Below are 47,544 nucleotides of genomic sequence, written 5' to 3'. Positions count from 1 at the left end.
GATTTGTCGACAGTCTGAAGGAAAGTCACTGACTTTCCTTTTTTTTGATTGTGGACCCTCATATAGGGTAAAATAATATGTTGTGAGACATCCACTGTCCAAAATTTCCTTTTGTTCATAAAAATATTAAGATTGAGGGATAAGGCAGAGGGTGGGATATTCTATGGTGAAAATATACATCATTGAACTTTCACTAGATATTATCGTATAGTTATAGTAGTTAGTCATAATTTTGTTGTATGAGGGGTGTAACTCAATGTTAAAAGTTCAAGAAATTCGCGAATTAATAAAATTGGTGGACCAATCGAGTATTGATGAGTTTGTATATGAAAACGAAGGTTCAAAAATTAAAATGAAAAAAAATGTTTCTGCTACATATGTTTCACAAGTTAGTGCTGCTCCATCTGTAATTGAAACTGTACCAACTTCAGTAGCACCAATCGTTCAAACCGCAACACCATCGGCTGCCGTTCAGGAAGTAAGCCAAGAAGATCAAAAGCAAGAACCTGTAAAGCAAGCCGATACAACAAATCTTCACAAAATTGTCTCACCTATGGTTGGAACTTTCTATGCTTCACCAACACCAGATGCTGACGCTTATGTTAAACAGGGATCGAACGTCACAAAAGATTCCATTGTGTGCATTGTAGAAGCAATGAAATTATTCAATGAGATCGAAGCGGAGATTGACGGAGAAATCGTTGAAATCCTCGTTAAAGATGGACAATTAGTAGAATACGGCCAGCCTTTATTTTTAGTAAAGCCATAAGTTAGGAGCGATAACAGGATGATAAAAAAACTGTTAATTGCAAACAGAGGGGAAATTGCAGTTAGAATTATTCGTGCATGTCGAGAAATGGGTATTGAATCCGTAGCTGTATTCTCTGAAGCAGACCGCGAAGCATTACATGTTCAGCTGGCAGACGAGGCCTACTGCATAGGACCAACTTCATCAAAAGACAGTTATTTAAATGTAACCAATCTTATTAGTGTAGCGAGGTTAACAGCTTGTGACGCTATCCACCCAGGTTATGGGTTCTTAGCCGAAAATGCTGATTTCGCAGAGCTTTGCCGGGAATGCAATATTACATTCGTCGGTCCAAGCCCTGAAGCGATTACAAAAATGGGTACAAAGGATATTGCAAGGGAAACCATGCGGGAAGCCGGTGTTCCAATTGTCCCAGGGTCAACTGGGATTATTAACGACATCGATGAGGCGCTTGAACTTGTGAAAAACATCCAATATCCAGTAATTATTAAAGCCACAGCTGGCGGAGGCGGCAAAGGAATTCGTGTTGCCAAGAACGAACAAGAATTAGTAAAAGGCATTAGTATCACACAGCAGGAAGCGATGACAGCCTTTGGAAATCCTGGTGTCTACATTGAGAAATATATTGAGGATTTTCGTCATGTTGAAATACAAGTCCTTGCTGATTCCTATGGTAACACTATTCATTTAGGAGAAAGAGACTGTTCCATTCAACGCAGACTCCAAAAGCTTCTTGAAGAAACCCCATCTCCAGCATTAGATGGAGAGATAAGAGAAGAGATGGGAAATGCGGCTGTAAAAGCTGCGAAAGCAGTTGATTATTCAGGTGCCGGCACGGTAGAATTTATATATGACTACCGCAATCGGAAATTTTATTTTATGGAAATGAACACACGAATTCAGGTGGAGCATCCTGTAACGGAAATGGTCACCGGAATAGATCTCATTAAAGAACAAATCCGAGTGGCTTCTGGAGAGAAACTAAAGTTGAATCAGAAGGATGTAACTTTCACTGGATGGGCAATCGAGTGTCGGATTAATGCCGAAAACCCGGAAAAGAATTTTCTTCCATCAGCCGGAAAAATCAACATGTATCTTCCACCAGGTGGATTTGGTGTACGAATTGACTCAGCAGCATATCCAGGGTATACGATTCCGCCATATTACGATTCCATGATTGCAAAAGTCATTGCATATGGCGCAAGCAGGGAAGAGGCAATTTCAAGAATGAAACGTGCTTTAAGTGAATTTGTTGTAGAAGGTATCCATACAACCATTCCATTCCATTTAAAACTGCTCGATCATGAAAAATTTGTAGAAGGCAGCTTTAATACAAAATTCTTGGAATTGCATGATGTGATGAAGTCTCATTAAAAATTGGAGGTGCTATGAATGAGTGAATTTAGTGTCTTGGAAATGGAACAAGGCAATAACGGACATGGGAAAGTTGAAATTGCTCCTGAAGTAATCGAAGTTATTGCAGGTATTGCTGCATCTGAGGTGGAAGGTGTTGCTGCGATGCGTGGGAATTTCGCAACAGGTGTGGTTGAACGGTTAGGGAAAAAAAACCACGGAAAAGGCGTTAAAGTGGAACTAACCGAGTCAGGAATAAAAGTTGATGTTTATTGCATGATGAAGTTTGGAATATCCATTCCATCTGTTGCAAGTAAAGTTCAGGATAATATTCGGCAAGCATTGCTGAATATGACTGCTCTCGATGCTGAGGAAGTTAACATTCATGTAGTGGGCATACAATTTGAAAACCAAAAGAATGAACCAGAGATTATTGACACGGAAGTCTAAATTATGGAAACCAAAGGAGTTTATTCCTTTGGTTTTTCTATTTTTGGAATATAGTTTTAAATAAAAGTGCTTACATAATGGAAAAATAACAAGGTTAGAGTGCGAATCATTTTTAGTTATGCTATTATCGTTAATGTGAAACCTATTCTATGACTTATTACCATTGATGTGTATGAAAAATAGACAAAATTTAATTAATTTCTCTAAAGGAGTTAAATGTATAATGAAAAGAAGAACAGCAAGGGAAAAGGCATTGCAGGCACTTTTTCAAATTGATATAAGTAATACTGAGCCTTCAGCCGCAATTGAACATGTACTGGAAGGGGAGGCGGGGGACGAATATCTTACTAGTCTCGTTCTAGGGGTAATCGAACAAAAAGCCGCAATTGACAATTTAATCAGTGAAAATCTAGAAAAATGGTCGATGGACCGCTTAGCGACAGTTGATCGAAATTTATTAAGAATAGCTGCCTATGAAATGAAATTCTTTAGAACAGAGGTCCCAGAAAATGTTATTTTAGACGAAGCCATCGAAATAGCAAAAATATATGGTGATGACCAATCAAGTAAGTTTATTAATGGTGTCCTTTCAAAAGTAAAAAATAAGCTGCAAAACAATTAATGATTTGAGAATTAAGTGAAGGGTGAAGAGAAAATGACCGCTATAATTATTAATGGAAAAGAAATTGCAGAAAAGAAAAGAATCGAAATAGCTGAAGAAGTTAGCAGGATAAAAAGACTTGGGGTAACACCAGGACTTGCGGTTATCCTTGTTGGAAATAACCACGCTTCTCGGACATATGTAACAAATAAAGAAAAAGCTTGTAAAGAACTAGGAATGAATTCTGTTTTAATTGAATTGCCAGAGGAGATTTCTGAAGAGGAGTTACTGTCTAAAATTGATGAGTTAAATAATGATATTAATATTCATGGAATCTTAGTTCAGTTACCTATTCCTAAACATATTGATGAGAAAAAAGTGATTGAATCGATTTCCCCTCTTAAAGATGTTGATGGATTTCACCCAATAAATATTGGCAGAATGATGACAGGGCAGAATGCCTTCCTCCCATGTACTCCTTACGGAATTATGGTCCTCCTAGAAGAGACAGGTATTTCAATAGCTGGGAAGCATGTTGTTGTGGTTGGGAGAAGTAATATTGTAGGCAAGCCGGTGGGACAATTATTCCTTAATCAGCATGCAACTGTTACATACTGTCATTCGAAAACAAAAGATTTAAAGTTTCATACAAATCAGGCGGATATCCTGATTGCTGCTGTTGGTATAGCTAACTTTATTAAAGCTGAGCATGTAAAAGATGGTGCTGTCGTCATTGATGTAGGTATTAACCGTAATGAAGCCGGAAAGCTTTGTGGTGATGTTGATTTTGCTGAAGTGTCCGAAAAAGCCGGATACATTACACCTGTTCCTAAAGGTGTGGGTCCGATGACAATTACGATGCTTATGTATAATACCCTAAAATCAGCTGCAGAGAGTCTTGACCGCAATTAGAGGGGAAATTGTCCTTATCTGTTATTTTAGATAAGGACTGTTTTTCGCTAATCGAAGTGTTCTTTATTATTGGGTAAAAAAAGGAGTTACATATGCAGGAACAAAGATATTTAACTGTGAATGCTCTAACCAAGTACATAAAAAGAAAATTTGATGCAGACCCGCATTTACGAGATGTGCATGTAAGAGGTGAAATTTCAAATTTTAAACAGCATTCGAGCGGACATATGTATTTTACCTTAAAGGATGAAAGGGCCCGAATTCTTGCCGTTATGTTTTCAAGTAACTCTCGTACTATGAAATTTACACCCGAAAACGGCATGAAAGTGATCGTAAAAGGTGAAATTTCGGTATATGAACCAAGTGGTCAATATCAGATCTATATCAAAGAAATGCTTCCAGATGGAATTGGGGAATTGTTTTTAGCTTATGAACAGCTTAAACAAAAACTTGAATTAGAAGGGTTATTTGCGCTTGAAACAAAAAAGACGATACCATTATATCCGAAAACAATTGGTGTGATTACTTCGCCCACAGGGGCTGCCATTAGAGATGTCATTACTACCATTAAAAGGCGATATCCTATTGCAAATATTCTTGTCTTTCCTGCCCTTGTACAAGGTGAAAATGCTGCACCATCGATTGCCAAGGCTATCTCTCAAGCAAATAGTATGACCGGAATTGATGTGCTAATAGTTGGACGAGGCGGAGGTTCCATTGAGGAATTGTGGGCCTTTAATGAAGAACTCGTTGCACGTACAATTTTTTCTTCAGATATTCCTATCATTTCAGCCGTTGGACATGAAACTGATTTTACCATTGCCGACTTTGTCGCAGATTTACGTGCACCTACACCAACTGGTGCAGCTGAACTGGCAGTTCCGCATATTGATGAGTTAATGGAAAGAGTCTTGCAGCGGCAGACTCGCCTTCTTCGTTCAATGAAAGGGAAATATCAGTTAGAAAAAGAACGGTTAACACGTGTTCAGAAATCCTATGCCTTTCGTTATCCACATCGACTATATGAACAAAAACTAGAGCAGGTTGATAAACTAACTGAACTGCTTGTCCGTGGTGCGTCTAGGTTGTCTCAAATTAAAAAAGGGCAACACGAAACTCTTCATAATCGCTTACAAAGGAACCATCCGAGCCAATCTTTACACGAAGCAAATAAACGATTAGATCATACCAATAAAGAAATGAAACGTGCCATGCTCCAGGTATTTTCAAAAAAACAAACTGAATTTGAACGAATTCTTTCCACCTTAGGGGCATTAAGTCCTTTAAAAATTATGGAACGTGGCTATAGTTTAGCATATTCGGAAGAGAACAGACTGATAAAAAGTATTCATCAAGTGAGTATGAATGAGCAAGTTCAGATTCAATTAACGGATGGCAGTCTATTTTGCAAAGTCGAGAATATTAAGGAGAGTGAAAAACGTGAAGACTGAAAATAAACTATCCTTTGAAGAAGCGATGACTAAACTAGAGCAAATAGTGGATAAGCTTGAAGAAGGTGACGTACCTTTAGAAGAAGCGATTATCTTCTATAAAGAGGGTATGGAGTTGTCCAAACTTTGCCATGATAAATTGAAAAATGTTGAAGACCAATTAACACAGATTATTACGGAGGACGGTCGAACAGAGAGTTTTACTATTGACGAGGAGGTATAAGACTTGGGAACCGGGTTACTAGATGCATTTGCACAAGAATATAAACTTCTGCTTGATTCAGAGCTTCTGACTCTAGTTAATAAGCTTGATGCCCCCCCAATCATAAAGGAATCGATGATTTATTCCCTTGAAGCAGGTGGCAAACGTATACGCCCATTATTACTATTCGCTACTTTAGACTCATTTGGAGTTGAGCCGCAAAAAGGGCTTTTTGCTGCTTCGGCTATTGAGATGATCCATACATATTCTCTCATACATGATGACTTGCCCAGCATGGACAATGATGATCTAAGGAGAGGAAAGCCGACAAATCATAAAGTTTTTGGTGATGCAATAGCTATTTTGGCTGGAGATGCATTATTAACTTATAGTTTTGAGGTAATAGGGAACATTCCCCCTGAGATTGCATCAGATGCAACGAAACTAAAATTAGTGATTGAATTAGCAAAGGCTGCAGGCACAGAAGGAATGGTTGGCGGCCAAGTGGCCGATATGGAGGGTGAAGGGAAATCCTTAACTTTAGAAGAACTTGAGTATATACACATACATAAAACAGGAAAATTGCTAAAGTTTAGTGTTCTTGCAGGTGCGATTATGGCAAATGCAACACAAGATCAATTAGAGAACCTTTCATCATTTGCCCATCACTTAGGTCTCGCTTTTCAAATTCAGGATGATATTCTTGATTTAGTTGGGAACCAACAATTAATTGGGAAGCCTGTTGGCAGCGATACTAATAATCATAAAAGTACTTATCCGCAGTTGTTAACATTAGAAGGGGCAACTGCAGCATTGCATAAACAAATCAATCTGTCAAAGAAGTATTTAAGCCTGACAGAATTGAATACAAACCTACTTTTGGAAATAACTGATTTAGTTGCTTCAAGAGACCATTAATATACGGAATTTGAGGCATTGAAATAAGTGTGTTATAATTATTTTCATTGTAGAAAACGTTGTCAATGCCGTTATCACTCAAGTGTTAGCGGCTATTTTTTAATCAGAGTTAAATTTTCTGAATGTGTCCTTTTTACACAGCTACTAAACAGAGAATGCATAAACGTATGAAAGTGAGTGGTCCAAAAATGGATCTATTATCAATAAAAGACCCGTCCTTTTTAAAAGGCATGTCGAATACCGAATTAGAGGCTTTAAGTCAAGATGTCCGAAAGTTTTTGATTGAAAAGCTGTCTGTTACTGGAGGCCATATTGGACCAAATTTGGGTGTTGTTGAATTAACTATTGCTTTACATAAATGTTTTAACAGTCCTACGGATAAGATTATTTGGGATGTGGGACATCAATCCTATGTTCATAAAATTTTAACTGGCAGGGCTTGTGAGTTTGATACATTGCGGCAGTATAAAGGCTTATGCGGATTCCCGAAACGAACTGAGAGTGAGCATGATGTATGGGAAACTGGTCATAGTTCCACATCTCTTTCAGCGGCGATGGGGATGGCTATAGCTAGAGATTTAAAAAAGGAAAAATCTTTTGTTATTCCTGTGATCGGTGATGGTGCGTTAACTGGTGGAATGGCGTTGGAGGCCTTAAATCATATCGGACACGAGAAGAAAGACATGATTGTTATCTTAAATGATAATGAGATGTCAATCGCGCCTAATGTTGGTGCCGTTCATAATATCCTTGGCCAATTACGCACAGCTGGAAAGTACCAATGGGTTAAAGATGAATTGGAAGTACTACTGAAAAAAGTACCTGCAGTGGGTGGGAAATTAGCCGCAACTGCTGAGCGAGTGAAAGACAGCCTTAAATATTTATTTGTTTCAGGAATGTTTTTTGAGGAACTAGGTTTTACCTATCTCGGTCCAATTGATGGTCATAATTTTGAAGCGTTATTTGAAAACTTCAGCTATGCCAAAAAGACAGAAGGACCAATCCTTCTGCACGTCATTACTAAAAAGGGAAAAGGTTACCAGCCAGCGGAAAGTGACAAAACAGGGACATGGCATGGAACTGGACCTTATAAAATGGACACAGGTGCTTTTGTTAAGCCAGCAAAAACACCACCGCCAGCCTGGAGCAGTCTTGTAAGTGAAACCGTTCGTAAGCTTGCTCGCACTGATCACCGAATTGTTGCGATTACACCAGCGATGCCTGTTGGTTCCAAACTTGAAGGCTTTGCAAGTGAGTTCCCTGAGCGTATGTATGATGTCGGGATTGCTGAGCAGCATGCTGCGACAGTTGCAGCTGGTTTAGCTACACAAAATATGAAACCTTTTCTTGCTATTTATTCAACCTTTTTACAACGAGCCTATGACCAAGTTGTTCACGATATTTGCAGGCAAAATTTAAATGTCTTTATGGGAATTGACCGTGCCGGTTTGGTTGGCGCAGACGGAGAAACCCATCAAGGTGTGTTTGATATAGCTTTTTTAAGGCATATTCCCAATATGGTATTAATGATGCCAAAGGATGAAAATGAAGGCCAGCATATGGTATACACCGCACTGAATTATGATGACGGACCGATTGCGATGCGATTCCCGCGTGGAAATGGACTTGGGGTTCCAATGGATCAGGAATATCATAAAATTCCAATTGGTACATGGGAAGTTCTTAAAGATGGTGATGATGCAGCAATCTTAACCTTTGGAACTACCATACCGATGGCGTTAAAAGCTGCTGAGATCCTTAATAAGAAGGGGATATCTGTCAAGGTTGTCAATGCCCGTTTTATTAAACCATTGGATGAAAAAATGCTAACTAATCTCCTTTCAAAACATATGCCGATTCTCACCATTGAGGAGTCTGCATTACAAGGCGGTTTCGGGAGTGCAATTCTTGAGTTTTCGCAAAACCATGGCTTTTATCATTCACACATTGACAGAATCGGAATACCAGACAAATTTATCGAACATGGGGATGTTAACTCCCTTCTTGAAGAGATTGGTTTAACAACCGAAGAGGTAGTCAAAAGAGTTTCCATTCTAGCTAGAAAAAAACAACAAAGGGCTTAAAAAATGAAAAATAAAGAACGGTTAGATGTATTACTAGTAGAAAGAGGATTAATCGAAACAAGGGAAAAGGCAAAGCGGTCAATTATGGCAGGGCTTGTTTATTCTAATGAAGAGCGTTTGGATAAACCTGGAGAGAAAGTGAAAATTGATATCCCGCTTTCTATAAAAGGAAAAGTGCTTCCATATGTCAGCCGCGGGGGATTAAAGCTTGAGAAGGCTTTAAAAGTTTTTGATGTCAGTGTTGCAGATAAAGTACTCTTAGACATTGGATCGTCTACAGGAGGCTTTACAGATTGTGCACTTCAAAATGGAGCAAAGATGTCCTATGCCTTGGATGTAGGTTATAATCAACTCGCCTGGAAACTTAGACAGGATGAACGAGTTGTAGTGATGGAAAGGACCAATTTCCGCTATGTCACACCTGCTGATTTAATTGGAGAAATGCCGAATTTCGCCACAATAGATGTTTCCTTTATCTCGTTAACTTTAATCTTGCCAGTTTTAAAAACACTTTTAGTTACTGGAAGTGATGTAGTGGCTCTGGTTAAACCACAATTTGAAGCAGGCCGTGAACAGGTTGGGAAAAAGGGAATTGTCCGAGACGAGAAAGTGCATCTTCAAGTAATTGATAAAATCATAAATTTTGCGGTCCAACAAGGGTACACGATTAAAAACTTATCCTTTTCACCAATTACAGGTGGTGATGGGAATATTGAATACTTGCTTCATTTAAAATGGGAAGGCGAACGGGAAACGGGCTACAATCAATTACCTGTCACACCTGTTGAAATTGTAAAGGACTCCCATTTGGAATTTAAAACAAAACAAAATTCAGAAGGATAGGCAGAGGCTTATCCTTCTCTTCGTATTCAAGGCCCTTAATCCGCAGCCATTTTTTAAAGAAAAAATGTACAAGTTTATTAAAATCGGCTAACATATGGGTAGAAGCACGTTTTAGTACATAATACATAGATAAACTTTTTTAATGATTATGGGGTGAGATAATGAATAAAGGCCAACGTCATATTAAAATAAGAGAAATTATTGCAAGTAATGACATAGAGACACAAGATGATTTAGTGGATGAACTGAAGAATGCGGGCTACAATATAACCCAAGCGACGGTTTCAAGGGATATTAAGGAGTTACATCTTGTTAAAGTTCCCTTAAGCGACGGAAGGTATAAATACAGCCTGCCTGCCGACCAAAGATTTAATCCATTACAAAAATTAAAAAGATCATTAATTGATGCGTTCGTGCGAATCGATGCAGCAGGTCACTTGCTTGTCATGAAGTGCTTGCCAGGTAATGCAATGGCCATAGGCGCATTAATTGATAATCTGGATTGGGAAGAAATATTAGGAACCATCTGCGGTGATGATACGATGTTAATTATTTGCCGAACTCCAGAGGATACTGAAGTAATCACTAATCGGTTCCTAGATATGCTTTAATTGGGGGAATGTTCCTTGTTAGCAGAATTATCTATTAAAAATTTCGCTATTATCGAAACCTTGTCTGTAACTTTTTCAAAGGGATTAACGGTTTTAACGGGAGAGACTGGAGCAGGAAAATCAATCATTATTGATGCTATTCATTTATTAGTTGGCGGCAGAGGGTCTGCAGAGTTTGTTCGGCATGGCGAGGAGCGTGCCGAAATTGAAGGACTTTTCCAGCTGGATGATAGTAAGCATCCTGTTATTGCTAAAGCTCTTGAATTTGGCATCGATATTGATGAAGGAATGGTTATATTACGACGAGATATTTCCCAGTCGGGTAAAAGTATTTGCCGGGTGAATGGGAAGTTAGTGACGATTGCTACTCTTAGGGAAATTGGGTCAACACTTGTTGACATTCATGGTCAGCATGAGCATCAGGAATTAATGGATGAGTCGAGACACTTAACCTTGTTAGATCAATTTGGTGCGGATGATATTTATCCTTCTCAAGGGGAATATCAGCAGGTTTTTCGGCGTTATGAGCAAACATTGCTAAGGTTAAAAGCATTAAGTGAAAATGACCAACAGACTGCCCATCGGCTCGATCTTATTTCGTTTCAATTGGATGAGATCCAAAATGCAAATTTAAAGATAAATGAAGATGAAGAACTTTTTGAAGAAAAAAGAAAACTGAATAATTTTGAACGAGTGTTCGAAGCTCTTCAATCGAGTCATAACGCCTTACAAGGGGAACAAAAGGGGCTTGATTGGATTAGTATGGTAATGGGGCATCTCGAGGATGCTGCTGCCATTGATAGCGCATATAAGGACATGTATGAAGCGGTTTCAAACAGCTACTACCAATTGGAGGATGCTGCACGGTCCTTAAGAACTGAATTAGATGCATTAGAGTTTGATCCGCAGCGGTTGCACGAAATTGAAGATCGCCTAAATGAAATTAATCGCCTAAAACGGAAATACGGTAAAACCATTGATGAAATATTAGAATACGCTAGAAATATTGAAGAAGAAATTGAAACATTACAAAATAAAGAAACGCATATAAGCGAATTAGAAAAAGAATTAGCCTCGATAAAAAAAGACTTAATGCTAGAAGCAAAACAATTAACGGAAATTCGTCTAAAATGGGCTGACAAACTTACAAAGTTAATACATAAAGAGCTAAAAGAGTTGTATATGGCGAAAACCGTTTTTGAAATTCGCTTTGAGTCTAACCCAATGCAGTTTACCAAAAATGGGGTGGACCATGTCGAATTTTACATATCAACTAATCCTGGTGAGCCACTAAAGCCTTTATCAAAAGTTGCTTCAGGAGGGGAATTATCACGAATTATGCTGGCATTAAAAAGTATTTTCTCTCAGCATCAAGGCGTGACTTCAATTATTTTTGATGAAGTAGATACAGGGGTGAGCGGCAGGGTTGCTCAGTCTATTGCTGAGAAGATCTATAAGGTGGCAAGCCTTTCCCAGGTTTTATGTATTTCGCATTTGCCACAGGTTGCTGCGATGGCCGATATACACTTGTTTATTTCCAAACTTATTAAAGGCGGAAGAACAAAGACTTCTGTTACTCCATTGCAGCTTGAAGATAAAATTAATGAAATCGGCCGGATGATTTCTGGATCCGAAATAACCGACCTCACTAAAAAACATGCTGAAGAATTATTATATTTAGCTGCAGAGAGTAAGAAAAGCGGCAGTGGAGCACTGACCCGACTTCATCGTTAGTTTTAGACATTTTTCCATTCAGAAAAGCTATATTTACTATATTTTTAATAAAAATTGTAATGCTATCCATTTCGGGTAGCTTTTTTATGTTGAACCAAGTTATAAATGATTGTCAAGGAGGCAAAATTAAAGATGTAGCCATTTAAGTTTAATGAAAAGAAGCGAGGAGAGTGAAAAAATTTGAAGTTAGAACTAATTAGAAAGATTATTGGTGGAATTCTCCTTGTTTCATTAATTAGCCTTATTTTTTTTCAGCCTATACAGCAATATCTCGCGATACCCAAGACTATTACGGTTTTCGAAGGACAAGACTATACTTTTCAAAAGGCTGTACCGGTATCAGCCTCTTTGGTTTCTCAAAATTCAAATATCACTTTGGATGAAGGAAAACACACGGTTTCAATGGCGGCATCTAAAAATGGTAAAAATGAAATGCTGTTAGAATATGCGGGGATACCGATCAAGAAGGTAGATGTACGTGTATTAAAAGATTTTAGGGTTATACCAGGCGGACAGTCGATTGGAGTGAAGTTAAATACCGTAGGTGTATTGGTAGTGGGCCACCATTTAATCAATACCATATCGGGAAAAAAGTCTCCAGGTGAAATTGCAGGGATAAAAATTGGGGATATCATTACAGAAATAAATGGTAATAAAATAGAAAAAATGACGGATGTGGCACCATATGTGCAAACTGCTGGACAAGAAGGTAAAGCGCTCAATATGGTTATTAGTCGAGAAAGTGGAAAATTTACTACAAAACTTACCCCATTAAAAGAAAAAGGGGAAAACAATTATAAGCTTGGTTTGTATATTAGGGATTCTGCAGCAGGAATTGGAACAATGACATTTATTCACCCACAATCAAAAAAATATGGTGCCCTAGGGCATGTAATATCTGATATGGATACAAAACAACCGATCGTTGTAGAGGACGGCCAAATTGTCCGTTCCACGGTTACTTCTATTGAAAAAGGGAGTAACGGAGACCCGGGTGAAAAGCTTGCACGCTTTTCGTCGGACCGTGAGATAGTTGGGAATATCCAAAAAAATAGTCCATTTGGAATTTTTGGAGAGATGGTCAAAGATTTAAAAAATGGTGTTATGGATAAACCACTGCCGATTGCCTTATCGCATCAGGTAAAAGAAGGACCTGCTAAAATTTTAACGGTTGTAAATAATGACCGAGTAGAAGAATTTGATATTGAAATCGTAAGCACAATTCCGCAAAAGTTTCCAGCAACCAAAGGCATGGTAATCAAAGTAACCGATCCTAAACTCCTTAAAAAAACAGGAGGAATTGTTCAAGGGATGAGCGGTAGCCCAATTATTCAAGATGGAAAACTAATTGGCGCTGTTACACATGTTTTTGTTAATGATCCAACCTCCGGATACGGAGTACACATCGAATGGATGTTAGATGAAGCTGGAATTAACATATATGAAATGCCAAAAAATAAAGCAAGTTAACAATTGGGAGCAAAATAGGAAAAATCCCTATTTTGCTTTTTTTACATTGACTGTGTTCCAGGTTAATGTTGAATTTTGACACTTTGTTGATTGAAGTGCCTGGAACGGAAATCAACAGCCAAGTTTAACACAGCTATTACATAAAAGTTTTTCGACAAAAATAACCCAAACATTGGAAAAAACGCGTTTTACGTCGAAAAGGTGAGAAAAACAAAGAAAAGATAAGATTTTATCACTATTTTAAGAAATATTAAAAAAATGAGAGGAATTTTTGTTGCATTGTCGAATTTCTAATTTAGAATATAATTAGGAGAATACAACTGATTAGGAATGTAAGTTGAAATAGAGGTTATGATTTGAACCCTGAGGAGGAACTGGAAGTGAAGAAAATCAAAGTATGTGTCGTTGATGACAATAGGGAACTAGTAGGATTATTAGAGGACTTTATTTCGTCCCAGGATGATATGGAAGTTGCAGGGATTGCCCACAATGGTCAGGAATGTTTAGAAATGTTATCGCAAACGGATCCTGATGTTCTAGTTTTAGATATAATCATGCCCCACCTAGATGGCTTAGCAGTATTAGAGCGCCTCCGTGAAATTAAAAAAGGAGTTTTGCCGAATGTAATCATGTTAACCGCATTTGGACAGGAAGATGTTACGAAAAAAGCGGTTGAACTTGGTGCATCCTACTTTATTTTGAAACCATTTGATATGGAGAATCTAGGCAGCCATATTAGACAAGTTAGTGGAAATACTAACTCTTTTACCCGAAAATCTACATCCTCCACCTACCGTACTCAAACTGAACAAAAACCTAAAAACTTAGATGCCAGTATTACAAGTATTATTCATGAAATTGGTGTCCCAGCCCATATTAAAGGGTACTTATATTTACGAGAAGCCATCTCCATGGTTTATAATGATATCGAACTTTTAGGTTCCATTACGAAAGTGTTATATCCAGATATCGCCAAAAAATACAATACGACTGCAAGCCGTGTGGAACGAGCCATCCGTCATGCGATAGAAGTAGCTTGGAGCCGTGGAAATATTGATTCTATTTCCTCGCTGTTCGGTTATACGGTCAGTATGTCTAAAGCAAAGCCAACCAATTCCGAGTTCATTGCAATGGTTGCTGACAAGCTTCGTCTAGAACATAAGGCGTCTTGAACAGAATAACAATGAGAAAAGCCTTCATCACAAAAATGAAGGCTTTTCTCATTCTTTAAAGTTGAATCAAGCTTTTTAGAGAATTATTTCTTTTCATTCTCTAGTTCCATTAGTTTTTGAATAAGAATATGTTGAGGCATATGCATAAGCTGTTCTATCGGAACATTTAACTTTTGGGAAAGCTTTATGGTCGTTTCAGGTGATAACTGTAAGGGTTTCATTAGTAATCCTCCTATATTGAAGTTGGGAAGTGAAAAGATGACTCAAATTTTTGCGCACCGTGGTTATTCCGCTTCTTTTGCCGAAAATACACTAACAGCCTTTATAGAAGCAGAAAAAGCCGGAGCTGACGGATTAGAATTGGATGTACAATTAACTAAGGACGGCGAAATAGTTGTCATTCATGATGAAAAAGTTGATCGAACTACGAATGGTAAAGGGTTTGTCAAAGATTTTTTATATAAAGATTTAAGAAAGTTGAATGCGAATAATAAAAACAGCAAAATGGAACCAATTCCAGCATTAACGGAAGTGTTGGAGTGGCTATCTACAAATAAATTATTATGTAATATTGAACTCAAAAATGGACTTATTCCCTATAGAGGGTTGGAAGAAAAAGTCATTCAGCTTATTTACAAATATAAGTTAGTGGATAGAATTATTATTTCCTCTTTTAATCATTATAGTATTGTCTATACCTACAGTATCGCACCGGAAATAGAAACAGCTCCTCTATTTCTTGAGGGAATCTACATGCCATGGGTCTATGCCAAAGCGATTCGAGCAAAAGGGATTCATCCCAAACATTCTGCGATATCTGATGAAATTATCATTAAAACCATTGAAAATGGGATTGCTGTACGACCTTATACAGTAAATAAAGAAGTAGATATGCAGCGTCTGTTTAATATTAATTGTACGGCACTTATTACTGATGACCCGGTTAAGGCGTTAACAATACGAAAGCAATTTGAAAAGAGACCGTAGGGGCCTCTCTTTATTTTTTTGCTGTGTTGTACTTGTTTGTTGATTTCCGTTCCAGGAGCTTCGCTTTCCGCGGGCGTTGCGTGGAGCCTCCTCGGCGCTTTCAGCGCCTGTGGGGTCTCCCCTGCCCCGTACTCCCGCAGGAGTCTTCGCTCCTTCCACTCCCAATCAACAAATCAGCATTAACCTTTAACACAGCCTATTTTTTAAATCTCTTTTGAACTTTGCTTCTTTTTCGATCGCGGTGGAAAATAAATCCTGCGACGAAGCCTAGTCCTCCGATAAAAAAGATTAATCCAGTTAGAAATTGAAGTAATAAATTAGGAAATGGTGCTTGTACTATTCCGAATAACATATCACGCATTAATTTAATGCCAATAGCAGCTAGGATACCTGGAATTAATACAATCAAGAGGGCAATAATTCGCTTCATAAATAAATCCTTCCAATATTAAATTTTGCAAAGTGAAAGCCGTAGTTTGATTATATCTCAAGAAAATATTATTACATAGAAATAATTTGTCAATAATTGTGATTGAAGTTAAAATGAATATGAAAAAAGTTGCATGGATTTCCTAAATATTATGAAAAAAATTTCTTATGAGAGGTATTTAAATGCAAAACGTAATGATTGTTGGTGCAGGAAAAGGTGGTACGGCAATCTTAAAAATCCTAAAAGAATCTGAGGTTTTAAAGGTAAGTGTTGTCGTTGATCGGAATTTAAATGCACCTGGCATGTTGTTAGCCCGCAAAGAGGGGATAAATACTGGGACAGACTGGCAGCCTTATTTAACTGACCAGATTGATATTATTATCGAAGTTACTGGAAATGAGGTAGTATTCCAAGAGCTAAGAAATACAAAAAGTAAACAGACCGTTTTGATTCCAGGAAGTGTTGCCTTTCTAGTTGCAAAGATTATGGAAGAAAAAGAAGATCTCATTGAAAAGCACAAAAATGAATCCTACCAGCAAGAACTTATTTTTAATGCAACTAATGACGGAATGGTTGTTATTGATAAATATGGTAAGGTCATTTTATTTAATACCCGCGCACAAGAAATTATCGGTGTCACAAAGGAACAGGCAATTGGCAAATATGTAGTCGAAGTTATTCCTACAAGCAGGCTCCCTTTCATCCTTGAGTCAAGAAGAACAGAAGCAAACCAAGAACTGGTTTTAGAAAATGATCGAAAAATTATTACTACGAGGATTCCTATTATCGAGGAAAATGGCACCTTGATAGGAGCGTTTGCTGTCTTCAAAGATATCACTGAAGTGGTTAATCTTGCAGAGGAACTTACAGATTTACGGGAAATTCAAACGATGCTTCAGGCCATTATTCATTCTAGTGATGATGCCATTTCTGTTGTGGATGAAAATGGCAGGGGAATTCTTATTAATCCTGCTTACTCACGGATTACAGGTCTTACACAGGAACAAGTAATAGGCAAACCTGCCACAGCCGATATTTCTGAGGGCGAAAGTATGCACATGAAAGTACTGCAAACGAGAAGAGCTGTTCGCGGGGTACCAATGAGAGTGGGACCCAGTAAACGAGAAGTTATTGTGAATGTTGCTCCAATTATTGTAAAAGGAAAGTTAAAAGGCAGTGTTGGTGTTATCCACGATATGTCTGAGATGAAATCTTTAAGCAGGGAATTAAATCGTGCACGCCAACTCATTCGCAAACTTGAAGCGAAATACACCTTTGAGGATATCATTGGCCAATCCGATGAAATGATGCTGGCGATAGAACAAGCAAAATTAGGAGCAAAAACCCCTGCAACCGTCCTCCTGCGAGGTGAATCGGGTACAGGGAAGGAACTGTTTGCTCATGCCATACATAATGCCAGTGACCGAAAATATAACAAATTTATCAGGGTCAATTGTGCTGCCATTTCGGAAACCTTGTTGGAAAGTGAACTATTTGGCTATGAAGAGGGTGCTTTTTCGGGTGCAGTGAGAGGCGGAAAAAGAGGCTTTTTTGAAGAAGCAAATAATGGGAGTATTTTTCTTGATGAAATCGGTGAGCTTCCAGTGAATACGCAGGCAAAGCTGCTCAGGGTTCTGCAAGAAAAAGAAATCATCCGAGTAGGCGGAACAAAGCCTATTTCCATTAATGTTAGGATTATTGCGGCAACTAATGTCAATTTAGAAAAAGGTATTGCTAAAGGCTCCTTTCGGGAAGACTTATATTATCGATTAAATCGTATGCCAATTCATATTCCGCCATTAAGAAAACGTATTGAAGAAATCCCTCTTTTAAATGAGCGGCTAATTCAAAAAATAAGTCAGGACTATGGAAGGAATGTAGAAGGAATTACCCCGTCTGCATTGAAGCAATTAATGGAATATGACTGGCCGGGAAACGTACGAGAATTAGAAAATATTCTTGGAAGAGCAATCATTTTTATGAAATTTAATGATCAGTTTATAGATGTGCAGCACTTACCGGAATTAAAAAATCAACAAAACCTAACGGAATCATCTGTAAGCAATCATACTGATTCCGTAGTTATGGATCGTACATTATCAGATATGATGGAAGAATTTGAGGCTAAAATTATTAAGCAGACACTTCTTCGTTTAAATGAGAATAAAACATTAACAGCAAAAACGCTTGGATTGTCTGTAAGGAATTTATATTATAAGATTGAAAAATACAAGATTGAAAAAAATAGCATGCAATAAATTTCATGTTTGAAAAAAAATGCACGCTTTAATGTGAATAGTAAAGCGTTTTCATAAACTGTGATTTGGCATGGAAATTGCATATTATAGAATGGGAGTTGCAGTAAAGGAGAAAGGGTTGATGACAACTTGTTGCTTGATTCACTAATTGACAAAGCAGCCCAAGAACGTATAAACACCGTTGCAGTTGCTGCGGCAGAAGATATAGAAGTCATTGAAGCAGTTATCGCTGCTTTAGAACAAAATCTTGCAAAATTTATTCTTTTCGGTAACGAAGAAAAAATCAAATCCATTATAAAAGAAAAACACCCAAACATTAGCGATCTTAATTTAATAGTTGTCAATGCTGATTCAATTGCTGCAGCGGCAGAATTAGCTGTAAAGGCAGTTTTTAATAAAGAAGCAAATGTCCTGATGAAAGGGAATATTCCCACAAATATTTTTTTAAAGGCAGTCCTGAATAAAGAGCATGGACTGAGGACAGGAAATGTTTTATCACATATTGCTGCATTTGAAGTTCCTGGTTTCAATCGTTTTACAATCATTACAGATGCTGCAATGAATATTGCCCCAGATTTAGAAATGAAAGCACAAATTATTAAAAATGCAGTTTCCGTTGCAAGGTCAATTGGTATAGAAATACCGAAAGTGGCACCTCTAGCTGCGGTGGAGGTAGTAAATCCGGCTATGCAAGCTACATTAGATGCTGCTGCATTAACGGTAATGAATAGACGAGGACAGATTTTGGACTGTATTGTGGATGGTCCATTAGGATTAGATAATGCTGTGTCAATGCTAGCTGCAGAACATAAAGGGATTCATAGTGATGTAGCTGGAAATGCAGATATTTTATTAGTACCAACCATTGAAGTTGGCAATGTATTATATAAATCATTAATTTATTTTGCAAATGCAAAAGTGGGCGCCGTTATTGCCGGAGCAAAAGTACCAATTGTGTTAACATCCAGATCAGATTCTGCTGAAAGTAAGCTTTATTCAATTGCACTAGCGGTATGCTGTGCTACATCAAAATAGATAGTCAATCATTTGAGGAGGAATTTTACATGGAAATTTTCAAATACCTAGAACAATACGATTATGAGCAAGTGGTATTCTGTCAGGATAAACAATCAGGATTAAAAGCAATTATTGCTATTCATGATACAACCCTAGGGCCGGCTTTAGGTGGAACACGGATGTGGACGTATGCATCTGAAGAGGCTGCCATTGAAGATGCTCTCAGACTTGCTAAAGGAATGACTTATAAGAATGCAGCGGCTGGGCTAAATCTTGGCGGTGGTAAAACTGTTATCATCGGCGATCCAAGAAAAGATAAAAATGAAGAAATGTTCCGTGCATTTGGCCGTTACATTCAAGGATTAAACGGCAGATATATTACTGCAGAAGATGTCGGTACAACAGTGGCTGATATGGATTTAATTCATGAAGAGACAGATTTTGTAACTGGAATTTCTCCAGCGTTTGGTTCATCTGGTAATCCATCCCCAGTAACAGCATTTGGTGTATACCGCGGTATGAAAGCAGCTGCGAAAGAGGCATTTGGATCGGATTCTCTTGAAGGAAAAGTAGTGGCTGTTCAAGGTGTTGGAAATGTTGCTTATACACTTTGCGAATATTTACATGAAGAAGGGGCACAGCTGATTGTAACTGACATTAATAAAGAGGCAGTTAACCGTGCGGTTGAAGCATTTGGTGCTCTAGCTGTTGATCCTGATGAAATTTATGGTGTGGAATGTGATATATATGCCCCATGCGCACTCGGAGCAACGATTAATGACGAAACCATTCCACAGTTAAAAGCAAGAGTGATTGCTGGTTCAGCGAACAATCAATTAAAGGATACCCGTCACGGTGATATTATTCATGAAATGGGTATCGTTTACGCCCCGGATTATGTAATTAATGCTGGAGGCGTAATCAATGTGGCAGATGAATTGTATGGTTATAACCAAGAGCGCGCAATGAAAAAGGTTGAACAGCTTTATTCTACCATTGAAAAAGTAATTGAAATTTCTAAACGTGACGGCATTCCAACATACGTAGCGGCAGACAGGATGGCAGAAGAAAGAATTGCAAGAATTCGTAATTCAAGAAGCCAATTTCTCCAAAACGGTCATCATATTTTAAGTCATAGAATATCAAGATAATCAACCTTTGACAAAAAATAGTATTTGGAAAGCGCTGAATGGGAATTCAGCGTCTTTGCCTTTCATGGGGCAATTAGGTTGAAAAATAAAATTGGAGGTCAAATACGTTGCACGATAATGAATATCGGATACTCGTCATCAACCCAGGCTCGACATCCACGAAAATTGGGGTTTTCGATAATGATATTTCTATTTTTGAAAAAACAATTCGTCATGATTCTGAGACAATCAACTCTTTTGCAAATATTATTGATCAATATGAATTTAGAAAAACAACAATTTTGGAAACAATGGATAATGAAGGGATCAATTTTTCCAAACTATCGGCTGTATGTGCACGTGGGGGATTGCTGCGTCCGATCGAAGGGGGTACCTATGCAGTTAATGATGTGATGTTAGCAGATTTACGATCTGGTTATTCAGGGCAGCACGCATCCAATCTTGGCGGAATCATTGCTTATGAAATTGCTTCTGGTTTAAATATTCCTTCTTATATCGTTGATCCAGTTGTTGTGGATGAGCTTGAACCAATTGCAAGAATATCTGGATTTTCCTTAATTGAAAGGAAAAGTATTTTCCATGCATTGAATCAGAAGGCCGTTGCAAGAAGAGTTGCCAAGGAGTTAGGAAAAAGATACATCGACTTAAACTTAATTGTAACCCATATGGGTGGCGGTATTACAGTGGGTGTCCATAAGCAAGGGAAGGTCATTGATGTAAACAATGGTCTTCATGGGGATGGCCCCTTCAGTCCAGAACGATCCGGTACCGTTCCTGTTGGGGATTTAGTGTCCCTTTGTTATTCTGGAGAATATTATCGGGAAGAAATTATGAAGATGCTGGTTGGTCAAGGCGGCCTTGTAGGTTATCTTGGCACCAATGATGCGGTAAAGGTAGAGCAGCGAATAGCAGCAGGCGACAAAGAGGCAATGCTTATTTATGACGCAATGGCTTATCAAGTGGCTAAAGAAATTGGGGCTGCTAGTGCTGTTCTCTCTGGAAAAGTGGATGCAATTGTTCTAACTGGGGGCCTCGCATACGGGAAAGGATTTGTGAAATCTATTACCGATAGAATCAATTGGATTGCTGATGTAATGGTTCAACCGGGTGAAAATGAACTACAAGCACTTGCTGAGGGTGCGCTTCGGGTCTTAAGAGGCGAAGAAGAGGGGAAAATTTATCCTGGGAATTTTAAAACAGTTAAAATTTAAGGTTATGGGGAGGAAAAAAGAGTGGCACAAGAATATGATTTGGTAGTTCTTGGCGGGGGAACTGGCGGCTATGTCGCCGCTATTAGGGCCTCACAGCTTGGTTTAAAAACAGCGATTGTTGAAAAAGGGAAACTTGGCGGGACCTGTCTGCATCAAGGGTGTATACCAAGTAAAGCACTGCTTAGGAGTGCTGAGGTTTTTGCAACTGCAAAGAATAGTGAGGATTTCGGGGTTATTACTAGTGATGTATCAATAAATTTTGGTAAAGTACAAGAAAGAAAAAATAAAATTATTGACCAACTTCATAAAGGTGTACAACATTTAATGAAACAGGGTAAAATCGATGTCTATGAAGGAATAGGCAGAATCTTAGGACCGTCCATTTTTTCTCCTATGCCAGGAACTATTTCAGTTGAAATGAATAACGGGGAAGAAAACGAAATGCTTCTTCCTAAAAACGTGATCATTGCAACAGGATCAAGACCAAGGACCCTTCCAGGTCTTGAGATTGATCGTGAATATGTCATGACATCTGATGAAGCATTGCATTTAGAAACACTACCTAATTCTATTATTATAGTTGGTGGTGGCGTAATTGGAATAGAATGGGCGTCCATGCTTCATGATTTCGGTGTTGATGTAACAGTTATTGAGTATGCTGACCGTATTATTCCGACAGAAGATAAAGAAATTTCAAAAGAAATGCAGCGTTTAATGAAGAAAAAAGGAATTAAACTGGTAACGAGTGCAAAAGTCCTCCCTGAAACAATGGTAAAGGACAATGGTGTTACGATTTCTGCAGAAGTAAAGGGTACAGTGAAAGAATATAAAGCTGAAAAAATTCTTGTTTCTGTAGGTCGTCGGGCAAATACAGAAGGAATTGGCTTAGAGAATACAGAAATACAAGTAGAGAATGGTTTTATTGCAACAAATGAATTCTTCCAAACAAAAGAATCACATATTTATGCGATTGGCGATGTAATTGGGGGATTACAACTTGCCCATGTGGCATCGCATGAAGGAATCATTGCTGTCGAACATATTGCCGGAAAAGATCCTTCGCCAATGCAGTATCATTTAGTTTCTAGATGTATCTATAGCAACCCTGAGGTTTCTAGTGTGGGAATAACAGAAGACCAAGCGATAGAAAACGGTCATAAAGTCAAAACAGGGAAGTTTTCTTTCCGAGCGATTGGGAAAGCGCTTGTGTTTGGAGAATCGGACGGATTTGTGAAAATTGTTGCGGATGAAGAGACCAATGATATTCTAGGGGTGCATATGATTGGACCACATGTAACTGATATGATTACGGAAGCAGGACTTGCGATGGTATTAGATGCGACCCCTTGGGAAATTGCTCATACAATTCATCCACACCCAACTCTTTCAGAAGCCATTGGTGAGGCAGCACTTGCCGTTGATGGGAAAGCGATTCATTCTTAAGTGATTTTTTTCATTCGAACATTAGGAGGTAAGAAATAGATGACAGAAAAGCGTCATGATGCTTTAGGTTTAAATGACGGAAAAGTATTGGAAATGTACGAAACTATGCTATTGGCCCGCCGTATTGATGAGCGGATGTGGTTATTAAACCGTGCCGGGAAAATTCCCTTCGTTATATCCTGTCAAGGGCAGGAGGCAGCACAAGTAGGGGCTGCATTTGCGCTTGATCGTGAAAAAGATTATGTTCTTCCGTATTATCGTGATATGGGTGTGGTCTTAACTTTTGGTATGACTCCGAGGGAATTGATGCTTTCAGGTTTTGCAAAAGCGGAAGACCCTAACTCAGGCAGCAGGCAAATGCCAGGTCACTTTGGCCAAAAGAAAAATCGGATTGTCACAGGTTCTTCTCCTGTAACAACTCAAGTTCCACACGCTGTTGGAATTGCCCTTGCCGGGAAAATGGAAAGAAAAGATCTCGTAACTTTTGTAACTTTCGGAGAGGGCTCTTCTAACCAAGGGGACTTTCATGAGGGCGCCAATTTTGCAGGTGTACATAAACTTCCTGTTATTTTTATGTGTGAAAATAACAAATACGCAATTTCCGTTCCAATTGAAAAACAATTGGGGTGTGAAAAAGTTTCCGACCGTGCGATAGGTTATGGTATGCCAGGGTTCACTGTTGATGGAAACGATCCACTAGAGGTTTATAAAGCAGTGAAGGAAGCAGCAGAGCGTGGTCGACGCGGTGAAGGACCAACGTTAATTGAAACCATTTCTTATCGTCTAACGCCGCACTCTTCTGATGATGATGACCGTTCCTACCGTGCACCAGATGAGGTTGCCAAAGCAAAAACCCAAGATCCAATTATTACCTTTGGGGCATATTTAAAGGAAACAGGTGTCATGGATGATGCGTTAGAAAAAGAAATTAATGACCGCGTAATGAAGCTTGTCAATGAGGCGACAGAATATGCAGAAAATGCACCGTACTCTGCACCTGAAGATGCGCTGAAATTTGTTTATGCGGACTTGTAAGGGGGATGAAACATGCCGATAATTTCATATATTGATGCCATTACAATGGCAATGCGAGAAGAAATGGAAAGAGATTCAAAAGTTTTTGTCCTTGGGGAAGATGTTGGATTAAAAGGCGGGGTATTTAAGGCAACCCAAGGATTATATGACCAATTTGGGGAAGAACGAGTCATTGATACACCACTTGCTGAATCAGCTATTGCTGGCGTAGGAATTGGTGCAGCGATGTATGGCATGCGTCCGATTGCCGAAATGCAATTTGCTGACTTTATCATGCCGGCAGTGAATCAAATTATTTCAGAAGCAGCGAAAATCCGCTACCGTTCCAATAACGACTGGAGTTGTCCGATGGTTATTCGTGCTCCTTATGGCGGTGGTGTTCATGGTGCACTTTATCATTCCCAATCCGTTGAGGCAGTATTTGCAAATCAGCCCGGATTAAAAATTGTTATGCCATCCACACCTTACGATGCAAAAGGACTGTTAAAGGCCGCTGTCCGTGACAATGACCCAGTATTATTTTTCGAGCATAAGCGGGCGTATCGATTAATTAAAGGTGAGGTACCTTCAGATGATTATACCCTGCCAATAGGAAAAGCAGATGTAAAGCGCGAGGGAGAAGATATTACCGTCATTACGTATGGGCTATGTGTTCATTTTGCCCTTCAAGCAGCGGAAAAATTAGCGAAAGATGGTATCTCCGCTCATATTCTTGATTTGAGAACTGTCTATCCTCTGGATAAAGAAGCCATCATTGAGGCGGCATCGAAAACCGGTAAAGTTCTCCTTGTTACAGAGGACACAAAAGAAGGCAGTATCATTAGTGAGGTTGCTGCAATTATTGCAGAAAATTGTTTATTCGAATTAGATGCGCCAATTATGAGATTAGCTGGACCAGATGTACCGGCTATGCCGTACTCGCCAACAATGGAAAAATTCTTTATGGTAAATCCTGATAAAGTCGAAAAAGCGATGCGTGAACTAGCTGAGTATTAAAACGAAAGCCCTGGCAACTGAAAGGGGTTAGGCGCCAGTGCTTGACAATAGGAGTGTGTAAATAGTGGTAATTGAACAAATTAAAATGCCTCAGTTAGGGGAGAGCGTAACCGAAGGTACGATCAGCAAATGGCTTGTATCTGTAGGAGATAAAGTAAATAAATACGACCCCCTGGCAGAAGTGATGACAGATAAGGTAAATGCGGAAATTCCATCCTCCTTTACAGGTGTAATAAAGGAACTAATTGCTGAAGAAGGGGATACCTTAGCCGTTGGGGAGCAAATTTGCACGATAGCGTTGGAAGGCGGAACAACTGAAGAGGTTTCCGAAGAAGCACCTGCTGCAGCTGGCATAAGCACACCATCAAATACTCCAGAAAATGTGGAAAAAGCTGATCATGGCAACAAAGCACGTTACTCGCCTGCTGTCCTTAAAATTTCTCAAGAACATGGCATTGATTTAACTAGGGTGTCAGGCACCGGTGCAGGCGGGCGAATTACGCGGAAAGATCTCTTAAAACTAATTGAATCAGGTAATATTCCTGAGGCAGGACAAGATGTTAAACCAAAAGCTGAGCCTGAAGTTACCAAGGTACCAAAACAAGCAACGGTTCAGCCAGTGGTCCAGTCAACGGCACCTGCTCAAGCTGTGAATATCCCAGTAGCCGTTGGCGACATTGAGATTCCAGTCACAGGTATTCGTAAAGCAATTGCCGCAAATATGCTTAGGAGCAAACACGAAGCACCGCATGCTTGGACAATGATTGAAGTGGACGCCACGAATTTGGTGGAGTTCCGTAACTCAATAAAAGATGAGTTTAAGAAAAATGAGGGCTTTAATTTAACTTTCTTTGCATTCTTTGTGAAGGCTGTTGCACAAGCGTTAAAAGAATTCCCACAAATCAATTCTATGTGGGCAGGGGATAAAATCATTCAAAAGAAAGATATCAATATTTCCATTGCAGTGGCAACAGATGACGCCCTATATGTTCCGGTCATTAAACAGGCCGATGAAAAAACGATTAAAGGGATTGCACGTGAAATATCTGAGCTTGCAGTCAAAGTGAGAACCGGGAAACTAAGATCTGAAGACATGCAAGGCGGAACCTTCACGGTGAACAATACGGGTTCTTTTGGATCTGTTCAATCAATGGGTATCATCAATTATCCTCAAGCAGCTATTCTTCAAGTGGAGTCTATCGTCAAACGGCCAGTCGTCATGAATAATGGAATGATTGCTGTTCGTGATATCGTAAATTTATGTATGTCTCTCGATCATAGAGTATTAGATGGCCTCGTTTGCGGACGTTTCTTACAGCGAGTGAAGGAAATACTAGAAAATACTTCAAAATCAACGACTTCGATTTATTAAAACAAAACAACCGCTACCAGGCATGGCAGCGGTTGTTTGTTTTTAGATTGCTTGAAATGTGTTTGTGCCATAAAATAGTTGTAGGTAGAATTATTTGAATTTTAATTCAATTAAGTCGAGAGGGGGATGAGAAGTTTGAATAATTTAAAGAACCAGTCTTTTCCTTCAATATCAGAACAAGCATGGACAGAAAAGGCAGAGCAATCCTTAAAAGGAAAATCGGTTGAATCTTTACAAACTACTACATATGAAAACATTATTTTGAAACCGCTTTATACCCGTCAAGATGAGTGTCAGGTACCGGAATACCCAGGAGGTTCGGATTTTAGAAGAGGGATTTATCCATTAGGTTACTTGACGAATAATTGGAAGGTTGCCCAAATACTTTCCTATCAATCGGTAGAAGATCTGCAGGCGAGACTCAAACAAGCATTTATAAAAGGACAAACAGCCATTTCATTCCATGTCTCGAACAGTGTCCTAGGTGGGAAGCAAAACCTAGGAAAAGTTTTAGGAGATTCATATAAGAGATATCCATTTTCAATCGACGCTAAAGAATTACAATCCACTTTTCTATCTGAATTAGAAGGAATAGTAGAACAAGAAGATGCTGGAGAAAAAATCAGTGGATACATTGGTTCAGATCCAGTTGCCATTTTTGCTAAAGAAGGAGTTATTTCAGAAGCATTTCTAAAAGACTGGGGTAAAAACATTAGTAAATCGGCTGTAAAGTTTCCTAATTTACGTACAATTCTAATTGATACAAGTGCCTATCATAATGGTGGTGCAAGTGCAGCTCAAGAACTGGGAATTGCAATAGCTGAGGGGATATTCTATCTCGAACAGCTTCAGGATTCAGGCATGGATTTAGATACAATTTTTACAAAAATGATTTTCCAATTCTCCATTGGCAGCAATTTTTTCATGGAAATCGCTAAGCTTCGAGCTGCCCGAGTCCTATGGAGCCGTGTAAGCAGTGTTTATGGAGCGAATGAAGATAGTTCCAGGATGAATATTTCTGTTGAAACTTCCACTTACACAAAAACTATACATGACCCATATGTTAACCTCCTAAGGGCTGGAAATGAAGCTTTTGCGGCCGTGGTTGGGGGCATTCAATACCTGCATGTGAGTCCTTTCGATGAACTCACATGTGTCACGTCGATTTCGGATAGAATTGCTAGAAATACTCAATTGCTTTTGAAAGAAGAAGCACATCTGCAAAAGGTTATTGATCCTGCAGGAGGTTCTTGGTATGTGGAGCATCTAACCAATGAACTTGCCGAAAAAGCATGGGGATTTTTTAAACATATTGACGGACATGGAGGCATGTTAGAAGTACTAAAATCCAAATGGCTGCAACAAGAAATTGAAGCGGTCTCTGAAAAAAAGATCCGTGATATCCAAACAAGAAGGAAAAGTATTGTGGGAACAAATGTCTACGCCAATCTTGATGAAGTGGTTACATATAAAAACCTGCCAGAGAAAAATTCATATTTTGCAAATGATGAAAACTCATTAATTAATATAGAGGCTATTCCAAATCGTAGATTGGCAGAACCATTCGAAGAATTACGAAAAAAGTCAGCAAATCTCGAAGGAAAAGTAGGATCTAAGCCCACTGTAGGTATGATTTGTCTCGGGGGACTAAAACAGCATAAAGCAAGACTTGATTTTATGAAGGGGTTTCTCGCAGCCGGAGGTTTGGAAGCAATTATAAGTAATTCCGTTATAACTATTGAGGATGCCAGACAATTCGTATTAGAACATCCTGCAAGCCATTATTGCTTATGCGGAACGAATGATCAATATGAAATAATGGGACATGACATTCTAAAGATTCTTAAAACTGAATATCCTGAGCGGTCTTTTTACTTAGCTGGACTGCCAGAAAAAGAAAAACAGGATCTGTGGATGGACGAAGGTATTAAGCAGTTTATCAATGTGAAAAGCAATTGCTATGAAACGCTGTTGTCCATTCTAAGTGAGTTGGAGGTGGGTAAGGTTGAAGAAACAAAAGCCTGATTTTCAAAATATATCCTTATTTGACGAACAGAAATTTATCACCAAAGAAGAGTGGCAGCAAAAAGTCGATCAAGAAATAAATGGTGCGATCGATGATTTACTGTTTGAGACGAATGAACAAATCAGTCTAAAACCGCTTTATACAAAAGAGGATCGTAATGATCTTCCGCATATTGATGATCTTCCCGGGCTCCCTCCTTATACAAGAGGTCCGTATCCAACCATGTATGTCAACCGACCCTGGACAGTTAGACAATATGCTGGTTTTTCAACAGCTGAGGAAAGCAATGCATTCTATCGCAGAAACCTAGCCATGGGACAAAAGGGATTATCAGTTGCTTTTGATTTAGCCACACATCGCGGCTATGACTCCGATCACCCACGGGTAGTTGGTGATGTCGGTAAAGCAGGTGTTGCGATCGATTCCATTCTTGATATGAAGACATTGTTTGAGGGAATACCATTAGACCAGATGTCTGTATCAATGACCATGAACGGGGCAGTTCTGCCGATCCTTGCCTTTTTCATCGTGACTGCTGAAGAACAAGGTGTAAGTCAGGAGAAACTGGCTGGTACCATTCAAAATGATATTTTAAAAGAATATATGGTTCGAAATACTTATATATATCCACCTGAAATGTCTATGAAAATAATAGCAGATATCTTTGAATATACGTCCAAACACATGCCAAAGTTTAATAGTATTAGTATTTCCGGTTACCATATGCAGGAGGCGGGAGCACCAGCTGATTTAGAGCTGGCATACACTCTTGCAGATGGTTTGGAATATGTACGTACAGGTCTTAAGGCAGGTATTGATATCGACTCATTTGCACCAAGATTGTCCTTTTTCTGGGCAATTGGGATGAATTACTTCATGGAAGTAGCTAAAATGCGCGCTGCTCGATTGATTTGGGCAAAAATGATGAAATCATTTTCTCCAAAAAACGAAAAATCATTAGCGTTACGGACACATTCGCAAACATCCGGCTGGAGTTTGACTGAGCAAGATCCATTTAATAATGTCACTCGTACCTTGATAGAAGCACATGCTGCAGCAATGGGACATACCCAATCATTGCATACGAATGCCTTGGATGAAGCAATCGCACTGCCAACCGATTTTTCTGCACGGATTGCCCGTAACACACAATTATTTTTGCAAGAGGAGACGGGGATTACTAATGTCATTGATCCTTGGGCAGGTTCTTACTATGTTGAAAAATTAACCGATGAATTGGTTAATAGAGCTTGGTCACACATTGAAGAAATTGAAAATCTAGGTGGTATGGCCAAGGCCATTGAAACTGGCCTTCCAAAGATGAGAATTGAAGAAGCTGCAGCCAGAAGACAGGCACAAATCGATTCTGGGAAGGAAACAATTATCGGTGTCAATCGCTATCGACTAGAAAAGGAAGAAGCGATTGATATTTTGGATATCGATAATACAGCAGTTCGGTTAAAACAAATTGAAAAATTAAATACATTAAAAGCTGGTCGAGATGAGAAGAAAGTAAAAGAATCGCTTACTGCATTAACGAATGCGGCGGAAACGGGTGTACAGAATTTATTAGAATTGGCTGTCCAAGCAGCAAGGGCGAGAGCCACACTTGGAGAAATTTCCGATGCAATTGAACAAGTGGCTGGCAGACATAAGGCAGTAATTCGTTCGATCAGCGGCGTTTATAGCACAGCTTTTAGCAATGAAGAAGAAATCGATGCAGTGAAAAAAATGACGGATGAATTCTTAGAAAATGAAGGCAGAAGACCAAGAATACTGATTGCCAAAATGGGTCAGGATGGCCATGACAGAGGTGCCAAAGTTATTGCTACGGCCTTCGCTGACCTTGGCTTTGATGTCGATATTGGGCCTTTATTTCAAACTCCAGCAGAAACAGCGCTGCAAGCGGTTGAAAACGATGTTCATGTGATTGGGATAAGTTCACTTGCCGCAGGTCATAAGACGCTTCTCCCGCAATTAGTCGAGGAATTAAATAAACTCGGCAGAGATGATATTTTGGTCGTGATTGGCGGGGTCATTCCGGCCCAGGATTATCAATTTTTATATGATCACGGTGCTTCAGCTATTTTTGGACCGGGGACGATTATTCCAGTTGCCGCACAAAAAGTCATCAAAGAGATTTATCACAAACTCGGTTATGAGGAAGTGTCACAATAATGACTCTTGACCAAAAGCCAGAATGGAGCGATCCAAACCAACCAGATAATTGTTCAAGTGTGATAAGAAAAGGTCAGGAGCTTGAAGAACAAACGGTATCCATCCAACCAAATATCCGTTTTCAAAAGCGGAGAAATTCTGAACCGACGGTAGAGGAGCTTTATGAAGGAGTAATAAGGGGCGATAGGAGTCTTTTAGCTAGGGCGATTACGCTTGTTGAGAGCAATGCAGAACAGCATTTTCAAAAAGCACAGCAACTCCTGCAGAAACTCCTGCCTAAAAGTGGTCAAGCTATTCGAATTGGAATAACTGGTGTCCCCGGTGCAGGGAAAAGTACTTTTATTGAGACCTTTGGTACGTACCTTTGCAGCTTAGGACATCGAGTAGCCGTATTAGCCATTGACCCAAGCTCAAGCATAAGCGGTGGCAGTATTCTTGGTGACAAGACAAGGATGGAGCATTTAGCAAGGAACCCTCGCGCCTTTATTCGTCCTTCTCCAACTGCAGGAAAACTAGGCGGGGTTCATCGGAAGACGAGAGAGGCGATGTTAATTTGTGAGGCAGCCGGTTTTGATGTCATCTTAATCGAAACTGTCGGGGTTGGGCAAAGTGAAGTAATTATTAGAGGTATGGTAGACTTTTTCATGCTGTTAGTTCTTACCGGTGCGGGCGACGAATTGCAAGGGATGAAGAAAGGGATTATGGAATTGGCTGATGCCGTCCTAGTTCATAAAGCAGATGGGGAGAACAAACCAATCGCTGAGCAGACGAGAAAAGAGTATAACCGTATCCTTCATTTTCTTCATCCAGCCACAAAGGGCTGGGCTACTAAAGCTTATACGTGTTCTTCGTTGACTCAAGAGGGGATAAGTGAGGTATGGAATGTCATACAGTCTTTTGAGCAAAAAGGTAAAACATCAGGTGTGCTAGTTGAAAGAAGAAGAATTCAGGCGAAGGAATGGCTCTATTCGATGATTACTGACCAACTTCAATTTCATTTCTTTCATCATATTGGAGTGAAAAGTGCTCTATCTACTTTAGAAAATGAAGTAATTGCTGGAGAAAAGACAGTGGCTACAGCTGTAGATGAGTTATTGACTATTTATTGGAAATAAAAGTGAAGCGGTCATTAAATTCTTCTAAAGTATTAAGATGCTTCATTTGAAAAAAACATATTTTTACTGTTAATATGTAAGTATAGGCATAAATCTAAGGAGTGAACTTAATGAGCATGGATTTTAATTTCTTTATGAATGATGTTGTGAAACAGGCACGACAAGAAATCGTGTCTGCCGGATATAAAGAATTGACAACACCTGAGGAAGTGGAAGCAGCACTTGATCAAAAAGGGACTACTTTAGTCATGATTAATTCCGTATGTGGTTGCGCTGGAGGCGTGGCGCGTCCAGCAGCAGCACATGCCCTGCATTATGATAAGCGCCCTGATCATCTTGTCACTGTTTTTGCAGGACAGGATAAGGAAGCAACTGAAAAAGCTAGAAGCTATTTCACTGGTTATCCACCATCCTCACCCTCATTTGCCCTTTTAAAGGACGGTAAGATTATATCAATGGTGGAAAGACATCAAATAGAGGGCTATGACCCTGCAACCGTTGTATCTAAACTTCAAAATGAATTTGATCAACATTGTGAAGAGGTATAATAAATGAATACGAAAAGAGCCATATCATAAGATTTGGCTTTTTTTCTTGTCGAAATGAATTTTTTAATGTATATTTATTAATTATTTCGCAATTTTAATCATAATAAAGAGGAGTATTTCATCATGAAGGATGTATTAAAAAATTATTTAGAAAAAATTCAAAATAGATTATGGGAGATAAGTGATACACTATACTATCATCCTGAATTAGGTGATCAAGAATTTGAATCTAGTAAACGGTTAATAGAGTTCCTAGAAGAACATAATTTTGTCGTTGAAAAGGGAATTGTTGGCAGGCCGACATCGTTTAAAGCCGTTTATGATAGCAAAAAGGATGGACCAACAATTGCATATTTATCTGAATATGACGCGTTACCTGAGGTTGGGCATGGGTGCGGCCATAATTTGATAGGAACCATGAGTGCTGGGGCTGGAGTGACTTTAAGTAAAGTGGTAGATGAAATTGGCGGACGTGTGGTTGTCTTAGGAACACCCGCTGAAGAAACAAATGGTGCCAAAGTGCCGATGGCTGAACAGGGCATTTTTAATGATATCGATGCTGCAATGATTTTACATCCTGCTGATGAATCCTATGAAAGTGGTGAATCTCTAGCAATGGATGCGATTCAGTTCGATTTCCGAGGCAGGACCAGTCATGCGGCGGCTTCCCCAGAGATGGGAATTAATGCACTTGATGCAGTCATTCAATTATTTAATGGGATCAACGCGCTCCGTCAACATGTGACTTCAGATGTTAGAATCCATGGAATTATTAAAGAAGGCGGAGTAGCAGCGAATATTGTCCCAGATAAAGCCGTAGCACAGTTTTATGTTCGTGCCAAAGATCGCAGCTATCTAAATGAAGTGGTTCAAAAGGTAATTGGTATTGCAAAAGGGGCATCTTCGATGACAGGGGCAGAGGTTCACATCGAAAATTATGAACTTAGCTATGATAATATGGTGACCAATCAAACACTTTCCCAGCTATTTACTGCCAATCTGTTAACTACCGGTGTGAAGCAAGTAAAGAAAGCGAAAGACTCATACGGTTCCATAGATATGGGAAATGTCAGTCATGTTGTGCCAGCCATTCATCCTTATATTGGTCTTGATTCACCTGGATTAATTGCTCACACAAGGGAGTTTGCTGACTTAACCATCACCGATAACACCCACGAGATTCTTTCAAGAGGAGCTTTGGCCCTCGCTTTAACTGGATATGATTTAATAACTAACAAAGAAGCATTGGAAAAAATGAAAAATGAATTTAGTCAAACAGTATTAAGTTAACTGTATTTTTAAAAGCATCTCTTTCTCATTGAGGTGCTTTTTTATATGTATATTAATATTATTTTAATATAATTAGGTACAGAATCTTTAGAATATTTTTATATTAGGAAAATATCTTTTCAAAATAAATTCTATGTGTTAATATTCGTTTTGTTGAATAAAAATTCAAATCAAAGAAAGCAGATATTACATATCATAGGAGGATAAATCATGAAAAAAACAATATTATTTTTTACGATGATTTTAACATTAGTGGCTTTGGCTGCTTGCGGTCAGAGCAATAAAGACGGGGCAAATGGAGAAAAAACAGCTGATAAGAAAGTACTAACGATGGCTACTTCAGCAGATTTTGCTCCATTTGAATCAAGAGACCCATCAGGTAAGGTCGAGGGCTTTGATATTGATTTAGCTAATGCCATTGCTAAAGAATTAGGTTACACACTAGACATAAAAGACATGAAGTTTGATGGGTTAATCGGTGCATTACAGGCAAAACGTGTGGACATGGTACTTGCTGGTATGTCTGCAACTGAAAAGCGTAAGCAAAATGTTGATTTCTCAACAGCATATAACCATTCAGGTGAGATGTTTATCACGCTAAAAGATTCTAAAATTAAAACAATCGATGATCTTAAAGGAAAAACAGTTGGAGTACAGTTGGGAACCATTCAAGAAGAGGGTGCAAAAACTCTTCAAAAAAAGGTTGATTTTACACTGAAGCCATTAGATAATGCAACAACTTTAATTCAAGAACTATTATCAAATCGAATCCAGGTTGCTTATATGGATAAATCTGTTGCAACAGGATATATCAAGGAACAAGGTTTAGCCGGATTTGATGATCCGACAACAAGCTCTCCAGGAATGGCCGTTGCTTTTCCTAAAGGCAGTGACTTAACTGAAAAAGTAAATAAAGTTCTTAAAGACTTAGAAGAAAATGGAAAACTTCAAGAATTAAAGGACAAGTGGTTAAAAGACCAGCAATAAGCATAAACTTAATTTCAACAAGACTAGTGCTGCAAAGAAAATTATAAAGTGAGGTGTAAGGCATGAATTTGGATTTTAGCCAAATTGTGCCTTATATTCCTTTTATTTTAGAGGGAATATGGGTTACATTAAAATTTGTTATTATTTCTATTATATTAGGTTTTATTCTTGGAACAATTTTAGCTCTATGTAAAATATCACGAATTAAAGGATTAAATTGGTTTGGGGATCTATATACATCTATTTTTCGCGGGACACCATTAATTTTACAATTGATGTTAATCTACTTTGCCATTCCGCAATTAACGGGTTATGACATTTCACCATTTTTATCATCCATCCTTGCGTTTGGCTTGAATTCATCAGCGTATGTTTCAGAGATTATCAGAGCCGGAATTCAAGCAGTTGATAAAGGTCAGACCGAAGCAGCCCAAGCATTAGGAGTTCCTTATCGTCTTATGATGAAGGACTTGATATTACCACAAGCACTAAAAAATATTTTACCTGCACTTATGAATGAATTTATAACCTTAACCAAAGAATCAGCCATCGTCTCGACGATTGGTTATTTAGACTTGATGCGCCGTGCGCAGGTTGTTGGAGCGGATACGTATCGGAATTTTGAACCACTAATTTTTGTCGGTTTTATCTATTGGATTTTAGTAATGGTGCTGACTTTGGCAGGTAAACGGTTTGAACGGAGGCTGAAGTACAGTGATTAAAGTGGAAAACCTCTATAAGCAGTTCGGTAATCACGAAGTATTAAAAAATATTTCAACAAATATTGATAGTGGAGAAGTTGTCTCGATTATTGGGCCTTCGGGTTCTGGTAAATCTACCTTTCTTCGCTGCTTAAATTTATTAGAGACACCAACCAAAGGGAAAGTTTGGATTAATAATCAAGAGCTTACCGATAGCAAAACGAATATCATGAAAGCCCGTGAACAAATCGGTATGGTTTTTCAACACTTTTATTTATTTCCACATCTGTCGGTTTTGGATAACTTAACTTATGCACCGATGAAAGTAAAAGGCGAATCGCGGGAACTTGCTGAGAAAAAAGCCCGGGAATTGCTTGCACGCGTTGGTCTTACTGATAAAGAGAAAGCCTTTCCGAATAATTTATCAGGTGGGCAGAAGCAGCGCGTAGCGATCGCTCGAGCACTTGCGATGGAACCGAAGTTAATGTTATTTGATGAGCCAACATCCGCACTTGACCCTGAAATGGTAAAAGAAGTACTTTATGTTATGAAGGATCTTGCACAATCAGGAATGACCATGGCCATTGTTACCCATGAGATGGGCTTTGCGCGCGAAGTTTCTGATAGAATAATCTTCCTAGATGATGGGGTACTACTAGAAGAAGGATCTCCAGAGGAATTCTTTAATAACCCTCGGACTAGCAGAGCGAAGGACTTTTTAGAAAAAGTATTGTAGAAAATCACAATCTTAAATATGAGACATTCTTGCAAAAGAATGCTTTAATAAGGATATGCTAAAGATGGTCTTAACGATCATCTTTTTATTTTTATGCTGTGTTAAACTAGTCTGTTGATTTCCGTTCCAGGCACTTCGCTTTCCGCTGGCGTGCCGGGGAGCCTCCTCGGCGCTTTTAGCGCCTGTGGGGTCTCCCCTGCCCCGTACTCCCNNCCCGCAGGAGTCTTCGTGCCTGGAACGAAGAGAAACCGTGTGTCAAAATCAACATTAATCTTTAACACAGCCTATTTTTTAATAATTTGGAGAGGTACCTATGAAATTTCGGATTGGATATCGGACAATTAAAACAGCTATTGGGACAGCCATTTCAATTTTACTTGCTCAGCAAATAGGACTGCAGAACTTTGCTTCTGCAGGAATACTGACCATATTATGTATCCAGGTGACAAAGCGGAGGTCGTTCAGAACAGCATGGGCTCGCTTTTTAGCCTGTGTATTAGCAATGCCTTTTTCTGCCGTTTTTTTTGAACTAATCGCTTATCATCCAATTGTAATTGGGATTATGTTATTTTTCTTTATCCCAACGATTGTCATGTTGAAGGCTCCTGACGGAATTGTGACAAGCAGTGTTATTATTTTACATATTTATATGGCAAAAAAAATAACCTTGGCCATTTTTCTAAATGAGCTTGGGGTAATCACGATTGGTATTGGGGTCGCATTACTTATTAATCTTTATATGCCGAGCGTTGAGAAAAAACTAAAGGATTATCAAAGTGAGATTGAGGAGAATTTTAGAATCATCTTCGTTGAAATGGTACGTTATTTACGGACTGGGGATAGTAATTGGGATGGTAAAGAGATTACGGTTGGTGCGCGTCTACTTGATGAAGCGATAGCCATAGCCCTTCAGGATGTTGAAAATCATTTTTTACGAGATGAGAATATATATTTTCATTATTTTAAAATGAGACAAAAGCAATTTGAAATTATCGAACGTGTCTTACCAATTGTCACTTCCCTTACCCGGACGGTAAAGCAAGGGCATATGGTAGCGGAGTTTCTGGAAGAACTTTCTGAAAATGTCCATCCTGGAAATACAGCTTATATATATCTTGAAAAATTAAGAGAAATGAAAAAGGAATTTGAGGAAATGGAGCTCCCAAAGACAAGAGAAGAATTTGTAACGAGGGCAGCTCTGCTGCAGTTGGTAAATGAAATGAACGAATATCTAATTATTAAAAGTTCATTTAAGGGAATAAAAACAGGGGTTAAAGTGAATGAACAGAAGGAGATTGAAGCAAACTAGGGAAAAAAAGGCAGGTGGCTGCTTTGATAAAAATTTTATCGCCAATCCTGATTGCTTTTTTCATGTCACCACTTTGGCCTTTGGGGCCAAACCCTATGCCAGGTGATCCATTTCTTATTGTGAATAAAAGTAAAAATGAAATGGCTTTTATTAATGAAAACAAAGTACAAACGGTTGTAAGTGTCGGAACGGGAAAAACACAAGAGCTGACACCTGAAGGTCTTTTCACCATTACAGTAAAGGCCAAAGAACCTTATTTTCGGAAAGGGAATATCCCTGGAGGAGATCCTAAGAATCCACTGGGAGCGAGGTGGATTGGCTTTGATGCAAAGGGAACAGATGGAAGAATCTATGGCATCCATGGAACAAATCAGCCTGCTTCAATCGGCAAATATGTCTCCCAAGGCTGTATCCGCACCCAAAATGAAGTGGTTACCTCACTATATCCGATCATTCCATTAGGAACAAAAGTATTAGTTATTTCTTCAAAAAAATCATATGAGACACTAGCAAAAGATCATGGAGCAATAAAATAGGAAAAGGGACTGTCCGAACAGTCCCTTTTCCTATTTCTATCTATAGAAATGAACCTATTCCTATTAGGAGAGTTGAGGCAAGCACAGCAAATAACATTAAATAAACAATGATTTTCCTCGATTTCTTACTATTCAATATGGGTACCTCCCTTAACATTTTGAAACTTTACTTATATTGTACAAGGAAATGCAAAAATGAACAACGGAACAACTAAGTAATTAAGGAAGGATTTATGAACTTTTTAACGAATAAGATTATTGTCGAATAAATTTTAATTTTTAGAACAGAGGGGTAAAAATGATTAAAAAAGTCGACCATATTGGGATTGCAGTGAAGTCTCTTGAGAAAACGCTTTCTTTTTATACCGATGTGTTAAATCTGCCTTTGGTAGGGATCGAAGAGGTGGATACTCAAAAGGTAAGAGTTGCCTTTTTACAGGCAGGAAGTACTAAGCTTGAACTGCTTGAGCCCACTTCAGAGGAAAGTACCATTGCCAAATTTATCGAAAAACGCGGTGAGGGAATCCACCATGTTGCCCTTGGGGTGGATTCGATCGAAGAAAGAATTCGCGAAATGAAGGAAAAAGGGATACGTATGATTGATGAGCAGCCAAGAGCTGGGGCTGGTGGGGCAAATATTGCTTTCATGCATCCAAAATCGACATCTGGGATTTTATTCGAGCTTTGTGAGAAGAAAGGGATGAAGGGGTAAAATGATAGACATCTATGAAAAAATAAATGAGTTGTATGATAAACGTCGTGAGGTTGAGTTGGGCGGCGGCGATGAGAGAATTGAGAAACAGCATCAAAAAGGCAAATTGACTGCTAGGGAGAGAATCGATCTTTTAGTAGACAAAGGCACATTTTTTGAACTAAATCCTTTCATTGAGCACCGTACAAATGATTTTGGTCTAGATGAGCAAAAGGGGCCAGGGGACGGAGTGGTGACTGGTTACGGAAAAGTAAATGGTCGGCCTATTTATCTTTTTTCCCAAGATTTTACTGTTTTTGGCGGAGCATTAGGGGAAATGCATGCCAAGAAGATTGCTAATGTCATGGATTTAGCAGCGAAAAATGGAGCCCCTTTTGTCGGTTTAAATGATTCCGGCGGGGCACGCATTCAGGAAGGCGTTGTCTCATTAGATGGGTATGGACATATTTTTTACCGAAATGCAATTTATTCCGGTGTCATTCCGCAAATCTCGGTAATTATGGGTCCATGTGCGGGCGGTGCTGTCTATTCACCAGCGATTACTGATTTTGTATTTATGGTGGAAAAGTCGAGTCAAATGTTTATTACTGGACCTAAAGTCATTGAAACAGTGACAGGTGAGAAGATTTCAGCAGAAGAATTGGGTGGGGCGAATGTCCATAGCTCCATTAGTGGAAATGCCCATTTTCAGGCTGATTCAGAAGAAGTGGTGTTACAAAACGTCCGCAGGCTGTTAAGCTATCTTCCGCAGAATAATGAAGAGAAGGCTCCTAGGTTTGAGGTAAAGGATGACGAAGATTATCGTCCGGATTTAATGGATGTTATTCCATTTGATACGGTTCGTCCGTATGATGTCCGCAATGTCATCGAGCAGGTGGTTGACGAGAGCAGTTTCATGGAAGTTCAAAAGGATTTTGCTAGAAATATCGTGGTTGGATTTGCGCGAATTAAAGGTGAATCTGTAGGTCTTGTTTGTAATCAGCCAAAGGTGATGGCTGGCGGCCTGGATATCGATTCTTCTGATAAAGCGGCGCGATTTATCAGAACCTGTGATTCTTTTAATATCCCAATCATCACTTTTGAGGATGTGACAGGCTTCTTCCCTGGAGTCAAGCAGGAACACGGTGGAATCATTCGCCATGGGGCAAAAATCTTATTTGCTTATTCCGAGGCGACCGTTCCGAAGTTAACAGTGATCTTAAGAAAAGCTTATGGCGGTGCCTATGTTGCGTTAAACAGTAAATCAATTGGTGCTGATTTGGTATTTGCCTGGCCTAATGCTGAAATTGCAGTTATGGGACCTCAAGGAGCCGCTAATATTATTTTTGCGAAGGAAATTAACAATAGTGAGAATCCAGAACTGACAAGACAGCAGAAAATTGATGAATACCGTGAAAAGTTTGCCAATCCCTATGTGGCAGCGAGCAGAGGAATGGTCGATGATGTGATTGACCCACGCGAAACTAGAATGAAAATTGTCCAAGGCTTAGAAATGCTTAGAACCAAAAAAGAGTCAAGGCCATACAAAAAACATGGGAACATCCCGCTGTAATTAACCTCTCTTTTAACCTTTTTGGATGTGCTCTCTATCATTTGATGATACTTTTATTAAAAGGTATACTAAAATAGGAAAAGCAAAAGCGACATTGGCGCTTAGAGCTGGACAATGAGTACATAATTGGAGGTTCAATATAATGGTTAATCAGGAACGTCTATTGAATGAGTTTTTAGAACTTGTGCAAATTGACTCAGAAACAAAATTTGAAACCGAAATTGCCAAGGTGTTAAAACAAAAATTTACAGAACTTGGTCTTGAAGTGTTTGAAGATGATACGACTGCGGTGACAGGGCATGGTGCAGGCAATCTGGTTTGTACGCTAGCGGCAACTAAAGAGGGCGTTGACCCGATTTATTTTACTTGCCATATGGATACTGTTACACCAGCTAAAGGTGTAAAGCCTTCTATAAAAGACGGCTATGTGGTTACGGATGGCACAACAATCTTAGGTGCCGATGATAAAACTGGAATTTCTGTTATGCTTGAAACCATCCGTCAGTTAAAAGAACAAAACATCCCGCATGGTCTAATTCAATTCGTGATTACTGTTGGGGAAGAGTCAGGTCTTGTCGGTGCAAAAGCACTTGATTCCTCACTGATGAAAGCAAAATTCGGTTACGCATTGGATAGCGATGGCCTAGTTGGTAATGTAGTTGTAGCTGCTCCAACACAAGCAAAGGTTAAAACCATTATTTACGGAAAAACAGCTCATGCAGGTGTTGCACCTGAAAAAGGTGTTTCCGCGATTACGATTGCAGCAAAATCGATTGCGAGGATGCCGTTAGGAAGAATCGATCACGAAACAACGGCTAACATTGGACGCTTTGAGGGTGGTCAAGCAACCAATATCGTTTGTGACCGTGTGGATATTTTAGCTGAGGCCCGTTCTCTGATTCCTGAAAAAATGCAAGCGCAGGTAAGCAAAATGAAGGAAGCATTTGAAACAGTGGCAGCAGAAATGGGCGGCAGAGCTGAGGTTAATGTGGAAGTCATGTATCCAGGATTTAAGTTTGGCGAAGGCGATCATGTTGTCGAAGTGGCTCGTAAGGCTGCTGCAAAAATCGGCCGTAGTTGTGAGCTTCAGCATAGCGGGGGCGGCAGTGATGCCAACGTATTTGCTGGCTTTAATATTCCAACTGTCAATCTAGCTGTTGGCTATGAAGAAATTCATACAACCAATGAACGCATGCCAGTGGAAGAATTGTATAAGCTGGCAGAAATGACACTTGCTATAATCGATGAAGTGGCAAATCAATAATCTTATGGAGGAGAACCTAACCGCGGTTCTCCTTTTTGATATACTAAGAGAAGAAAAAGTGAGTTAAGGAAGTGCGAGCATGAAGGAAATGTACCCGAAAAACGGAAGAGTTATTTTACATGTAGATATGAATAGCTTTTATGCATCCGTTGAAATGGCCTATGACCCTAATCTGAAGGGGAAACCACTTGCAATCGCTGGTAATGTCGAGGAACGCAGAGGAATCATTGTCACCTGCAATTACGAGGCAAGAAAATTCGGTGTCAAAACAACGATGGCGCTTTGGGAAGCGAGAAAGCTATGTCCCCAGTTAATCGTCATGAAACCGAATTTTGAGCGCTATCGTGCAGTTTCTATTGCTATGTTTGAAATTCTCAGACATTATACGGAAATTGTTGAACCTGTTTCGATTGATGAAGGATACTTAGATATTACAGAAAGCTTTGAAAAGGGGAGTCCAATTGAAATCGCTGAAAGTATTCAAAAAAGGATATTGGAACAATTAGATATTCCTTGCAGTATAGGGATAGCACCTAATAAATTTTTAGCGAAAACCGCATCCGATATGAAAAAGCCAATGGGGATTACCATTCTTCGAAAACGTGATATTCCCATAGATCTTTGGCCGTTGAACACAAACGAAATGCATGGCGTCGGAAAAAAGACAGCGGAAAAATTACAAACAATTGGGATTCATACCATTGGTGAGTTAGCAAATGGAAATGAGATTCAACTGAAAACACTGCTTGGGATTAATGGAATTCGATTAAAAGAAAGAGCCAATGGGATTGATCATCGCCCAGTTGATCCGGAATCAATTGAGGAATTTAAGAGCATTGGAAATTCAACAACCCTTCCTCGGGATGTTAGTAATCAACAGGAACTACTTCGTGTATTAACATCATTAGCTGAAACGGTTTCCGTTAGACTGAAGCGAAAGAAGGTCCTTGCAGGAACGCTTGGAATCACCATCCGATATAAGGATCGAAGAACGATTACTAGAAGTAAAAAACTTCCGAACCCTATTAATCATAAAGATGAGATATCTTCATTTGCTCAGCAGATTTTCCTGAAAGCTTGGAATGGCGATGCTGTTCGACTGTTAGGAATCACAGGCACCGATTTAGTGGAGCATACCCGAGCCTTTAAACAGCTAGATTTATTTTCTTATGAAAAGGATGCCAAAAAAGAGCCTTTACTAAATACTCTATCTAGTCTTCGTGAAAAATACGGAAAAAAAATCATTGAAAATGCGGGGGAACATCAAGCCCCTTCCTCGGATAATATCGGTACTGGAACGAGCTTTAATAAAGACTTTCTCCAAACTCTTCCCAAAAAAAATAATGACCCAGACTAAAAAGCACCACTTTTGCTTTCATAACAAAAGTAGTGCTTTTTGAATTTCTTATTTACAAATATCTACTTCTAAATCTGTTACCGGCCACCAGAAGAAGCCGTCTTTTTCTAAAAGCTCATCCGCCTTTTTTGGTCCCATGGTTCCAGATTGATAATTTGGAAAGTTGTCAGCCTTGTTATTTTCCCAGACTGCGGAAATTTTATCCACAAAACTCCAAGAATAGGCAACTTCATCCCAATGCGTAAAATTCGTGGCATCGCCCCGCATGCAATCGTAAAGAAGCTTTTCATAGCCTTCAGGCGTGTTCATCGCATGGATGCCGGTGTTGGCAAAGCTAAGTTTTACCTCCTGTGCATCTAAGTGTCCGCCAGCTTTCTTAGCGTTTAGATGCAACGTAATTCCTTCTTCAGGTTGAATATGAATCACTAGTAGATTTGGATTTAACATTTTTTCCGTTTGATAATATAAATTCATTGGAATATCTTTGAATTGAACCACAATTTTGGTTGATTTTGTTGACATTCTTTTTCCTGTCCGAATGTAGAACGGAACACCAGCCCAGCGGAAATTATCAATCATGATTTTACCGGCAACAAAAGTTTCTGTATTCGATTCTTTGTCCACCATCGTTTCATCACGGTAGGCAGGAACTGGAACATCCTCAATCGTACCCTCGCCGTATTGGCCGCGGACAAAATAATTATTAACCTCTTCTCCTTCAACCGATCGAAGTGCACGAAACACACGAACTTTTTCGGAACGAATTTCATCGGTAGAGAGGTTGATTGGAGGTTCCATCGCAAGCAAGGCTACCATTTGCATCATGTGGTTTTGAAGCATATCTCTAAGGGCTCCGCTTGTTTCATAATAGCGTCCCCGTTCTTCAACCCCGAGTATCTCACTTGAGGTAATTTGGATGTTTGAAATATAACGGTTATTCCAAAGCGGTTCAAATATAGCATTGGCGAATCGTATTACTTCTATATTCCTCACCATTTCTTTTCCTAAATAATGATCGATACGATAGACTTCTTTTTCTTTAAATGCACTTCTAATTTGTCTATTTAACTCGATGGCAGATTCTAAGTCATGTCCAAATGGTTTCTCAATGACAAGGCGTTTATAGCCCTTTACCTCTGTAAGTTTGTCTGATTTTAAGTGTAAAGCAATCGTTCCGAAAAATTCAGGAGCCATTGCAAGGTAAAAGATACGATTGCCTTCTAATTGATAGTTTTCATCAATCTCATCCGCTAAATTTTTTAACAAAGCGTAAGAGTTGGAATCACTAACATCATGCGATTGATAGTAAAAATGCGAGATAAAATCATCAATCTTATCTTTATTTCCTAAGGCTGAGATGACCGAGTCTTTGACTGAATGCTGAAATTCATCATTGGATAGCGATCTTCTTGCAACCCCAATCACCGCAAATTTAGTTAATTTTCCTTTCTCATATAACCGGTAAAGGGAAGGAAACAACTTCCTTTTTGCTAAATCACCAGTCGCACCAAAAATCATAATTAATGAAGTCATGTTTCCAGTTTGCTCCAAAGTAAATACCTCTTTTCTGTTTATGTAAAAATGTATATTGCTCTTATGTTTATATTGTTTGATTTTATCTCATTCGACTAGACTTCGCAAAAATAATACAACGCAATTTGACAATTTTTTTTATTTTTCACAAAATAATCCCTGATATTCACTAATTACTAGCTGCCCATGGAGGAGAAAATAATATTTTTTTGTGCTATATTATCAATATTGGAAACCAAGGAACGGAATTTGAGAGGAGTTTATGATTGTGGATATTTTTTTCCTAGGAACAGGGGCTGGAATGCCGGCAAAACTCCGCAATGTCACGTCCATTGCACTGAAATTGCTTGAGGAGCGGGGGGCGGTTTGGTTATTCGATGCCGGTGAGGCTACCCAGCATCAAATTTTGCATACTCCCATAAAACCACGGCGAATAGAAAAAATCTTTATTACACATCTTCATGGTGATCATATCTACGGGCTGCCAGGATTATTATCGAGCCGCTCTTTTCAAGGAGGGGAATCAGAGGTAACCGTTTATGGCCCCAAAGGGATAAAAGACTATATTCATGTCAGTCTATCAATAAGCCAGACTTATTTGAAATATCCTTTAGTTGTCATTGAAATTGAAGAGGGAATTATTTTTGAGGATGAGCAGTTTTTAGTGGAATCCCGCCGGCTAGACCACGGTATACCTTCCTATGGGTATCGGATAGTAGAAAAGGACAGGCCTGGAACATTACTTGCTGATAAATTGAAAGAAGCAGGGGTCCAGCCGGGGCCAATCTTTAGAAAAATTAAAAATGGTGAAGCTGTAACTCTTGATGATGGCAGAACGATTGATCCAACTGAGTTTCTTGGTCCTGAACAGAAGGGGAGAGTTGTGACGATTTTAGGGGATACCCGCTACTGTGAAAATGCAATTTCATTGGCTATAAATGCCGATCTTTTGGTACATGAAGCGACTTTTTCTGCTCATGAAGAAAAGCTGGCCCATGACTATTTTCATTCAACCACACATCAGGCTGCAGATGTTGCAAAGAAGGCCCATAGTAAATTGTTGTGTCTTACACACATAAGCTCTCGTTATGACCGCAATGCATGGCAAGAGTTAGTAGATGAGGCGAAAGAAGTATTTCCGAATACGGATATTGCTGAGGATTTTAAAGAAATAAAGCTGCCACTTAAATAATATAAAAACGCACTTACCTAAGTTATAGGTAAGTGCGTTTGATTTAAATGGTTCAAATCCAGCCGCGTTCGTATTGTTTTGGTCCTTCAATATTTACACCAAGCTCCTTCGCTGCAGTCCTCGGCCAATACGGATCACGAAGCAATTCACGAGCTAAAAAGACTAAATCGGCTCTTTCATTTTGTAAGATTTCCTCCGCTTGAATCCCCGTAGTGATTAATCCTACCGCACCGGTGGGAATGCTGGCACCATTCTTAATGGTTTCCGAGTATCTTACTTGGTATCCGGGATATACGTCAATATGGGCAGGGACAAGCGCACCAGAACTTACATCGATTAAATCGACACCTTGTTCTTTCATCCATTGACTATAATGTATGTAATCATTTGGAGACAATCCTTCTTCGTGGTAATCATGTGCGGAAACTCTCACAAATAATGGACCATCCCAAACGGTTTTTACGGCATCAATCACATCGCGGAGGAATCTGTAGCGGTTCTGTGCTGATCCCCCGTATTCGTCAGTTCTTTTATTGGATAGCGGCGAAAGGAATTCGTTGATAAGATATCCATGAGCACCATGGATTTCGATTACATCGAAACCAGCTTTTGCAGCACGCTCTGCGCCTTTTTTAAATGCTTCGATTGTTTCTTCGATATCTGTTTTGGACATTTCCTTTGGCGTTTTCATTTTCTCATTAAAAGCTAATGCAGATGGAGCAAGAATTTCACCTTCTAACACTGCTTTTCTGCCAGCATGGGCGAGTTGAATGCCTGTTTTGGCTCCATGCTCTTTCATTAGACTTACAAGCTCAGTGAAGCCCTCTACATGCTTATCACTCCAGATACCTAAATCACGAGGTGTAATTCTCCCTTGAGGTGCTACCGATGTTGCTTCAACAATAATCAGCCCAACCTGGCCAACTGCCCTGCTTGTATAGTGAGTGCGATGCCAGTTTTGTATATGTCCATCTTCGTTATGGCTCGAATACATGCACATGGGTGCCATGACAACTCGATTTTTAAATGTGACATCCTTTATGGTATAGGGGGAAAATAGTTTTACTGCCATTTTAGAAGCCTCCATAAAATTAAATAATAAACATTCCTTTTTAGTATAACAAAAGGAATGTTTTATTGAAAAAAAACAGTTTCTATTCTTTCTCTCGGAGTTCGCTTAACCGATAGGTGGTTCCCCTCCAAACAATCCCGCCGCGCTTAAAGGTTAGAAGGCTTGCCCGGATAATTGAATAAATAAATAGTAAGGCAGTGATTGGCAAAACCAAAAACATGAGCGGAGAGAATAAGGTTAGTTTTTTTATGACCATTACATAAAGTATTCCACTTATTATTATATTTCCGATGGATAATAGGGCAACAGTCTTGTTCCCGGAAAAAATCATCAAAAAGGGCAGAACGTTGGTGATAAATACACCGAGGATTGCAAAAATTACCATACTGATTCGGTAGTGTAATCCGGCAAATGTATTCTTTTCTAGCCCGATGAAGGCCTCCTTTAAACTTCCATACCATTCTACTTCGATTAAATGTAATGCAGTTATGATTCTTTGTCGATAACCAGCCTTTTTCATCTTCATCCCAAGCTGTAAGTCATCATCCGGGCGCATTTTTATTCTTTCATGTGTTCCGAATGACTCATAAGATTCTTTTAAAACAAGATTAAATGCGCCGATTCCTGTTCCAATCTTTGATTTGGGGTTGTTAGCTAACCACGGGCGTTTGAAATATGAAAAGCCAAACAGGAAAAAGGCAACAAATGATTTTAACCAAAACCGTTTAGCGCTTAAGTTTGGCGCTGCAGTTAGGTGATCCAATTTATTTCTTTCAAAATAATGGAGCGCTTTTGCGAATGCTTGTTTTTCAAAATGTATGTCGGCATCTGTAAACAATAGCCATCTACCTGAAGCATGACATGCACCAGTGTACAAGGCGTTATTCTTCCCAAGCCAGCCCTTAGGTAATTTCTCAATATGGATAACCCTTATGCGTGGGTCTCTTTTTGTTAATTCTTCCATAA

44 protein-coding genes (1 of these 44 cut by a window edge) are annotated in these 47,544 nt (G+C 39.2%); 38 read left to right on the top strand and 6 right to left on the bottom strand.

The genetic code is table 11. The features are described 5' to 3' along the window. The first annotated feature begins 256 nt into the window (after positions 1-256). From accB to spo0A, 14 genes are all read left to right on the top strand, one after another. Entirely contained in the window at positions 257-769 is a 513-nt protein-coding gene (gene accB / locus COJ96_RS16625) for an acetyl-CoA carboxylase biotin carboxyl carrier protein (protein WP_098574927.1), read from the top strand. An 18-nt stretch (positions 770-787) separates the two neighbouring features. Then, the gene (gene accC, locus COJ96_RS16620; RefSeq protein ID WP_098574926.1) at positions 788-2,143 is read left to right on the top strand and encodes an acetyl-CoA carboxylase biotin carboxylase subunit; all 1,356 of its coding nucleotides are present in this window, start codon (positions 788-790) and stop codon (positions 2,141-2,143) included. Between the two features lie 18 nt (positions 2,144-2,161). Continuing rightward, the gene (locus COJ96_RS16615) at positions 2,162-2,572 is read left to right on the top strand and encodes an Asp23/Gls24 family envelope stress response protein (RefSeq protein WP_098574925.1); all 411 of its coding nucleotides are present in this window, start codon (positions 2,162-2,164) and stop codon (positions 2,570-2,572) included. Positions 2,573-2,795: 223 nt separating this feature from the next. Continuing rightward, a complete protein-coding gene (gene nusB, locus COJ96_RS16610) occupies positions 2,796-3,194 on the top strand; it encodes a transcription antitermination factor NusB (protein WP_098574924.1) in 399 nt (132 codons plus the stop codon). A gap of 33 nt (positions 3,195-3,227) precedes the next feature. Further along, complete coding sequence (folD, locus tag COJ96_RS16605) at positions 3,228-4,085, top strand: bifunctional methylenetetrahydrofolate dehydrogenase/methenyltetrahydrofolate cyclohydrolase FolD (protein ID WP_098574923.1); 858 nt, start codon at positions 3,228-3,230, stop codon at positions 4,083-4,085. Positions 4,086-4,177: 92 nt separating this feature from the next. Continuing rightward, on the top strand, positions 4,178-5,536 hold the full coding sequence (gene xseA, locus COJ96_RS16600) for an exodeoxyribonuclease VII large subunit (RefSeq protein ID WP_098574922.1): 1,359 nt from the start codon (positions 4,178-4,180) through the stop codon (positions 5,534-5,536). After that, positions 5,526-5,759, top strand: a complete 234-nt coding sequence (locus COJ96_RS16595; RefSeq protein ID WP_098574921.1) for an exodeoxyribonuclease VII small subunit — start codon at positions 5,526-5,528, stop codon at positions 5,757-5,759. Before xseA ends, COJ96_RS16595 begins: the two co-directional genes overlap by 11 nt. Positions 5,760-5,762: 3 nt before the next feature. Then, complete coding sequence (locus COJ96_RS16590; protein ID WP_098574920.1) at positions 5,763-6,656, top strand: polyprenyl synthetase family protein; 894 nt, start codon at positions 5,763-5,765, stop codon at positions 6,654-6,656. 188 nt (positions 6,657-6,844) lie between these two features. Further along, positions 6,845-8,740 (top strand): 1-deoxy-D-xylulose-5-phosphate synthase, encoded by a 1,896-nt coding sequence (gene dxs / locus COJ96_RS16585; RefSeq protein WP_098574919.1) that lies wholly within the window; start codon positions 6,845-6,847, stop codon positions 8,738-8,740. A 3-nt stretch (positions 8,741-8,743) separates the two neighbouring features. Next, complete coding sequence (locus tag COJ96_RS16580; protein ID WP_098574918.1) at positions 8,744-9,583, top strand: TlyA family RNA methyltransferase; 840 nt, start codon at positions 8,744-8,746, stop codon at positions 9,581-9,583. Between the two features lie 161 nt (positions 9,584-9,744). Continuing rightward, complete coding sequence (gene ahrC, locus COJ96_RS16575) at positions 9,745-10,194, top strand: transcriptional regulator AhrC/ArgR (protein ID WP_098574917.1); 450 nt, start codon at positions 9,745-9,747, stop codon at positions 10,192-10,194. A gap of 15 nt (positions 10,195-10,209) precedes the next feature. Beyond that, complete coding sequence (gene recN / locus COJ96_RS16570) at positions 10,210-11,928, top strand: DNA repair protein RecN (protein WP_098574916.1); 1,719 nt, start codon at positions 10,210-10,212, stop codon at positions 11,926-11,928. Between the two features lie 180 nt (positions 11,929-12,108). Further along, positions 12,109-13,398: a SpoIVB peptidase gene (spoIVB, locus tag COJ96_RS16565; protein ID WP_098574915.1), complete on the top strand. Its 1,290-nt coding sequence runs from the start codon at positions 12,109-12,111 to the stop codon at positions 13,396-13,398. Between the two features lie 380 nt (positions 13,399-13,778). Further along, positions 13,779-14,570, top strand: a complete 792-nt coding sequence (gene spo0A / locus COJ96_RS16560) for a sporulation transcription factor Spo0A (RefSeq protein ID WP_098574914.1) — start codon at positions 13,779-13,781, stop codon at positions 14,568-14,570. 83 nt (positions 14,571-14,653) lie between these two features. Here the strand turns inward: spo0A and COJ96_RS16555 are convergent, their stop codons facing one another. Continuing rightward, a complete protein-coding gene (locus COJ96_RS16555; RefSeq protein WP_098574913.1) occupies positions 14,654-14,791 on the bottom strand; it encodes a YycC family protein in 138 nt (45 codons plus the stop codon). A gap of 37 nt (positions 14,792-14,828) precedes the next feature. On the opposite strand from COJ96_RS16555, the gene COJ96_RS16550 reads away from it, so the two are divergent. Beyond that, entirely contained in the window at positions 14,829-15,557 is a 729-nt protein-coding gene (locus COJ96_RS16550; protein ID WP_098574912.1) for a glycerophosphodiester phosphodiesterase, read from the top strand. A gap of 196 nt (positions 15,558-15,753) precedes the next feature. Here the strand turns inward: COJ96_RS16550 and COJ96_RS16545 are convergent, their stop codons facing one another. Beyond that, positions 15,754-15,987 (bottom strand): DUF2627 domain-containing protein, encoded by a 234-nt coding sequence (locus tag COJ96_RS16545; protein ID WP_098574911.1) that lies wholly within the window; start codon positions 15,985-15,987, stop codon positions 15,754-15,756. Positions 15,988-16,169: 182 nt separating this feature from the next. Between COJ96_RS16545 and COJ96_RS16540 the strand changes: the two genes are divergently transcribed. The 18 genes from COJ96_RS16540 to COJ96_RS16450 all read left to right on the top strand — a co-directional run bounded on the left by COJ96_RS16540 (position 16,170) and on the right by COJ96_RS16450 (position 37,896). Continuing rightward, positions 16,170-18,245, top strand: coding sequence for a sigma-54 interaction domain-containing protein (locus COJ96_RS16540; protein WP_098574910.1), 2,076 nt, complete (start codon positions 16,170-16,172; stop codon positions 18,243-18,245). A 129-nt stretch (positions 18,246-18,374) separates the two neighbouring features. Then, positions 18,375-19,280: a phosphate butyryltransferase gene (yqiS, locus tag COJ96_RS16535; RefSeq protein WP_098574909.1), complete on the top strand. Its 906-nt coding sequence runs from the start codon at positions 18,375-18,377 to the stop codon at positions 19,278-19,280. Between the two features lie 29 nt (positions 19,281-19,309). After that, positions 19,310-20,413, top strand: a complete 1,104-nt coding sequence (bcd, locus tag COJ96_RS16530; protein ID WP_098574908.1) for a branched-chain amino acid dehydrogenase — start codon at positions 19,310-19,312, stop codon at positions 20,411-20,413. 107 nt (positions 20,414-20,520) lie between these two features. Next, entirely contained in the window at positions 20,521-21,624 is a 1,104-nt protein-coding gene (buk, locus tag COJ96_RS16525; protein ID WP_098574907.1) for a butyrate kinase, read from the top strand. 21 nt (positions 21,625-21,645) lie between these two features. Beyond that, positions 21,646-23,067, top strand: coding sequence for a dihydrolipoyl dehydrogenase (gene lpdA, locus COJ96_RS16520; RefSeq protein ID WP_098574906.1), 1,422 nt, complete (start codon positions 21,646-21,648; stop codon positions 23,065-23,067). Positions 23,068-23,106: 39 nt separating this feature from the next. Continuing rightward, positions 23,107-24,102: a thiamine pyrophosphate-dependent dehydrogenase E1 component subunit alpha gene (locus tag COJ96_RS16515; RefSeq protein ID WP_098574905.1), complete on the top strand. Its 996-nt coding sequence runs from the start codon at positions 23,107-23,109 to the stop codon at positions 24,100-24,102. A 12-nt stretch (positions 24,103-24,114) separates the two neighbouring features. Then, the gene (locus tag COJ96_RS16510; RefSeq protein ID WP_098574904.1) at positions 24,115-25,098 is read left to right on the top strand and encodes an alpha-ketoacid dehydrogenase subunit beta; all 984 of its coding nucleotides are present in this window, start codon (positions 24,115-24,117) and stop codon (positions 25,096-25,098) included. A gap of 64 nt (positions 25,099-25,162) precedes the next feature. Then, the gene (locus COJ96_RS16505; protein WP_098574903.1) at positions 25,163-26,470 is read left to right on the top strand and encodes a dihydrolipoamide acetyltransferase family protein; all 1,308 of its coding nucleotides are present in this window, start codon (positions 25,163-25,165) and stop codon (positions 26,468-26,470) included. A 126-nt stretch (positions 26,471-26,596) separates the two neighbouring features. Continuing rightward, complete coding sequence (locus tag COJ96_RS16500; RefSeq protein ID WP_180230145.1) at positions 26,597-28,495, top strand: methylmalonyl-CoA mutase subunit beta; 1,899 nt, start codon at positions 26,597-26,599, stop codon at positions 28,493-28,495. Then, positions 28,476-30,674, top strand: coding sequence for a methylmalonyl-CoA mutase (gene scpA / locus COJ96_RS16495; RefSeq protein ID WP_098574901.1), 2,199 nt, complete (start codon positions 28,476-28,478; stop codon positions 30,672-30,674). Before COJ96_RS16500 ends, scpA begins: the two co-directional genes overlap by 20 nt. Next, complete coding sequence (gene meaB, locus COJ96_RS16490) at positions 30,674-31,789, top strand: methylmalonyl Co-A mutase-associated GTPase MeaB (RefSeq protein ID WP_098574900.1); 1,116 nt, start codon at positions 30,674-30,676, stop codon at positions 31,787-31,789. The genes scpA and meaB overlap by 1 nt, the downstream gene beginning before the upstream one ends. A gap of 110 nt (positions 31,790-31,899) precedes the next feature. Further along, entirely contained in the window at positions 31,900-32,337 is a 438-nt protein-coding gene (locus COJ96_RS16485) for a BrxA/BrxB family bacilliredoxin (protein WP_098574899.1), read from the top strand. 123 nt (positions 32,338-32,460) lie between these two features. Further along, entirely contained in the window at positions 32,461-33,627 is a 1,167-nt protein-coding gene (locus COJ96_RS16480; protein WP_098574898.1) for a M20 family metallopeptidase, read from the top strand. A 210-nt stretch (positions 33,628-33,837) separates the two neighbouring features. Beyond that, on the top strand, positions 33,838-34,614 hold the full coding sequence (locus COJ96_RS16475) for a transporter substrate-binding domain-containing protein (RefSeq protein WP_098574897.1): 777 nt from the start codon (positions 33,838-33,840) through the stop codon (positions 34,612-34,614). Positions 34,615-34,676: 62 nt separating this feature from the next. Next, positions 34,677-35,336 carry an amino acid ABC transporter permease gene (locus COJ96_RS16470; RefSeq protein ID WP_098574896.1) on the top strand — a complete coding sequence of 220 codons (660 nt, stop codon included), beginning with the start codon at positions 34,677-34,679 and terminating at the stop codon, positions 35,334-35,336. After that, positions 35,329-36,051 (top strand): amino acid ABC transporter ATP-binding protein, encoded by a 723-nt coding sequence (locus COJ96_RS16465; RefSeq protein ID WP_098574895.1) that lies wholly within the window; start codon positions 35,329-35,331, stop codon positions 36,049-36,051. The genes COJ96_RS16470 and COJ96_RS16465 overlap by 8 nt, the downstream gene beginning before the upstream one ends. A gap of 313 nt (positions 36,052-36,364) precedes the next feature. Further along, a complete protein-coding gene (locus COJ96_RS16455) occupies positions 36,365-37,360 on the top strand; it encodes an aromatic acid exporter family protein (protein WP_098574893.1) in 996 nt (331 codons plus the stop codon). 62 nt (positions 37,361-37,422) lie between these two features. Continuing rightward, positions 37,423-37,896 (top strand): L,D-transpeptidase, encoded by a 474-nt coding sequence (locus COJ96_RS16450; protein ID WP_098574934.1) that lies wholly within the window; start codon positions 37,423-37,425, stop codon positions 37,894-37,896. Positions 37,897-37,936: 40 nt separating this feature from the next. Here the strand turns inward: COJ96_RS16450 and prli42 are convergent, their stop codons facing one another. Beyond that, positions 37,937-38,053, bottom strand: a complete 117-nt coding sequence (prli42, locus tag COJ96_RS28715; protein ID WP_180230144.1) for a stressosome-associated protein Prli42 — start codon at positions 38,051-38,053, stop codon at positions 37,937-37,939. Positions 38,054-38,194: 141 nt separating this feature from the next. Here prli42 and mce point away from each other — a divergent pair, with 141 nt between their 5' ends. From mce to COJ96_RS16430, 4 genes are all read left to right on the top strand, one after another. Further along, complete coding sequence (gene mce / locus COJ96_RS16445) at positions 38,195-38,608, top strand: methylmalonyl-CoA epimerase (protein WP_098574892.1); 414 nt, start codon at positions 38,195-38,197, stop codon at positions 38,606-38,608. Between the two features lies 1 nt (position 38,609). Next, complete coding sequence (locus COJ96_RS16440) at positions 38,610-40,160, top strand: acyl-CoA carboxylase subunit beta (protein ID WP_098574891.1); 1,551 nt, start codon at positions 38,610-38,612, stop codon at positions 40,158-40,160. Positions 40,161-40,302: 142 nt separating this feature from the next. Next, a complete protein-coding gene (locus tag COJ96_RS16435) occupies positions 40,303-41,424 on the top strand; it encodes a tripeptidase T (RefSeq protein WP_098574890.1) in 1,122 nt (373 codons plus the stop codon). Between the two features lie 79 nt (positions 41,425-41,503). After that, complete coding sequence (locus COJ96_RS16430) at positions 41,504-42,781, top strand: DNA polymerase IV (protein ID WP_098574889.1); 1,278 nt, start codon at positions 41,504-41,506, stop codon at positions 42,779-42,781. A 48-nt stretch (positions 42,782-42,829) separates the two neighbouring features. Here the strand turns inward: COJ96_RS16430 and zwf are convergent, their stop codons facing one another. Then, positions 42,830-44,299 carry a glucose-6-phosphate dehydrogenase gene (gene zwf / locus COJ96_RS16425; RefSeq protein WP_098574933.1) on the bottom strand — a complete coding sequence of 490 codons (1,470 nt, stop codon included), beginning with the start codon at positions 44,297-44,299 and terminating at the stop codon, positions 42,830-42,832. A gap of 283 nt (positions 44,300-44,582) precedes the next feature. Here zwf and rnz point away from each other — a divergent pair, with 283 nt between their 5' ends. Continuing rightward, complete coding sequence (rnz, locus tag COJ96_RS16420; protein WP_098574932.1) at positions 44,583-45,506, top strand: ribonuclease Z; 924 nt, start codon at positions 44,583-44,585, stop codon at positions 45,504-45,506. A gap of 52 nt (positions 45,507-45,558) precedes the next feature. Here rnz and namA read toward each other — a convergent pair whose 3' ends face one another. Then, positions 45,559-46,578: an NADPH dehydrogenase NamA gene (namA, locus tag COJ96_RS16415; RefSeq protein WP_098574888.1), complete on the bottom strand. Its 1,020-nt coding sequence runs from the start codon at positions 46,576-46,578 to the stop codon at positions 45,559-45,561. 82 nt (positions 46,579-46,660) lie between these two features. Next, a protein-coding gene (locus tag COJ96_RS16410) for a glycosyltransferase family 2 protein (protein ID WP_098574887.1) crosses the window boundary here: on the bottom strand, positions 46,661-47,544 show its 3' portion. The gene runs 256 nt beyond the window's last position; the window shows 884 of its 1,140 coding nt (coding positions 257-1,140); its start codon lies beyond the right edge, outside the window; it ends in the stop codon at positions 46,661-46,663.

Source organism: Bacillus sp. AFS073361 (genome assembly GCF_002567005.1).
Lineage (GTDB): Bacteria > Bacillota > Bacilli > Bacillales > Cytobacillaceae > Neobacillus.
The sequence above is the reverse complement of the archived record's forward strand: the minus strand, read 5'-3'. Positions and strand labels throughout refer to the sequence as shown.

Coding starts and splice junctions, on each gene's coding strand:
- accB (WP_098574927.1), top strand. CDS start 257: ATGTTAAAAGTTCAAGAAATTCGCGAATTAATAAAATTGGTGGACCAA.
- accC (WP_098574926.1), top strand. CDS start 788: ATGATAAAAAAACTGTTAATTGCAAACAGAGGGGAAATTGCAGTTAGA.
- COJ96_RS16615 (WP_098574925.1), top strand. CDS start 2,162: ATGAGTGAATTTAGTGTCTTGGAAATGGAACAAGGCAATAACGGACAT.
- nusB (WP_098574924.1), top strand. CDS start 2,796: ATGAAAAGAAGAACAGCAAGGGAAAAGGCATTGCAGGCACTTTTTCAA.
- folD (WP_098574923.1), top strand. CDS start 3,228: ATGACCGCTATAATTATTAATGGAAAAGAAATTGCAGAAAAGAAAAGA.
- xseA (WP_098574922.1), top strand. CDS start 4,178: ATGCAGGAACAAAGATATTTAACTGTGAATGCTCTAACCAAGTACATA.
- dxs (WP_098574919.1), top strand. CDS start 6,845: ATGGATCTATTATCAATAAAAGACCCGTCCTTTTTAAAAGGCATGTCG.
- COJ96_RS16580 (WP_098574918.1), top strand. CDS start 8,744: ATGAAAAATAAAGAACGGTTAGATGTATTACTAGTAGAAAGAGGATTA.
- ahrC (WP_098574917.1), top strand. CDS start 9,745: ATGAATAAAGGCCAACGTCATATTAAAATAAGAGAAATTATTGCAAGT.
- COJ96_RS16555 (WP_098574913.1), bottom strand. CDS start 14,791: ATGAAACCCTTACAGTTATCACCTGAAACGACCATAAAGCTTTCCCAA.
- COJ96_RS16550 (WP_098574912.1), top strand. CDS start 14,829: ATGACTCAAATTTTTGCGCACCGTGGTTATTCCGCTTCTTTTGCCGAA.
- COJ96_RS16545 (WP_098574911.1), bottom strand. CDS start 15,987: ATGAAGCGAATTATTGCCCTCTTGATTGTATTAATTCCAGGTATCCTA.
- COJ96_RS16540 (WP_098574910.1), top strand. CDS start 16,170: ATGCAAAACGTAATGATTGTTGGTGCAGGAAAAGGTGGTACGGCAATC.
- bcd (WP_098574908.1), top strand. CDS start 19,310: ATGGAAATTTTCAAATACCTAGAACAATACGATTATGAGCAAGTGGTA.
- COJ96_RS16515 (WP_098574905.1), top strand. CDS start 23,107: ATGACAGAAAAGCGTCATGATGCTTTAGGTTTAAATGACGGAAAAGTA.
- COJ96_RS16510 (WP_098574904.1), top strand. CDS start 24,115: ATGCCGATAATTTCATATATTGATGCCATTACAATGGCAATGCGAGAA.
- COJ96_RS16500 (WP_180230145.1), top strand. CDS start 26,597: ATGAGAAGTTTGAATAATTTAAAGAACCAGTCTTTTCCTTCAATATCA.
- meaB (WP_098574900.1), top strand. CDS start 30,674: ATGACTCTTGACCAAAAGCCAGAATGGAGCGATCCAAACCAACCAGAT.
- COJ96_RS16485 (WP_098574899.1), top strand. CDS start 31,900: ATGAGCATGGATTTTAATTTCTTTATGAATGATGTTGTGAAACAGGCA.
- COJ96_RS16480 (WP_098574898.1), top strand. CDS start 32,461: ATGAAGGATGTATTAAAAAATTATTTAGAAAAAATTCAAAATAGATTA.
- COJ96_RS16475 (WP_098574897.1), top strand. CDS start 33,838: ATGAAAAAAACAATATTATTTTTTACGATGATTTTAACATTAGTGGCT.
- COJ96_RS16470 (WP_098574896.1), top strand. CDS start 34,677: ATGAATTTGGATTTTAGCCAAATTGTGCCTTATATTCCTTTTATTTTA.
- COJ96_RS16455 (WP_098574893.1), top strand. CDS start 36,365: ATGAAATTTCGGATTGGATATCGGACAATTAAAACAGCTATTGGGACA.
- COJ96_RS16450 (WP_098574934.1), top strand. CDS start 37,423: ATGTCACCACTTTGGCCTTTGGGGCCAAACCCTATGCCAGGTGATCCA.
- prli42 (WP_180230144.1), bottom strand. CDS start 38,053: ATGTTAAGGGAGGTACCCATATTGAATAGTAAGAAATCGAGGAAAATC.
- mce (WP_098574892.1), top strand. CDS start 38,195: ATGATTAAAAAAGTCGACCATATTGGGATTGCAGTGAAGTCTCTTGAG.
- COJ96_RS16440 (WP_098574891.1), top strand. CDS start 38,610: ATGATAGACATCTATGAAAAAATAAATGAGTTGTATGATAAACGTCGT.
- COJ96_RS16435 (WP_098574890.1), top strand. CDS start 40,303: ATGGTTAATCAGGAACGTCTATTGAATGAGTTTTTAGAACTTGTGCAA.
- COJ96_RS16430 (WP_098574889.1), top strand. CDS start 41,504: ATGAAGGAAATGTACCCGAAAAACGGAAGAGTTATTTTACATGTAGAT.
- zwf (WP_098574933.1), bottom strand. CDS start 44,299: ATGATTTTTGGTGCGACTGGTGATTTAGCAAAAAGGAAGTTGTTTCCT.
- namA (WP_098574888.1), bottom strand. CDS start 46,578: ATGGCAGTAAAACTATTTTCCCCCTATACCATAAAGGATGTCACATTT.